Origin of the sequence: Streptomyces sp. DI166 (assembly GCF_900091315.1) — a bacterium.
Classification (GTDB): Bacteria; Actinomycetota; Actinomycetes; order Streptomycetales; family Streptomycetaceae; genus Streptomyces; species Streptomyces fuscus.
Map to the genome: position 1 here is coordinate 1 of NZ_FLSP01000069.1, position 47,420 is coordinate 47,420.

The window sequence follows — 47,420 nt, forward strand, 5'->3', positions numbered from 1 at the left end:
TCCCGCAGCCCAGGCCCCCGGCGCGGCACCGCCCGCACCGGCGGCGCCCGCCGCCCCCGGCGCCAGCGGTTCCTCCGCGTCCAGCAGCCCCACCGCGTGCCGCCCCAGCTGTGCGACCAGTGTGCTCGGCAGCCACGGGTCGCGGGAGCGGCCGTCGGAGACCGTGTCGTCGGCGCCGGTGCGCTCCAGGATGTGGGCCAGCGGCGGGCGGGAGGCCGGGTCCTTGCGCAGGCACTCGCGGACCAGGTCGGCGATGCCCTCCGGGACGCCGTCCAGGTCCGGTTCCTCCTGGGCGATGCGGAACATCTGCGCGTGCACACCGCTGCCGCCCGCGCCGAAGGGAAGGCGGCCGGTGGCGGCGTAGGCCAGGACGGAGCCGAGGCAGAAGACGTCGCAGGCGGGCGTGATGCGGTCGCCGCGCACCTGCTCGGGCGCCATGAAGCCCGGCGAGCCGACGAGCGCGCCGGTTCGGGTCAGACCGGACTCGGCGATCGTCTCCAGCGCCCGCGCTATGCCGAAGTCGATGACGCGCGGCCCGTCGATGGTGACCAGGATGTTGGACGGCTTGAGGTCGCGGTGGACGATCCCGGCGGCGTGGATGTCGGTGAGCGCGTGTGCGAGCCCCGCAGCGAGGATCCGTACCGACCGCTCCGGCAGCGCCCCGTGATCGTGCCCGACGACCTGCTGGAGGCTCGGTCCGGCGACGTACCCGGTGGCCACCCACGGCACCTCGGCCTCGGTGTCCGCGTCGAGCACCGGCGCGGTCCACAGACCGCCCACCCGGCGCGCGGAGTTCACCTCCTGCCGGAACCGCGCCCGGAACTCCTCCTGCGCGGCCAGTTCCGCCCGTACCAGCTTCACCGCGACCGTGCGCCCGCGCTCCGACCGGGCGAGATACACCTGCCCCATCCCGCCGGCCCCGAGCCGGGCCAGCAGCCGATAGGCGCCGATCCGCTGCGGGTCTCCCGGTCCCAGCTGATCCATGACGGGCCCTCCCCCATACCGCGCCGCCCCCTGCGACGGATCCACGATAGTGCGGGCATACGGGGAGGTCAGTGCGGGCGGGTCTACGGTTCCGTAACAGCCCGCGCCGGTACGAGTACGCCCGGCGTTGTCGACAACCTGTCGCGGAAAGTCCCGTCCCGCAGACAGGACGCCGATATCGCTTCCGCATCGCGGACATTTACCCTCGGCCGCATGACCCCTCAGCCCAATCCCGAGGTCGGCGCCGCCGTGAAGGCCGCGGACCGCGCGCATGTCTTCCACTCCTGGTCCGCGCAGGAGCTCATCGACCCGCTCGCCGTCGCCGGCGCCGAGGGGTCGTACTTCTGGGACTACGACGGCAACCGCTACCTGGACTTCACCAGCGGCCTCGTCTACACCAACATCGGCTACCAGCACCCCAAGGTCGTCGCGGCGATCCAGGAGCAGGCGGCGAGGATGACGACGTTCGCGCCCGCGTTCGCCGTGGAGGCGCGCTCGGAGGCGGCCCGGCTGATCGCCGAGCGCACCCCCGGCGACCTGGACAAGATCTTCTTCACCAACGGCGGCGCGGACGCCGTCGAGCACGCGGTGCGCATGGCCCGGCTGCACACGGGCCGCCCCAAGGTGCTCTCCGCGTACCGCTCGTACCACGGCGGCACCCAGCAGGCCGTGAACATCACCGGCGACCCGCGCCGCTGGCCCTCCGACAGCGCGAGCGCCGGAGTGGTGCACTTCTGGGCGCCGTACCTGTACCGCTCCCGCTTCTACGCCGAGACCGAGGAGCAGGAGTGCGCGCGGGCGCTGGAACACCTGGAGACGACGATCGCCTTCGAGGGGCCGTCGACCGTCGCCGCGATCATCCTGGAGACCATCCCCGGCACCGCCGGGATCATGGTGCCGCCGCCGGGCTACCTGGCCGGTGTGCGTGAGATATGCGACAAGTACGGCATCGTCTTCGTCCTGGACGAGGTGATGGCCGGGTTCGGGCGGACCGGTGAGTGGTTCGCCGCCGACCACTTCGACGTCGTCCCGGACCTGATGACCTTCGCCAAGGGCGTGAACTCCGGCTATGTGCCGCTCGGCGGTGTGGCGATCTCCCCGGCGATCGCGGAGACCTTCGGCAAGCGCGCCTACCCCGGCGGTCTGACCTACTCCGGGCACCCGCTGGCCTGCGCCGCCGCCGTCGCGACGATCAACGTCATGGCGGAGGAGGGCGTCGTGGAGAACGCGGCCCGCCTGGGCACCACCGTCGTCGAGCCCGCGCTGCGCGAGCTGGCCGAGCGGCACCCGAGCGTCGGCGAGGTGCGCGGCGTGGGCATGTTCTGGGCGCTGGACCTGGTCAAGGACAGGGAGACCCGCGAGCCGCTGGTGCCGTACAACGCGGCCGGTGAGGCCAACGCCCCGATGGCCGCCTTCGCCGCCGCCGCGAAGAAGCACGGCATCTGGCCGTTCGTGAACATGAACCGCACGCACGTGGTCCCGCCGTGCAACGTCTCCGAGTCCGAACTGAAGGAGGGCCTGGCAGCCCTGGACGCGGCTCTTTCGGTGGCGGACGAGTACACAAAGTAGCCGTCAAGAGCCGTTGTTGTGGCGGCTGATGTGGTCGGTGTCACCCGGGAGCCGGGCCGTGGGGCGAACGCGTAAGGTGGCGTGCTCGTAGAAGTACGTGTACGCCACCCCGCGACGAGGAGACCCTCCGCCCATGCCCGGCTCCACCGGCAACGGTGCAGTGACCCGCAGCACCCTGCGCCAGCAGATCGCGGACGCGCTGCGGGACGAGGTGCTGGCCGGACGGCTCCAGCCGGGGCAGGCGTTCACGGTCAAGGAGATAGCCGAGCAGTACGGCGTCTCCGCCACCCCGGTGCGCGAGGCGCTGGTCGACCTGTCCGCGCAGGGGCTGCTGGAGGCGGACCAGCACCGGGGCTTCAAGGTCCGTACGTACTCCTTCGAGGACTACCGGGGCATCGTCGAGGCCCGCGCCCTGGTGATCGACGGCATGTTCGACGCCCTCGCCGAGGGCCGCCACGCGCACGCCGACCCCGACGACCCCCGTACCGCCGCCGCGCTGGCCGGGGTCCGGCGGCGCGGCGAGGAGGCGCAGCGCGCCGCCAACGCCGGCGACCTGACCGTCCTCATCGGCTACGACCTGCGCTTCTGGCGCGAACTCGGGGCCCTGTTCGGCAACCCCTATCTCGCCGACTTCCTGCACCGGCTGCGCGTGCAGTCCTGGGTGTGCGCGGTGCAGCACCTGCGGCTGCTGACCGAGCTGCGCGGGCAGCTGTGGGCGGGCCACACCGAGCTGGTGGACGCGCTCGCCCGCCGCGATGTGAAGGCGGCCCGGGTGATCGTCGCCGAGTACAACGCGCACTGGTTGTCCCTGATCGGGCGACTCGCGTCCTGAGGGCCGGGGTAAGGGATATGCACCGTCCCGGCCCACGACCGGTACTGGAGGGTTCCCCACCGGGCCGCACCGATTACCCTTCCCTGACCATGGCGCTACGCCCCGCTACGCGAGGAGTCCTCTTTTGGCCTGTGACCTGTGGCTGGTACCGCTCGTCGACGTGTTGTGCCACACGCCCGACAACCCGTTCGCCGAGGAACTCGCGCAATACAACAAGGTGCTCGCCGAGTCCGGGCTGCCGCCGGTGCCGGTGTACCAGTACATGCCGGGCCTGACCGGCGAGGTCGCCCCGGTGGCCGGGTTCGACTACGACGCGCTGCACTTTCTGCGCCGGGCCTACCTGCTCCAGGTGTGCCAGTTGCCGGTGACCCCGGTGGACGAACTGGGCGGGGACTACGAGCAGCTGCTGGAGATGTTCGAGGCCACGGCCCAGCAGTCGCACCTGGTCTGGCACTACGACCACGCGGGCGCCTATGTCCCGGTGGACTTCCCGCACCCGCTCTCCAGCGACGAACTCCTCGCCGGGGGCGGCCCCTTGGGCTCCTCGCAGACCCTGCTGAGGGAGCTGGAGTTCGTGGCCCCGTCGATCGGCATCGACCCGGCGAACCCTCCGGAGGCGCCGCAACCGCCGTCGGCGCCCACGGAGTTGGAGGAGCCCGCCCTGCCCGCTCCGTACGACCCCAGCCCCTTCGCCCGCGAACGCCATGTCTGGCTGGGCCTGCACGCGGCGGCGACCCGGAGTCTGGCGCAGGGGTCGATGATCGTCTTCAGCTGATGAGGCGTCAGGAGCCGCTCAGCTGGGAGAGACCCTTCTGGAGGTCCTCGATGTTCATCACGGGGGTGAGCTCGACCTTCGCGCGCAGCTCCTCGAAGAACGGCTCGGCGGTGGGCGGCAGTTGGGAGCTGTCCTGGAGGTCGAACACCATCCAGCAGGTGCGCTGCCCGCCCTCGGGGCCGAAGTACGCCGCCTCCGGCTTGAGCTTCTCCAGGACCCCCTTCATGATCTCGGGCAGGCGCCCACTGCGGATGGCCTCATTGCCCTTGTCGGTGTCGACGGTCACCTTCATCATCGTGCGCATCCGGCTCACCCTCGCCTTCTCCCCACCCATCACCCTGCTTCAGGATATGCCCCATTTGTACGGTTCCGCAGAACGGAGTTGAGTGGCCGGTCCAGGGTGGCTACGGGGCCGTGACCTGGGTGTACGCCGCGTTGACCATCTTCTGGGCCAGCTCGACGTCGTCCATGTCGACAAGCGCGCGGAACCAGAGTTGGTGCTCGCCGTCGTCGCGGTGGTCGGGGATGAAGAGGATCAGCTCGTACTCGCCCTTCTTGGTGTCGCGCTCCAGGTAGCGGCCGTCGCCGGTGGGGGTGCGCCGCCAGGTCCGGGCGTCGCTGCCCGACCACCGGGTGCGGAATGACTCGGTCACCGAGGGCGGGCAGGATTCCCTCCCGCACGGCAGGTCCGCCATGTCCAACAGCGGCGGATCATTGCCGTTCGCGCTGCACCGCGCGGTCCGATCGCCGTTCTCCGACGGCTTGTCCCCCTCGCTGCAGGTGAAGTCGGGGGCCAGCCTGACCGGCACCTTCAGCCGCTCGAAGGTGTGGATGTCCGAGTGCTCCTCGCCCCTCCAGACGGCGCCGCGCAGCGACTGCTCCGGCACTCTCCGGTACGCGGCGATCGGCAACGGGTCGGGCAGCTTCGCGGGCGGGATGTCGGCGAGGGCGCGGGGGTCGGTGCCGACGTCCGTGCCCGGGGCCGACGCCCGGCGCAGGGCGTCCCGGGCGAGGAGGACGGCCACCTCGTACACGCGCGCGGGTTCGGCGTACTGCTCGCTGTACTCCACCCACAGGACCGCGTTCCCGGTGCGCACGGTGACCAGGGCCTTCGGCTCCTTGTGCCGGCCGTCGGACTTCATCAGCACCCTCGCCTCGTCGCCAAGACCGGAGAGCGGGTTGTCGTCGGCCACCCCGACCTCGTCGAAGTACTGCCGAGCCATATCGGTGCCGCTGCCGTCCTTCCAGTTCGACCACCACAGAGCTTTGGTGATCGTCAAGCGCCGGTCCGGCCGGAACGGCGAGCGCTCGTCCAGGCCGCAGGAGATCCGGTCCTCCTTCTTCACCGGGTCGGCGAAGAGCTGCCGAAGGTGGGCCGGACCGACCAGCGCGCAGGGCTCCGGCAGCTCTTCGCGCGGGTACTTGAAGTCAGGGATCATCAACACCGCCGCCAGGCCGGTGGCGAGGAAGACCAGGAGCGGTCCAAAGCCCACCAGGTCGGCCAGCGGCGGCCGTACGTCCTCCTCGCGTGCCGGGTCGGGGTTGCTGGTGCCGTCCTCGGCCACCCCTTTCCCCTCGGCGAGCCGGTTGCGCAACTCGATGTGGCGGAAGCGGTACAGGCCCCCGGACTGTCTCAGCACTCCCCTGCGGTGGGCGTCGCGCAGGAAGGCCATCACGTGCCACGGCAGGGCACCTGTGCAGACGAGATACAGCCGGGCGACCGCGAGCCGTCCCGCCGCCGACACCGACCAGCGGCACACCGCCCAGGCCAACAGCAGCAGACCCAGGGCAATCACCCAGTCGCCCCAGGTCACCGAGGAACGGTCCGAGATGCGCAGCCAGAAGGCCAGCGCGACGACGACCACGATCAGCGCTGTCTCGGAGAAGAGACGGCGCAGTGGCTGCCGGGCCGGGGTGAAGGGGCCGAGCACGAGCTGGGTACGGCGGTCCGCACGCAGGAGTTCCGCCGGCTCGGGGGCGTCGGCCGGATCGGCGAGACGGTTGAACAGGTCGATGAGCCGGCTGAGCACGACCGACGGGATCACGATGGCGACCACGACAGTGGCTCTGAGCGCCACGTCGTTCTGCTTCAGGAGCACCAGCGCACCGATCACGAGGACCACGAGCGGCGCGATCAGCATCAGCAGGCGCAACTCCGAACGCAGGGCCCGCAGATCGGCCCGCCCCGGCCAGTGCAGCCGCCGCGGCGCGTCCACCGGTGTGTCCAGGCGCCAGTCCAGCAGCGCCGCCGCGCACCCCAGCACCAGCACCACCACCCACGGCGGCACCGGCACCCACTCCCGCCACCACGGATGGTCGTAGTCCGTCACGCCGACCGCGAGCGCGGCGATCACCATGGCCAGCCCCGTGCCCACCCACCGCACCGAGCGCGGTACGACCTCGCCCAGGCGCCACCACGCGATGTCCTGCTCGCCGGTGCGGCGCAGGTGCGCGGCGAGGTAGCCCGTCCAGGCGCGGGCCTGCTCGCCAGTCCAGCCCGCGCGGCCGGTGTCCTCGTAGGCGGCGGAGAGGAAGGCGTCGTACAAGTGGCGTTCGAGGGTGGAGCGATCGCGGAAGCGTTCGTCCTCGATCAGTTCGGTCGGGTCGGCGCGGGTGCCGGTGTAGACGAAGCGGGCGAGGCTGACCATGAGGGGGGTGCTCAGGACCGCGCGCAGGGAGGCGACCTCCGGTGCCCGGTCCTCGGCATCGGCCAGGCGGGCCAGGACCGGGGTCCACTTGGTGGCGGTGTGCTCGGGGCCGGTGGGGCGGGCGGTGCGCGGGAGGTAGGCCTCCAGGTCGGTGACGGTGAGGGGTTCGAGCTGGACGACCGCGGCGGCGGGCAGCACGGTGTCGGTGTCCTCGACAGCCGCCTCGTACTCCTCGACACGGCAGGTCAGGACCAGACGGGCGGGTTCGTTCAGGGTGCGGCGCAGTCGGGTGAGGGCCTTGGGGCGGGCGGGCTCGGGGAGTTCGTCGAGGCCGTCGAGGACGGGCAGGAGGCGGCCCGAGGTGAGCAGGTCGTGGGCGAGCTGGGGGGTGCGCAGGACCGTGGGGTGCAGGGCGGCCAGGCGGCGGGCCGCCCAGTGCCAGGGGTCCTCCTCGGCGGAGTTCCAGGAAGCGATGGGCAGCAGCACCGGGACCGGGGCGGCGGGTTCGCGGGACTTCAGCAGGTCGCGGGCAAGCCGTAGGACCAGTGCCGACTTGCCCGCACCGGGGGCGCCGAGGATCACCAGGCGCCCGCTGGGGACGCGGGCGTAGAAGGCCGCGATGCCGTCGTAGTCGCCTTCCAGGTCGAGCGGTTGGGCCGTTCCGTCGGCCGCCGTGATCGGGGTGCGCAGGATGTTGGCGCGGTGGTCGCTCAGGTGGGGTCCGGCGGCCGACCAGCGGACCGGGATGGGCGCCGGGTCGTTGACGTGGAGCTGTTTCTCGTCGCGGGCGTACTCGTCGGCCAGCACCGTCGCCAAGGAGTCCGCCGCCGCGTCCAGTTGGGCGGGCGCGAGTCTTCGGCGCGGCGCGAACCGTTCCCGCATCCGTGCGGTGAGCCCCGCGAGGGTGGCGACCCACCACAGCGAGCCCACGACCACCAGCCCCGCGCCCGCCAGGGCGAAGACGCGGCGGGAGCCCGGCGACAGCGTCTCCTCGCCCGTCCGCAGCGACGTCATGACGAAGATCAGCAGGCCCAGCAGGACCAGTGACGCGGCCGTGCGCAGTGGTGTCCGACGGCGGCCGGTGGGCTGTTCCTCGGGGCGGGGGCTGTCGAAGTGGACGGGACCGCTGATGTTCTGCGCTATGACGACGGGCGCGTCGTACTTCCCCCCGGAGATCTCGGGCATCGGCGACGGGGTCCTACTGGCCGAAGGTCATCGGGCCGTTGATGTCGCGCGCGATGATGACCGGGCCGTTGAACTCGCCGCCGCTGATCTCGTTGCGGTGCTCACCGGAGTCGGCCGTGGCGCGGTGCCACTGCTCCGCCCGCCCCCGCCACTCCTCCAGGGCCCGCGCGAACGCCGGGTCCTGCTCGGCCCTCAGCACCAGGACGTTGGCCAGTTCACGGGCGCGGGCGGTGTCGTCCGTGTGCTCGCCGAGCGCGGACAGTTCCTCCTCGCCCGTGGGCGCCGCGTCCGGTGGGCGGCGGCGGAGCAGGGCGCCCAGGGATGCCCAGAGCTGCTGCCCCGCCGCTCCGGCGGTGCCCGACGCCAGTGCCGTCAACAGTTCCGGTGCGATGTCCACGCCCCACCCCTCCCCCGAGGTCGTGCGTCGAGAGTAGGGCAACAACGACTGTTCCGGGCAGAGTTCGGAAGGGGGCGCCCCCGGTGCGGGGACGCCCCTTTCGCTGTGTCCGGCTTCTACAGGAACGTGTCCGGCTTCTACAGGAACGTGTCCGGCTCCTACAGGAACGAGTTGATCTCGATCGTCTCGTCCCGGCCCGGGCCCACTCCGATCGCGGAGATCGGGGCGCCGGACATCTCCTCCAGCGCCTTGACGTACGCCTGGGCGTTCTTCGGCAGGTCGGAGAACGACTTGGCCTTCGAGATGTCCTCGGACCAGCCGGGCAGCATCTCGTAGACCGGCTTGGCGTGGTGGAAGTCGGACTGCGAGTAGGGCAGTTCCTCGACCCGCTTGCCGTCGATCTCGTAGGCGACGCAGACCGGGATCTGCTCCCAGCCGGTGAGCACGTCGAGCTTGGTGAGGAAGAAGTCGGTGAGGCCGTTCACGCGGGTGGCGTAGCGGGCGATCACCGCGTCGAACCAGCCGCAGCGGCGGTCACGGCCGGTGGTGACGCCCCGCTCGCCGCCGATGCGGCGCAGCGCCTCGCCGTCCTCGTCGAACAGCTCGGTCGGGAACGGGCCGGCGCCGACGCGGGTCGTGTACGCCTTCAGGATGCCGATGACCCGGCTGATCTTCGTCGGGCCCACGCCCGCGCCCGTGCAGGCGCCGCCCGCGGTCGGGTTGGAGGAGGTGACGAAGGGGTACGTGCCGTGGTCGATGTCAAGCAGGGTGCCCTGGCCGCCCTCGAAGAGCACGACCTTGTCGTCCTCCAGGGCCTGGTTGAGGATCAGCACCGTGTCGGCGACGTACGGCTTGATCTGCTCGGCGTAGTGCAGCAGCTCCTCGACGACCTGGTCGACGGCGATCGCGCGACGGTTGTAGAGCTTGGTGAGCAGCTGGTTCTTGACGTCGAGGGCCGCCTCGACCTTCTGGGTCAGGATCGACTCGTCGTACAGGTCCTGGACACGGATGCCGACGCGGTTGATCTTGTCCGCGTAGGTCGGGCCGATGCCGCGGCCGGTGGTGCCGATCTTCCGCTTACCGAGGAAGCGTTCCGTCACCTTGTCGACGGTGACGTTGTACGGCGTGATGATGTGGGCGTTGCCGCTGATCAGGAGCTTGGACGTGTCGACGCCTCGCTCGTTCAGACCGCTCAGCTCGGAGAGCAGGACCGACGGGTCGACGACGACGCCGTTGCCGATGACCGGGGTGCACCCCGGGGAGAGGATTCCGGAAGGGAGCAGGTGCAGGGCGTACTTCTGATCGCCCACGACCACCGTGTGGCCGGCGTTGTTGCCGCCCTGGTAGCGCACCACATAATCGACCGAGCCACCGAGCAGGTCGGTCGCCTTTCCCTTGCCTTCGTCACCCCACTGAGCACCGAGCAGCACAAGTGCGGGCACGCGCGTACACCCCTTCCGGGCGGGGCATGTCCAAGGTCAGGGGTGTACACCGCACCTGTGCGGGTGGTACACCGGCGACCTTCGTTGGCCGCAAACCGTCGGACCGGATGCCCCGGAATAGACGAAGCCCCTGGCGCAATAGCGCAAGGGGCTCTTGCACAAAGATGCTACCCGAGGAAGCGAGGCATGGCCGAGGTGGCGACTTCCGCGACGTCCGAACAGCTGCTGGTGGTCATCGACCCGGTCGCCCGGCATACGGACGGAGAGTCCGTGCGGATCGCGAAAGACGTGCTCAGCGCGGGTGCCGCGACGAAGGTGTGCCTGCCGGAGGGGCCGGAGGAATTCGCCCGCGCACTCACCCGAAGGGGCTCACGGCGCCCGGTCGTGGTCGGCGACGACCGGGCCCTGGTGCGCGCGGTGTCCCTGCTGCACCGGCGCCGGGAGCTGGCCGGATGCGCGCTGTCGGTGGTCCCGGTGGGCGCCGCGCTGACGCTGGCCGGGGCGCTGGGGCTGCCCACGGGCGCGGTGGCGGCGGCGCGGGCGGTCCTGGACGGCGTGGAGCACCGGGTGGACGTACTCGTCGACGACAGCGACGGAGTGGTGCTGGGCGCGCTGCGCATCCCGGCGCTGCCGTCCACGGTCCGCCCCGAGCCCGCGGAGGCCCGGCCCTGGCTGCGCACGTACCAGTCCCTGTTCCGCACCCTGGCCCCGGCGCGCCCCGCTCCCGCTCCCACGGGCCCGGCCCCGACCCGGCTGCGGGTCGAGGTGGACGGCATGACGCTGATCGACCTGGACCAGCAGGTGGAGAACGTCTCGGTGACCCCGGACGGCTCCGGTACGGCGTCGGTGGAGGTCCGCCCCGCCGCGGACGAGCCGCCCCTGCTGGCCCGGGGCCACCGCATCACGGTCTCCGGCCCGGACTTCCGCTACCGGGCCGACGCCCTGGAGGCGGGCCCGGTGCGCAGACGTACGTGGACGGTGTGGGAGGGGGCGCTGGGGTTGGTGCTGCCGGGCAAGTGAGCCCCGCCCGGGCTCAGACCGACACCCGCAGCCCTTCCATCCCCCGGATCACGAAGTTGGGCTTCCGATTCGGCTCCTCGGCCAGGGACAGGGCCGGGGCCCGGTCCAGCAGGGCCTTCATCGACGCGCCCAGCTCGATGCGGGCCAGCGGGGCGCCGAGGCAGTAGTGGATGCCCGCGCTGAAGGAGATGTGCGGGTTCTCGGGGCGGGAGAGGACCAGCCGCTCCGGGGTGTCGAAGACCTCCGGGTCGTGGTTGGCGGAGCCGAAGAGCATGGCGATCTCCGCGCCCCGGGGGATCGTCGTACCGGCGACCTCGATGTCGTCCAGGACCCAGCGCTCGAAGAGCTGGAGCGGGGTGTCGTAGCGCATCAGCTCCTCCACCGCGGAGGGGACCAGGGAGTGGTCGGCGCGCAGGGCGGCGAGCTGGTCGGGGTTGCGGAAGAGGGCGTACCAGCCGTTGACCGTGGAGTTCACCGTCGCCTCGTGGCCCGCGTTCAGCAGGAGCACGCAGGTGGAGATCATCTCCTGCTCGGTGAGCCGGTCGCCCTCGTCGTGCGCCGCGATCAGGCCGGAGATCAGGTCCTCCCCGGGCGCCTTGCGCCGCTCGGCGATCAGCTCGCGCAGGTACTCGGTGAACTCCACCGACGCCTGTACCGCCCGCCGCGCGGTCTCCTCGGAGGGGTTCAGCTCGTACATCCCGCAGATGTCCGCCGACCAGGGCCGCAGCGGGGCCCGGTCCGCCTCCGGGATACCCAGCATCTCGGCGATCACCGCGACCGGCAGCGGCTCGGCGACGTCGGTGAGCAGGTCGCCGCCGCCCGCCTCGACCAGCCGGTCCGCCAGCTCACCGGCCAGCCGCTCGACGTACGGCCGCAGCTGCTCCACGGTGCGCGGGGTGAACGCCTTCGACACCAGGCGCCGGATCCGGGTGTGGTCCGGGGGCTCCAGGTCGAGCATCCCGTGGTCGTTGAGGGTGTGGAACGGCTCGTGCTCGGGCGGCGGGGCCGTCCGGCCGAACTCCTCGTGGGTGAAGCGGTGCTGGTACGTCCGCCCCAGGCGCCGGTCGCGCAGCAGCGCCGAGACGTCGGCGTGGTGCGGGACCAGCCACTGGTTCGTCGGCTCGAAGTAGTGCACGCGCCCCTGGGCGCGCAGCTCGGCGTAGGCGGGGTAGGGGTCGGCGAGAAACGCCGCGTCCCACGGATCGAAGGCTCCCATGAACGGACGCTAGCCCGCCGCACCCCCTGCTGACCAGAGGAGACGTCCCCCTACTGACCAGCGGAGAAGTCGGGGATCGTGACCGTTCCGTCCGCCGCCAGCGGGAAGGAGGGGTTGTGGGCGACCTCCCAGACGTGCCCGTCGGGGTCGGTGAAGGCGCCCGAGTAGAAGCCGATCTCGTTCGTGACGGCGGGCTTGGTGACCGTTCCCCCGGCCCGCTCCGCCGCCGCCAGCAGCTCGTCCACCTCCGCGTCGGAACGGACGTTGTGCGCGAGGACGATCCCGCCGAAGCCGTCCACCGCCGGACCCGGGTCCACGCCGCTGTCCCGGGCCAGCCTCACCCGGTCCCACAGCACCAGCCCCAGGCCCCCGGCCTGGAAGAACACCGTTTCCTGGACCTCCTGCCCGCGCCAGCCGAGGGCCTCGTAGAAGCTCTTGGCACGGGCCAGGTCGGTGACGCCCAGCGTGATCAGGGTGATGCGCTGCTCCATGCGCCCACGCTACTGAAGCGCCCTCAGCCCGGCGTCACCAGACGCGCCTCGTACGCGAACACCGCCGCCTGCGTGCGGTCCCTGAGCCCCAGCTTCACCAGGATCCGGCTGACGTGGGTCTTGATCGTCGACTCGGCCACCACCAGCCGCTCGGCGATCTCCGCGTTGGACAGGCCCTGCGCGATCAGCACCAGCACCTCCGTCTCCCGCTCGGTGAGGTCGCCGTAGGCCGCGTGGGCGCCGGAGAAGGCGCGCGGCTGCTCGGTGAGCTTGGAGAACTCGGTGATCAGCCGGCGGGTGACCGAGGGCGCCAGCAGCGCCTCGCCGGAGGCCACCACCCGGACCCCGTCCGCCAGTTGACGGGCCGAGGCGTCCTTCAGCAGGAAGCCGGAGGCACCGGCGCGCAGCGCCTGGTAGACGTACTCGTCCAGGTCGAACGTGGTCAGCACCAGCACCCGCGCGGTGCCGTCGGCGGCCACGATCTCGCGGGTCGCCTCGATGCCGTTCAGCTCGGGCATGCGGATGTCCATCAGGACCACGTCGGGGGCCAGTTCGCGGACCTTCGCGACCGCCTCCCGGCCGTTGACCGCCTCACCGACGACCTCGATGTCCGGCATCGCGTTGAGCAGGACCGAGAAACCCTCGCGGACCATCATCTGGTCGTCGGCGATCAGGACGCGGATCGTCATGCCTCGTCCCCCGTGCGCTGCACCGGCAGGAACACCGCCACCTCGTATCCGCCCTCGTCCGTCGGCCCGGCCGTCATCTCGCCGTTCAGCATGGTCACCCGCTCCCGCATGCCCGTGATCCCGTGCCCCGCGCCGGGCGAGGGCTTGATCAGGGACGGGGCCGGGGGCGCAGTGTTGACGACGCGCAGTCCGAGCCCGCCGAGCACGTACCCGACCTCCACGTCCGCCTTGGCGCCGGGCGCGTGCCGCAGGGTGTTGCTCAGGGCCTCCTGGACGATCCGGTACGCCGACAGCTCCACGCCCTGCGGCAGCTCCCGCACCGCGCCGGTCACCGTCTTGGTCACGTCCAGGCCCGCCTCGCGCACATTGGCCAGCAGGGCGTCCAGGTCCGCGAGCGTGGGCTGCGGCGCGTCCGGCGCCTCGTAGTCCTCCGCCCGTACGACGCCCAGGACCCGGCGCAGCTCGGTCAGGGCCGCCACGGCGTTCTCGCGGATGGTGGCGAAGGCCCGCTCCAGTTCCTCCGGCGGGTTCTCCACCCGGTAGGGCGCGGCCTCGGCCTGGATGGCGACGACCGACATGTGGTGGGCGACCACGTCGTGCAGCTCGCGGGCGATGGTGGTGCGCTCCTCCAGCAGGGTGCGCCTGGAGCGCTCCTGCGCGGTCTCGGTGGCCTGCGCGGTCACCTCCTGCTCGGCCTCGCGGCGGATGTGCCACACCGAGACGGCGAGCAGGATCAGCGCGGAGAGCATGAGCATGGCGCCGGTGTTGGTGCCGTAGTAGTAGGTCGGGCCGAATCCGGTGTCCATGACCATCCCGTACGCCGCCGTCAGCGCCCACATCCAGGCCGCCGTCCGCGGCCGGGTGCGCACCGCGACGATCGTGAGGACCGCCAGGTGGGAGACGAAGGCGCCGCTCGCCCACGGCCACTGCACCCAGTCCCCGGCGAGCATCCCGACGACGGGCACGGCGGCCATCGACAGCCAGAACGCGCCGGCCGGCCGTACCGCCGTCATCAGCACCGGGACCGCGCAGACCACGGCGGTCGCCAGGGGCGGGCCGCTGCCGTCCGTGCCCCCGACGAGGGCGGCGAGGAGGGCCGTGGCGACGATCAGGGCGTGCGGGGTGAAGCCCGCGTACTCGCGTATCGGGCGCGGCAGCAGCCGGGCGGGGCCGCCCTCGGTCCGGGTGCGCCGCAGCGGCCGGTAGGCGAAGGCGTCCTGGAACAGGTCCTGCCGCAGCCCGCGCAGGGCGTCCACGGCCAGCCGGTACTCCGGGCTGTGGGATTTCGTGGTCGTCTCGGTCACGTACAGCACGGTAGGCCAGGCCTCCCGCGCCGTCGTCACCTGCGAGAAGGGTCCTTCGGGGTCCGTCTCAAGTACTACGGCGGGCCCCCGCGGGGTCACCAGGCGAGCTGGGCGATCTCCTCCGCGACCACCGCGCAGGCGTCCGCCGCCGGGTCGATCAGCGGGAAGTGGCCGACGTCCTCCAGCAGGGTCAGCCCGACCATCTCGCCCGCCTTGGCCGCCGCGTCCGCGTAGGACTCGGCGACGATCTGCGGCACGTCGATGTCGGTGCGGCCCTGCACGAGGGTGGTGGCGATACCGGTGGGCAGCAGCAGTGCGGGGTCGGCGTACGGGCGGCGCTCGGCGAAGTGCTCGTCGCCGCCTAGGAGTTGGCGGGCGGCGTCGGCGCAGACGTCCAGCTTGTCGGCGACCGCGAAGTCGGCGATGGGGGCGAGCGCGACGACTCCTCTGAGCATCGGCGGGCCGTCGGTGCGCCAGGGCGCGTCGGCGGGCAGGAGGTGGCGGGCGGCGGCCCACAGGGCGAGGTGGCCGCCCGCGGAGTGGCCGGTGACGACGGTCCGGCGGGGGTCGGCCCGCACCAGGTGCTCGCGGACCAGGGCCGGGAGGGCGTCCAGGGCGGCGGCGACGTCGTCGAAGGTCTCCGGCCAGCGGCCGGCGGTGTCGGCCGAGCCCTCCGCGCCCCTGCGGTACTCGACGCTGGCCACGGCGAAGCCCCGGCGGGCCAGGAAGTCGGCGAACGGGCTGATGTGGCGGCGGTCGTAGGGGGCGCGCCAGGCGCCGCCGTGCAGGACGACCACCAGGGGGGCGAGGGGGGTGTCGGTGCGCGGGGCGTAGAAGTCGATCACCTGGTCGGGGTGGTCACCGTACGCGGCGGTGGCGTCCGGATCGACGGGCGGACGAGAGAGGGCCGACTGCTCCTCTGCGGCGGCCCGGGCTGCGGCGGCGTCGTCCGGCATGCTCCAACCTCTCAATGGTGAAACGGGATTGGCGGACCAGGTGTTTGCCGGGACCGTATCAGGCCGGTGACGTGCGTGAACACGGGGATGTGACGCTGGGTGAGGGGTAACGGTTCTGTACGCCCGTCACCCCTCACCGCGTGGCGTCTCCCTAGCTCAGCAGCTCGCCCAGCACCCGTGCCGCCCGCTCCACGTCGGCGAATCCCACGTACAGCGGGGTGAAGCCGAAGCGCAGCACGTCAGGGGCCCGGTAGTCGCCCACCACACCCCGCTCGACCAGCCGTTTCATCACCGCGTCGGCGCCCTGGCAGCGCAGCGCGACCTGGCTGCCGCGCTCCTCGTGGGCGACCGGGGTGAGGGACTCCACGGCGCCCTCGGGGACGTACCGCTCGACGCACTCCAGGAAGAAGTCCGTCAGCGCGAGGGACTTGGCCCGCACCGACTCGACGCTCACGCCGTCCCAGACCTCAAGTGCCGCCTCCAGGGCGAGCATGGAGAGGATGTCCGGCGTGCCCACCCGGCCGCGCGGGGCGCCCGGTGCCGGTTCGTACTCGGGGCGCATGCCGAAGGGCTCCGCGTGGGAGTTCCAGCCCGGCAGCGGGGAGTCGAAGCGGGGTTGCAGATCGGAGCGAACGTACAGGTACGCCGGTGAACCCGGGCCGCCGTTGAGGTACTTGTAGGTGCAGCCGACCGCCAGGTCCACGCCGTGCTCGTCGAGGCCGACCGGCAGCGCGCCCGCGCTGTGGCACAGGTCCCAGACGACGTACGCGCCCGCCGCGTGCACCGCCGCCGTGAGCGCCGGCAGGTCGTGCAGGCGCCCGGTGCGGTAGTCGACGTGGTTGAGCAGCACGGCGGCCGTGCGGTCGCCGAGCACCGACGCCACCTCGGACGGCACCACCGGACGCAGCCGGCAGCCGGTCATCCGGGCGGCCGACTCGGCGATGTAGCCGTCGGTCGGGAAGGTGGTGGCGTCCACGACGATCTCGTCGCGCCCCTCGCCCGCCATCCGCACCGCGGCGACCAGTGCCTTGAAGACGTTCACGCTGGTCGAGTCGCCGACGACGATCTGCCCCGGCGCCGCCCCGACCAGCGGGGCGATGCGGTCGCCGATCCGCTCCGGGGCGGTCCACCAGCCGCTCTCCTCCCAGGACCGGATGCGCAGGGCGCCCCACTGGCGCCCGACCACGTCCGCGACCCGGTCCGGCACGTTCGCCGGGAGCGCGCCGAGGGAGTTGCCGTCGAGGTAGACGACGTCGTCGAGGACGAACTCGGCGCGCTTGGCGGCGAGTTCGTCCGCCGCGTCCAGCTCCTTCGCCCTGCCCGTGAGGTCAGACATGGGACCTCGCCGTCCACAGCTCGGGGAAGACGTTCTTGCGGGCCCGCTTCTCCAGCCAGGCCACTCCGGCCGAGCCGCCGGTGCCGGGCTTGGCGCCCATCGCGCGCCGGGTGGCGACCAGGTGATCGTTGCGCCAGCGCCACACCAGCTCCGCCACATCCGTCAGCGCCTCGCCCAGGCGGGCGAGTTGGTCCCCGGGATCGCCGGAGTAGACGGCGGCCCAGGCGGCCTCGACCGCGTCGGAGGGCTCGTAGCGCTGGGAGACGTCACGCTTCAGCACGGAGGCGGGTATCGCGTGCCCGCGCCGGGCCATGAAGCGCAGCACCTCGTCGTACAGGCTCGGCTCGTGCAGCGCCTTCTCCAGCTCCGCGTGGACGCGGGGCGCGCCGCGGTGCGGGACGAGCATGGACGCGGACTTCTCGCCGAGCAGGAACTCCATCCGCCGGTACATCGCCGACTGGAAGCCGGAGCCCTCGCCGAGGGCGCTGCGGTAGGAGTTGAACTGGGCGGGGGTGAGCTGGCCGAGCGGCTTCCAGGAGGCGTTGAGCGCCTCCAGCTCCCGCACCGAGCGCTTGAGCGCGTCGATCGCGACCGGCACCTTGTCCTCGCGCAGGGCGTGCGCGGCCGTCTCCCACTCGTGGACGACGACGGTGAACCACAGCTCCATGACCTGGGTGGTGACCAGGAAGACCATCTCTCCGGGGTCGTCGGAGAGGGTGTGCTGGAGGTGCGTGAGCACGTCGGCCTTGACGTAGTCCTCGTACGGCGTCGTGCCGGCGAAGTCGAGATGCGGGGTCTCGGGCTCCTGGGTTTCGTGAGCCTCGTGGGACATCGCTGTCTCCTGTTGTGTACTCCGGGTAGCGGTCCGCCCCTGCCGTTACCGACACGGGGGCCCCGGTCCCCACCCGAATCCTCCGGGGTACCACCGGAAAAGTGCAAGGCCCGGCTGGATCACAGCCGGACCCGCACTCAAGGGAAGTCCTAGCCGAGGGTCTGGGCGGCCGTCGGCGAGGAGTCCTTCAGGAACTGGGTGCAGCGCTCGTACTCCTCCTGCTCGCCGATCGCGCCCGCGGCGCGGGCCAGGGCGTGCAGGGCGCGCAGGAAGCCGCGGTTGGGCTCGTGCTCCCAGGGCACCGGGCCGTGGCCCTTCCAGCCGTTGCGGCGCAGGGAGTCCAGGCCGCGGTGGTAGCCGGTACGGGCGTAGGCGTACGACTCCACGACGCTGCCCCGCTCGAACGCCTCGTCGGCCAGCTGGGCCCAGGCCAGCGAGGAGGTCGGGTACTTCGCGGCGACATCGGCGGGCGCCGTACCGGACGCCAGGAGCTCACGCGGCTCCGGGTCGTCGGGGAGGTGGGTCGGGGGCGGTCCCCCGAGGAGGTTCTCGTGAATCGTCATGGGTTCAGTCTGGTCCATCCGCTATTCGATGCGCCGCTTGGCCCGCTCCCCCTCCAGCGGCGGCGCCGTGACGGAGGCGTGGTGCAGGCACTCGGGCCGGCGGCAGTCCGGCGGGGGCTTGCGTACCGTCGCGAAGGCCAGGGCGGCGCCCGCGAGCAGGGCGCCCGCGCACCACAGCATCGCCTGGTCGAAGGCCGCGTCGAAGGCGGCCGGGGAGCGGTAGGCTTCCTCGCCCATCCCCGTCAGCAGGGGGAGCGCGGCCACCGCGATCAGGCCCGCCACCCGGGCCGCCGCGTTGTTGATACCGCTGGCCAGGCCCGCCCGCGCGACACTCACCGAGGCCAGCACGGTGGCGGTGAGCGGGGCCACCAGGGTGACCAGACCGCATCCGAAGACCAGGACGGCGGGCAGGACGTCGGCCGCGTAGGAGGCGTCCGGGCCCACCCGCAGCATCAGCAGCAGGCCCGCCGCGCTCACCAGCGGACCCACCGTGAGCGGGATGCGCGGACCGATCCTGTCGGCCAGGGCCCCGGAGCGGGCCGAGAGCAGGAGCATCAGTACGGTCGCGGGCAGCAGGGCCGTACCGGCGGCGAGCGCCGAGTAGCCGGAGACCACCTGCAGCTGGATCACCGCGAGGAAGAAGAACCCGCCGAGGGCCGCGTACACGCACAGGGTGACCAGGTTGACCGCCGTGAACTGGCGGGAGGCGAAGATGTCCGGCGGCATCATCGGATCGGCCCGCCGCTTCTCGACGTACACGAAGGCCACCCCGAGGACCGCGCCCACGGCGGCGGTGATCCAGTCCGCCTCGATCAGCGCGTACGTCACCAGGGCCAGCGCGAGGGCGCCGAGGGCCGCGCCGAGCACGTCGAAGCGGCCGTGCGCGGTGCTGTCCCGGGACTCGGGCACATGGCGCAGCGCGATGGGCACGCACAGCAGGGCCAGGGGCACGTTCAGCAGGAACACCCACCGCCAGCCCGGCCCGTCCACCAGCCAGCCGCCCAGGAACGGCCCCACCGCCGCCCCGATGCCGCCGAAACCGGACCACAGGCCCACCGCGCGGCTGCGGTCGTCGGGGTGGAAGGACGCCTGGATGAGGGCGAGCGAGCCGGGGGTCAGCAGCGCCCCGCCGACCCCTTGCAGGGCACGCGCGGCGATCAGGATCTGGGCGTTCGGGGCGAGCCCGCACAGCAGCGAGGCGGCGGCGAACCACAGCACGCCGACGACGAAGATCCGGCGGCGGCCGTAGCGGTCGCCGAGGGAGCCGCCGAGCAGGATCAGCCCGGCCAGCGTGAGCATGTACGCGTTGACCGTCCACTGCAGCGCGGACAGGTTCGCGTCGAGGTCGGTGCCGATGCGCGGCAGGGCGACGTTGACGACGGTCGAGTCCAGCAGCGCCATGCTGGAACCGAGGATCGTTGTCAGCAGGATCCAGCGGCCCTGCGGCGCGGCCAGCCGTACGTCGGGCATGCTCCCAGGTATACAGCGAGCCCGGCGCCGAAGCAGGGCGCCGGGCTCACTGGATCGCGCGCGGGAACTACTTGATCTTCGTGCCCGTGGAACGCAGGTTGTTGCAGGCCTCGACGACACGCGCGGCCATGCTCGCCTCGGCCAGCTTGCCCCAGGTGCGCGGGTCGTAGGTCTTCTTGTTGCCGACCTCGCCGTCGACCTTCAGGACGCCGTCGTAGTTCTGGAACATGTGCGCGGCGACCGGACGGGTGAAGGCGTACTGGGTGTCCGTGTCGAGGTTCATCTTCACGACGCCGTTCTCCAGCGCGGTGGCGATCTCCTCCGGGGTGGAGCCGGAGCCGCCGTGGAAGACGAAGTCGAACGGGCTGGGCTTGCCGTACTTCTCGCCCACGCCCTGCTGGAGGTCCTTCAGCAGCTCCGGACGCAGGACGACGTTGCCCGGCTTGTACACGCCGTGCACGTTGCCGAAGGAGGCGGCCAGCAGGTAGCGGCCCTTCTCGCCCAGGCCGAGCGCCTCGGCGGTGCGCAGCGCGTCCTCGACGGTGGTGTACAGCTCGTCGTTGATCTCGTGGCTGACACCGTCCTCCTCGCCGCCGGTGGGGGTGATCTCCACCTCAAGGATGATCTTGGCGGCGGCGGCGCGCGGGAGCAGCTCCTGCGCGATGGCCAGGTTGTCGGCGAGGGTCTCGGCGGAGCCGTCCCACATGTGCGACTGGAACAGCGGGTTGCGGCCGGCCTTCACGCGCTCCTCGGAGACCGCGATCAGCGGGCGTACGTAGCCGTCCAGCTTGTCCTTCGGACAGTGGTCGGTGTGCAGCGCGATGTTGACGTCGTACTTCTCGGCGACGATGTGCGCGAACTCGGCCAGGGCGACGGCGCCGGTGACCATGTCCTTGCTGTACTGGCCGCCGAGGAACTCCGCGCCACCGGTGGAGATCTGGACGATGCCGTCGCTCTCGGCCTCCGCGAAGCCGCGCAGCGCGGCGTGCAGCGTCTGGGAGGAGGTCACGTTGATGGCCGGGTAGGCGAACTTGCCTGCCTTCGCCCGGTCGAGCATCTCGTTGTAGACCTCGGGGGTTGCGATGGGCATCTGTCCGCTCCTTGTGATGTGCGGGTTGCGTTCTGCGTGTAACGGCCCTGACCTAGACCTGGGAGAACGACCTCATCGTCGTCGGGGCCATCTTTCCAGACGAAACGGGATGCTCCGAGAGTCGTCTCAGCCGACGGTCACCGGCCTGTCCCGTCCCGTTCCGGCCGGGCTCAGTCCAGGCCCAGCTCGTCCTTCGAGTACGCGAAGCGGTAGGGCACGCCCGCGCCCGCCTCGATCTTCTCGGCGGCCCCGGTCGCCCGGTCCACGATCGTCGCCACGGCCACGACCTCGGCACCGGCCTCGCGGACGGCCTCGACGGCGGTGAGCGGGGAACCACCCGTGGTGGAGGTGTCCTCGACCACGAGCACCCGGCGGCCGGCGATGTCCGGGCCCTCGACGCGGCGCTGCAGGCCGTGCGCCTTGGCGGCCTTGCGGACCACGAAGGCGTCCACCTTCCGGCCGCGGGCCGCGGCGGCGTGCAGCATGGCCGCGGCGACCGGGTCGGCGCCCATGGTCAGCCCGCCGACCGCGTCGAACTCCAGGTCGGCGGTGAGGTCGAGGAGCACCTGACCGACCAGCGGCGCGGCCTCGCCGTCCAGCGTGATGCGCCGCAGGTCGACGTAGTAGTCGGCCTCAAGACCCGACGACAGGGTCACCTTGCCGTGCACCACGGCCTTGTCCTTGATCTGCTGCAGCAGCGCGCCGCGTACGTCCGTCATGCCGAACAGCTTAGAGGCGGGTCCAGGTCCAGGTGGTCGTGGCCTCCAGCGGCTCCAGCGGGGTGACCAGGCGCGGATGCGTGTTCAGCCCGTTGGGCGGGCCGGTCTGCGGCTCCACGCACACGGCCTCGTCCTGCTCGTCGTAGACGACGACCCACTGCTCGGGGCTGGTGACCTTCAGGGTGAGTTCCCCCGGCCAGGTCAGGGTGACGTCGACGCCGTCCGGCATGCCGAAGCAGTCGTCCCAGGGGCCCGGCTTGGGGTCGACGCGGTTGCCGGTGGGCAGGTGGTCGTCGCCGCGCTCCTCCTGCCAGGCGGGGGTGAAGTCCAGCTCGACGGCCTTGCCGCCGAGGGTGCGGTGGAACCAGGGGTGCCAGCCGATCTGCGCCGGGAAGGAGTCCTCGTACGTCTCCACCGACATCGTCAGCGTCAGCGAGCTGTCGGTCAGGGCGACGATCTGGGTGACCCGCCCGCTGTGCGGCCAGGGGTCCACCAGGTCGTACGTGATCACCGCCTCGTCCGCGCTCGTGCGGGCGGTGCGCCAGGCGCCGTCGCGCGCGGTGCCGTGGATGGCGTGCGGCGGGGAGTTCAGCGGCATCTGGCGGACGGTGGCGCCGTCGCGGAACCGTCCGTCCCGGATCCGTCCGCACCAGGGGACCATCGGGAAGCAGCCGAACCGCTCGCCCTGGCGCAGGAGTTGGGTGCCCGCGACCTTCAGCCCGCCGATCCGGCCGCCGTTGCCCGGCTGTACGGTCACCTCCGCGTCGCCCGCGGTCAGCGTGATGTCTTCGTTACTCACGCCACGACCCTAGCGGGGCCGGCCGGTGCGGTCAGCGGCGCCTGCGCAGGACACGGCCGACGACGATCGCGGAGGCGACGGCGAGGGCGGCGGCGGGGGCGGCCCAGCGCAGGGTGTTCGCCTGGGCGGTGACCGGCGGGGCGGGGACGGGGGCGTAGCGGCCGCGGGGCGGGGCGTGGTCGACCTCTTCGGCGCTGCGGCCGATCATGGTGCGGCGGGCGTGGGCGGCTTCGGGGGCGGGGGATTCCGCGGGGGGCGGCTCTTCGGTGGAGGACTCTTCGTTGGGGGACTCTTCGGTGGAGGACTCTTCGGTGGGGGGTGCCGGTGCTTCCTCTGTGGGCTCCGCCGTCTCCGCCTCGGACGCCTGGGGCTCCGCCTCCTTCTCAGGCTCCTCCCTGGGCTCCTCCGCCCTGGGATCCTCCGCCTTGGGCTCCTCCGCCGCTCCCAGGTTCTCCGCGAAACGGCTCAGCAGTCGCGCAGCCGCGGAGTTCACCTGCTCGGCGGGGAGTTGGGCGATGCGGCCGTCCGCTGTCGCGGTGCCCTCGACGGTGACGCGTGTGCCGTCGGTGTCGGCGTCGGCGTCGTCCGTGTCGGCCAGGGTGAGCGTCAGGGACAGCTTCACCGTGCCGGTGCCGCGGGCCTCCGTGGCCTCGCCCTCCACCGTGTACGCGCCGTCCTCGCGTTCCGCGACGCGCAGGGCGCCCCGGTAGGTGATCGTGTGGCCGCCCACCCGTACCTTCAGGCGGCCGCTCGTGGGGGTCGCGGCGCCCGCGTCCCGTTGGAAGCCGGGGAGCGCGCGGGCCACCCGCTCGGGGTCGGACAACGCCTGCCGCACCCGGGCCGCGGCCGTCGGAACGAACACCTCAAGCTCCATGTCAGCGGAGCCTACCCACGAGGGCCGCCGCCGCACCCCCCGTCGGCGTAATCTCCCGGCACGTCCGGGTCACCGGCTCAGTACCGCGGATGCACGAGAGTCGACGGCGGGAGTCCGGCGAGGCGTACCCGCTCCGCCGCCCGGGCGTCCTCCAGCAGCCGGGCGTCGGTGAGGGTGAGCAGGCGGGGGCCGTGCGGGGGCAGGGCGAGCGGGGGTCCGGGGCCGTCGCCGGTGGCGAGGACGAAGCCCCAGTCGTGCGAGTCGTCGGCGCGGCGGGCGGAGGAGCGGTCGGGGCCCGCCGCGAAGCCGGGGGCGCGGCCCGCCACCCGGTACGGGGCGGTGCGCAGGCCCGCCGAGCGGAGGGTGGCGTCCACGGTCCAGAAGGCGTGGGGGCGGCCGGTCACCGGTCCGGCGTGCACCACCAGGCGGCCGTGGTCGGTCAGCGCCCGGCGGACCAGTCCGTAGAACTCCTGCGAGTAGAGCTTGGTGCTGGCCGTGATGCCGGGGTCGGGGAGGTCGGAGACGACGACGTCGTAGCGGGCCGGGGGTGAGGTGCGCAGGTGACGGAAGGCGTCGGCGATGACGACGTGGACACGCGGGTCGTCGTAGGCGTGGCCGTTGAGGGCGGACAGTGCCGGGTCCTCGCGGGCCAGGCGGACCACCTCGGCGTCGAGTTCGACGATGTCCACGCGCCGCACGCCCGGGTGGCGCAGCACCTCGCGGACGGCGAGGCCGTCGCCGCCGCCGAGGATGAGGACGCGGCCGTGCGGGCCGTTCATCGCGGGGTGGACCAGGGCCTCGTGATAACGGTGCTCGTCGCGCCCGCTGACCCGCAGCCGCCCGTCGAGATACAGCTCTACGGGCCGTCCCCCGGTGCCGCCGGTGAGGACGAGTTCCTGGACGTCGGTCTGGAGCGCGACGCGCACGTCGGCGCCGTACACCGCGCGCCGGGCGGCCCGTTCGAAGTCGTCGACGTGGGCGGCGGCGGTGGCGAGCAGGCCGAGGACGGTGACGTTGGCGGCGATCAGCAGCAGGCGTCCGCGCCGGGTGAGGTCGCGGCCGAAGAGGCCGAGGACCAGGGCGGCGCCGGCGACGGCGTTGACCGCGCCGGTGATCAGCGCGCCGGTCAACTGGCCGAGCAGGGGCAGCAGAAGGAAGGGGAAGGCGAGTCCGCCGACGAGCGCGCCGACGTAGTCCGCGGCGAACAGGTCGGCGACCGCGCCGCCCGCGTCCTGGCGGCGGATGCGCTGGATCAGCTCCATCAGCAGCGGTACTTCGGCGCCGATCAGCAGGCCGATGGCGAGCGAGAAGGCGACCAGCAGGACCCGCGGGCCCTCGCCCCACAGTCCGCCCCAGTCGCCGGTCCAGGCGAACGCGCCGTACAGGGCGAGCGCGCTGTGGCCGCCGATCAGGGCGAGCACCGCCTCGATCGCGCCGAAGCCTGCGGCGGCGTGCCAGCGCAGGCGTTTGGCGACGAGCGAGCCGAGGCCCATCGCGAAGACCATCACGGACAGCACGACGGACGCCTGGGTGACGGAGTCGCCGATCAAGTAGGAGGCGAGGGCGACGAGTTCGAGTTCGTAGACCAGTCCGCAGGCGGCGCAGACGAAGACGCACGCGAGGACCAGGAAGCGTCCCGTCCCGGGCCGGACGGGCAGCCGCGCCGGGCCGCCCCAGGGTGCCGGGGGGCCGGGCGGGGCGGGCGCGTGCGGTTCAATCACCCTGCGACGTTACGTTACGGGACCGACACGCTTCGTCACCCACACGTGTGGACCTACGGTCCTCAAACTCCCGACGGGCTCAGCGCGCCGACCGGCACCCGGACCCCGACGCGGGTGCGGGTGGCCACCAACTGGCCGTCCTGCGGGTAGGCGTGCCAGGTGCGCCAGTGCAACTGGCCCTCGTGGCGGTGCGCGAGCATCGCGGTGAAGGCGTGCGGGCTGCCGGGGAAGACTCCGGCCAGGCCGTGCGGGTGGTCGGCGACCAGGGCGAGCAACTCCTGGGCACGGCCCGCGAACTGGCCCGGCGCCAGTACCTCGACGCGGGCGGCGAACTCGTACTCCCAGTCCCCGACGCGCTTGGCGACGCCCAGCGGGAGGGGGGTGCTGCTGCCGGGGATGCAGGCAACGGTCTCCGAGCAGTCGCCCCGCTCCTCCTCCAGGAGCACCTGGTGGGACGCGCCGAGCAGTCTCAACTGGAGCTTCGCCCCGGACAGTTCGAGGTCGAGCGTGGCCAGTGCGGGGAGCGGTTCACGCCCCAGCGCCCAGGCGAGGTCGGCCGCGCGCGTGTCGGTGTAGGAGGTGTTCAGGGTCGTGAGCATGGATCGGCTCCGCAAGCACGCAAAGAAAGGGAGGTTGGGTCCGGCGCACCGGTCGACACCGGGAGATCGGCCCGTCAGCCCAGTCGGCGAGGTCAGTGGGGATGGCCGCGGGACGTCCGAGGGGCTGCGTTGGTGTTTTAGAGGGAATCATGAACAGTGGCGCCGCCACAGCGTTTTTACCCAACTTCGGAGGGTTTCCATCCCTCGGGGGGCTCCACAGCTCAACTGTTCAACCACGGTGTGCGCCGTGTCGTCCGGGCGCACGCCGGAGCACGCACACACAGCAGCGGGACCCGCCCCCCGTGGGCGGGCCCCGCGCATTCCCCCCTGACATGTGCTCGCTCAGCCCGCGTCAGCTGCTCCCGCCGCCGCATCCTCCGCCACCGCCGCAGGACGAGGAGCTGCCGCACGAGCTGCTGCTACTGCCGCAGGAGGAGGAGCTGCTGCCGCACGAGGAGCTGCTGCCACACGAGGAGCCGCCCCCGCCGCTGTCCCCGCCGCTGTCCCCCGCCCACCAGCTACCGCTGTCACCGCTGCTGTGCCGGGTGTGGTGGCTGCTGCCGCCCCCGCCGCCCCGCCCTCCGCCACGCACGCCGCGCACGCCGCGCAGGGGCGCCACGCGCCGTCGTCCGGCCGCCAGCACGGCGACCGTGATGCCGCCCGCGACCACTACGAAAAAGATGACCAGGATGAAGCCGACAACCATGGCCCACCCCTCCTTCCGTCTTCGCGACTCCCCCGAAAGCGACCCCCCGTGGGCCCTTCGCCGCCGCGTGAACGGGGGATGCCCCCGCCGCTCCCGGCCCAAAGCAGAGTTGAGGAACTTCAGAGGGTTCTCGGACGGCGACGGCCCCTGACCTGCGCATAGGGGCAGACCAGGGGCCGTCAGTGCTTGTCTGGGCCGTCTAGGGGCCGTGATCTCCGTTCGGGCCACGCTGGAACACGGAGTCGATGGCCCGCCGGGCACGCTCGCGGCTGTCGGGCATCAGGTGCGCATACACCCGCAGCGTCATACCCGGGTCGGCGTGCCCCATGTACTCACTGACCGCCTTGATGTTCTCGCCCGCGTCCAGCAGCGCGGAGGCGTAGAAGTGCCGGAGGGCATGCATGCCGTGTGCACGGGCCGACTGGTACTTGCCGCGTTCGTCGGCTTCCGGGATGAGCCCGGCCGTCGCAAGAGCGGGCTTCCACTCCTTGCCGTTGAAGTTGCTCCGCCACACCATGCCGCCCTGCTCGGCCGTAAAGACCAACCGGGCGGTCACCTTGGGCCCTTCCGGCACACGCCACGGCAACGTGATCTCTACGGGCTTCCAGGCGTCCATGTGGGCTCGGAGGGCTTCCGCCACGGAGTCGGGAAGCGGGACGTCCCGCTTCTTGCCACCCTTGGGGAGATCGAACACGGGGTGGCCTTCCACATGTTTGATCTGTCGGACCACGTGGAGCGTGTGCCCGTCGACGTCGATCGCGTCCTCAGCAAGTCCGAACACCTCACCCTGCCGAAGTCCGCATCCGGCGCCGACATCAACCATGGCCCGGTAGCGCTCCAGCAACGCAGCCCGAACAGCGAACACCTGGTCGGGCTTCCAGGGGACTACTGCATGCGCGTCAGGCTTGGGCCGCCGCACGGTGCGCGCGCTGCACGGGTTACGGGACAGCAGCGTGTCATCGACGGCAGCCGCCAGGACCGACTGAACGTCCGCGAAGATGTTCCGGGCGTAGGAAGCACTGACGCCGGGCTTTGCTTCCAACACGGCGAGCAGCTCCCTGATGTGCTCGGGCCGGAAGCTCCCCATCGGCCGCGAGCCGAGCACGGGGTAGACGTGCAGCCGTAGGCGTCGACCAAGTTCCTTGCGGGTCATCGGGCTGGAAGTCTTGTTGTCCAGCCACTTCTCGGCGTACTGCCGAAACGTGATCCGTACGGACTGAGGATCGGTGTACTGACCGCGCGTCATGTCCGTTTCGATGGCACTGAGCCACTTCTCAGCAAGTCGCTTCTTGCCGTCGGGAAAGCTCTTGGACTTCTCGGAGCCGTCGGGGCCGACATAGCGGGCGCGGTAGCGCATGCCCGTCCCGTGGCGCCCGGTCTTGACCTTGACCGGCTTGCCATCCGACCCCGGCTCGGTCCTGAACCAGCGGTCTTGGACGTGCCCGGCCATCAGGCGGCCCCTTTCCTCTGGGACTCGACCCAGGCCCGTACGTCATCGGGGTCGAAGCGGAGGTAGCGGCCGACACGAAAGCCTCGCGGTCCGATGCCCTTGCGGCGCCACTGGTAGACGGTCTCGACACTGGGCAGGCGGAACAGAATCACGAGGTCTTCCGGCGCCAGGTACTGATCAGGAAGCGATGCCCTCATACGGCTTCCTCCCAGTCGTCGAGTTCGGCAAGGGCTTCGCGGGCGGTTTCGCGGCTTTGTTGGATGTCGCGGCGGATGGTGGCGGCGAGCCAGGATTCGCCGGGGGTGTGGCCGTGTCCGGCGTAGGTCCAGTGGGCGAGGGTGAGCGTGGTTGCCTCCGGGGTGTCGTCGGGGTCGGGCAGGCCGAGGGCGGCGCGTTGCTGGGCGGCGCGGTAGTCGGCTCGGGCCTGGCGGAGTTCGCCGAGGGTGGTGGAGTAGCGGCGGGACTTGGTGGAGAAGTGGCCGCGGAAGCCGAGCATGTGGGCCCAGTCGCGGAGCTTGCGGTCGGGGTAGAGCGGGTGGAGGTCGAGGCAGGCGGCGATGAGCCGGGCCGGGTGGTCGGCGACGCCGAGCAGGGCAAGGGCTTCTTTGTTGCCGATGCGGCGGTCCACGGTGCCGGTGGTCTCGGCGGCCTTGGTCGCGTACTTGGCGACGTAGGAGGCAACCGCCTGCTCGGTGATCTCTTCGCCGTTGCCGAAGGCGCGGATAGGGCGGATGTCCAGCTGGGTGCCCCACCGCAGCGTGCGTGCGGGCTGATCCCCGGACGGGGGCACGTCGACCTGGACGCGGGCCGCGGCGGCGTGGATGGCGTCGGTGAGCAGGTCGAGGGTGGCCCAGGCCGGGGGCGGATCGTCGGGACCGTTGGGGCCGTCGAAGCGGATCACGGCGTGGAAGTGCACGGCCCCGCGCTTCTGGTACTCAGCGACCTTGCCGAACGACACACGGGATTCCTCGCGTGCGGCCTGCTGGGTGAGTCCGGCCCGCTTGGCGATCTCCCGGCGCAGGTAGATCGTGAAGTAGCGCCACAGCTCCGAGGCGTGGTTGTTCCACAGCACCGCACCCGCGTAGTCGTACGACTCGGGTTCGAGCGCGGTACCCAGCTCGGGGGCGTCCTCGGCGTGGCGCACGCCGCAGCGGCAGGGCCGGTTGCCGGGTCGGTTGTGGACCGGGCCGAACGAGGGCGCGGTGAGGGTGGCGAAGACGCGCGGGTGGTTGCGGATGGTGTGCGGGGTGCCTTTGTCGGGGTCGCCGACCAGCCCGGCGCGGATGAGGTGGTAGGTGTCTCCGGCGTAGGTCCAGGCGCAGGCCGGGCAGCGCGAGGCACGGCGGTTGCCGCAGGCCACCCGGAGCATGCCGCCCGGCTCACTGTCAGTTGAGTAGGCGTGTAAGACCTTGCCGGTTGTGCGGTCGATCAGCTTGGTTGCGCCCATGAGGCGGATCGGGTCGGAGCAGCCGCCCGTGCGCTTGATCTGCTCTTGCCAGCGGTCGAAGCCCGGTGACCCGGTCACCCTCAGCATGTCGGCGAGGGTGGCCGGGTCCAGGCCCGCCAGGGTGGCGGCATCTGTCATCGCGCGCCGTCCTTGCGGGTCTTGCGCGGGGGGTCGGAGTGGAAGCGGGAGGCGCCGGGGTGGGCGTCGTTCCATTCCTCCGCGCACACCTTGTGGACGGGCTCGCCGTCGTGGGAGCGCAGCGGGGTGGGCTTGCCGCACAGGGTGCAGGGGCAGTCGCCGCTGTGGTCGTAGTGCTGGCTGGAGGTCCAGTTCAAAAGGCCCACCGCGGTCACCTCCCGGCCCGCAGCAGCGAGGCGGGGAGGGTGTGGCCGGTGCCGTGGCAGGCGCGGCAGGCGACGCGGAGGAGGACGCGGGAGCCGTCGTTGTGGCGCTCGCCGGTCGTGATGGCGACGACCGGGAAGCCGTCGCAGTCGCGGCACACCGGACGGTTCGGGGCGTGAACGGGCATGATGGGGTTTCCCTTTCGGGTCCGTTGGATCTGGAAGTGGTGGAGCCGTCCGGGGCGGCGGTCTTTGGCGAGAGAGCCGCCCCGGAGGGCGTTACTTGCGCAGCGCGGGCGGAGCCTTCCTGCGCTTGGACGTGCGGCTGAGCGTGTAGCTGACGCCGCAGGTCGCCGACAGCACGGAGACGACCGACGCGGCCACGGCCTGGACAACCAGCGCGATGACCAGCAGCACCACGACCGAGCCAGTGACCACGACGAGGGTCAGGACGATCGGGCCGGTGTAGGAGCGCGGGGCTTCCTGCACGATCACGATCTGCCGCACGTCGGTGCCGGGCGGGAGTTGCCGGTAGAGGTCGGCGGGGATGTGCCCGGCGCGGAGCTGGTCCTCGGGGAGCTGCATGGCCGGTCCTCCTTTCAGGCGGTGCAGCGGTGGGTGCGGGCCGCGAGTTCAGCGGCCGAGCGGTCGCCGTGCTCGGTGGAGAACCCGCACTTCGGGGCCGTGCAGGCGGCGGTGTGCCGGGTCTGGCCGCGGCCGTTGTGGTAGGTGCCGACCTGGACGGGGCCGATACGGATCACGTCGTAGAAGCGGTTCGGGCGCACGTGAAGTCACCTCCCTTCAGGCGAGTTGGGCGGCGATCGCGCCCGCGAGGTCTGCGGGAACGCCGAGACGCGCGCGGAGGGTGTCTGTGTCGATCGGGGCGCCGGTACGAGCGCGGTGGTCGGCGGCGACCTTTCGGGCGTGGTCGACCAGCGCCGGAGGCACCGCCACAGCCGGGGCGGGGGGCGGGGCTTCAGGCAGAGCCGCTACCGGCTCAGCCGGAGCGACCGGCTCAGGCTCGGGTTGGAGGGCCGGGGCCGCGGGCGCCGGCGGAACCGGCACCCGGTCCCCGGCCGGAGTCGGCGCGTGCACCAGCAGCGTGCCGCCGAGGAAGGCCAGCGCAGGCCAGGCGGCCACGATGATCCGCAGCCAGGCCGGAACGCGGTCCAGGTTGAGGAGTCCGGCAGTGGCGACGTTGGCGCCGAGCGAGGCCACCAGGGCGACCAGGAACCAGCACCAGGCCAGCCACGACGGACCGTCAGCACGCAGCCGACGCCACGCCGCCACGAGGAGCAGGTCAACACTGACCGGGTAGGCCCATGCCTTCCATCCGTCCTGTCCGGCCGCGGCGGCAAGGTCGTGCAGGTGGGCGAAGGACAGCGCCCCGGCGATCACGGCCTGAACAAGTACGGCATCCGGGCGCAACGAGCGGGTCACGAGTCTTCACCTCCTTCGCGGGAATCGAGCCCGGACCAGGACAGCCGCATGCTGGGTCCGGCCGTCCTGCTCGGGGCGGGGGGTGTCAGTCGGTGGCCTGGCCGGAGCCGAGGCAGGTCAGGCAGATGCCGGACTGCTCGCCCACGGCACGGCGTTTGCGGCCGACGCGGACAGTGCGGGAGACCTCACCGGTTCCCTGGCAGGTCGGGCACGGGTTGGGCCGGGGCTTGCTGGGCTTGCGCGGCATGAGCGCTCTCCCATCCGGATTGCGGCATGGCTCGGGTAGGGACCTGGCGCGAGGCGGTCGCGTCGACCGTGGAGCAGGGGGGTGCTGGCCGCCGAGGGCTACGGCGACGCCACCAGGGGCGGCGTGGTGGGCATCGGCGGGATGATCTGCCCGACCGGCCGGAAGGGAGCCAGGAACGGCAACGGCGGTGTCAGGTAAGCGAATTCGCGGCAGACGGCAGCCACCTGATCCGGGGTCATCTCGGGCGTGCGGATGCGGGACCAGTAGCCGGAGGCGTCACCGGCCACCGCAACACCGGGGCGGTCTGCGCGGATTCCCAGCACGGACACCACGGCATCCGGGGCGATGTCACCCAGGCCCATCTCCGCCGTCTGCTTGTCGTTGACGCGGTGCACGACACGGCCGGTGAGCTGAGCCCGCAGGGCGGTTGCGCCCTTGCCCAGATCAGAGCCGAAGCGCTGGCCGCACACCTCCAGGTAGATGCCGACCGCGCGGGCCATCTGGCCGAGCCGGACCAGTTGCATGACCATGTGGTCGCGGTCCGGTTCTTCCTTCTTGGAGGTGACCAGGAACAGCTCAGCCACCTCGTCGATCAGCACGATCAGCGGGACCGGCCGCACGCTGGCAGGCAGCTCCCACACGTCCGAGACGCCGTGCAGGGCGAGCAGGTCGAAGCGGTCTTCCATCTCGGTGACGAGCGCATCCGCCAGGTCTTTCGCACTAGACCGGTCGGTGGCCAGCGCCGACAGCCGCGGGGCGTAGCGGGACTGCTCAACCCCGCGCTTGCAGTCGATCCCGACCAGCGCGACCGGGAGCTGTGCAAGCCCGCTGATCAGGTTGCGCTGATACATCGACTTGCCCGACTGGTTCGCGCCCAGGGTCAGGGCGTGCGGGATCTTGCGGTAGTCCCGCTCGAAAACCGTCCCGTCCTCCCGCAGCGCGACCGGCACGATCAGATCGCGGGGCATCGCCTTACGCGGCATCCGCACCCGGCGCAGCACGTCATAGCCGGTCATGCGCAGCTCGACATAGCCCGGCTTGGTCTCCGCCACGGTCACCGAGTACACCCCGAACGCGTGCCGCAGCCGCACCGCGGAGGCAGCCACGTCCGCGGGCTCCAGACCGGCCGGGAGCCGCAGCGTCACCCGCAGCCCCGTCGAGGTCGGACGCACACGGCGCACCTTCGGCGCCACCGGCCGTACCTCACGGTGGGCCAGGTTCCGGGTCATGAACGCGCGGAACCCGGACGGCCGCACCGTCAGCCCGCACACATCCATGGTGGAGCGGTAGTTCCACGTGAACCGGCCCCAGGTGACCGGTAGGCCCACCGCCGACCAGTACACGCGCGGCGCACGGTACTTGGCGATGTGGAGACCACCGGCACCAGTAGCGACACCGCCCAGCTCTAACCAGGTCGCCAGGTCCGACATAGTCAGGCCCCCAGCGGCGTGACCGCGACCGCCCGGAACGAGATCCCGTGCCGCTTCTGGCCGTTGAACTCGTTCTCCCAGTCCCGCGCCCGCAGCCCCGTCACCGCCACCGGGGTACCCGGCACGAGATCCGCGGGGATACCGGTCTCCGGCACGGTCACCTGGTAGAGGTTGCCCTCCCCCTCGTCCGAAACCAGCAGGCCCACCGTCGACAGAGCCGCACCGGTCTCCCGGTCCATGGCCCGCTCACCGGTCTTCTTGTTCGCCATCTTCGGCTCGGGCGCGGTCGCCACGAACACCACAGCGGTCGAAACATCGATCTTGAACGACGGCATGCGTACATCTCCCAGCTCGTGAAGCCATCCCGGATGGATGCCCTCTCTAGAGATGTCTCCATGGAACATCTCTAGAGAGGCACTGTCAATACATCTCTAGAGACGTTTCAGGTTGGTCACCGGGGCCAGCCGAATGTGGGGTTGCGTCAACAACCCCCTAAGCTGTCTAGAGAAGAGAGAGGAGGGATCACATGGCGAGCCGGAGCGGAGAGCGCCAGCCACCGAAGTACCAGCGGATTGCCGATGCGCTCAGGGAGGCGATCCAGGCAGGCGAGTACGGCTCGGGTGATCGACTCCCCGGAGAAAACGACCTCATGGCCACGTACGACGTGGCCCGCATGACCGCCCGCCAGGCACTCGGCGTCTTGCAGAACGAAGGTCTGGTCGAGTCCCGCAAGGGCGCTGGCGTCTTCGTACGAGACTTCAAGCCGCTCAGGCGGCGAGGCATCCAGCGACTCTCCCGCGATCAGTGGGGGTCGGGCCGGTCCATCTGGTCGGCGGACATAGGCGAACGCACCTTGGTCGTAGACCAGGTGGAAGTCTTCGAGACGGAAGCGCCCGAGCGCATCGCGCAGGTTCTCGACATCGAGCCCGGCGCGCCGACCTGCGTCCGAAGCCGCCGTTTCGTCCTCGACGAGAAGCCGGTACTGGTCTCCACGTCGTACCTTCCTGCCGAACTAGTCGCAGGCACGGCGATCACCCAAGAGGACACAGGACCAGGCGGGACGTACGCACGTCTAGCCGAACTCGGTTACAAGCCCGTCCACTTCCGCGAAGAGATCCGTTGCCGCATGCCATCACAGGCCGAGGCCAGTCGCCTCAACCTGTCCATGGGCACACCAGTGATCATGATCTGCCGCACGGCGTTCGCCGACGAGGGACGGCCGGTCGAGGTCAACGAAATGATCCTTGACTCGGCGTCATACATCCTGGAGTACGACTTCGACGCCTGACCGAGCCAGCCGTTGTTACAGATTTCTCTACCTCATCAAGTGCCCGCGCAAGGCGCGGGCTGGCCCCTGGGGCCCGGCCCCCACGCGCCTTCGGCGCAGGGGCCGACCCCTGGGGCCGCAGCGAGCTACGGCCCATGAGTCGAGACCTGCTCAGAAAGCCCAGCCGGGGCCGGTCGGCTCCGAGACTTTAGGCAGCCACCATGGGGCGAGCCTCGAAGATCATGGCCCCAACGTCGTGCTTTACCGGGCAGGTCCACAGACTGCCCGACGCGCCACCAGCTTACGGGGCCATGATCACTCGCCCCATGGCAGCTCCCGCCCAAAGTCTCGGAGCCGACCTCTCGCCGTTGTCAGGGCTGGGCCGTCCGTGGGCCGTCCGAGGGTGGCCGACGATGACAGATACCGACAGCCGACGAAGGCTCCACGCCTGGTCAGAGGTGGCGCTTTGAGCACTCTCCCAGGTGCGAAACCGCGAAGGCCAGTTGAGGAACTCCAGAGCTTCGGCGCAGGATGCCGCCATGACCTCTAGCGTGCGTCCTCTTCTCAACCGCCGCCTCGCCGAGTTCGGTACGACGATCTTCGCGGAGATGTCGGCACTGGCCCTGCGGACCGGGTCGATCAATCTGGGGCAGGGTTTCCCGGACACCGACGGGCCCGAGGAGGTCCGGGAGGCGGCGGTGCGGGCGCTGCGGGACGGGCGCGGGAACCAGTACCCGCCGGGGCCCGGCGTGCCGGAGCTGCGGCTGGCGGTGGCGGCGCACCAGGAGCGGCGGTACGGGCTGACGTACGACCCGGACACCGAGGTGCTGGTGACCGCGGGCGCCACGGAGGCCATCGCGGCGGCGCTGCTGGCGCTGCTGGAGCCCGGCGACGAGGTGGTGGCGCTGGAGCCGTACTACGACTCCTACGCGGCCTGCATCGCCATGGCGGGGGCACGCAGGGTGCCGGTCACCCTGCGTCCGGACGGGGGGCGTTTCCGGCTCGACCTCGACGAGTTGCGCGCGGCGGTCACCGACCGCACCCGGCTGCTGCTGATCAACACCCCGCACAACCCGACCGGCACGGTCCTCACCCGCGAGGAGCTGGCGGCGGTGGCAGAGCTGGCGGTGGAAAGGGATCTGCTGGTCGTCACGGACGAGGTGTACGAGCATCTCGTCTTCGACGGGGCCGAGCATGTGCCGCTGGCGACGTTTCCGGGGATGCGGGAGCGGACCGTCACTATTTCCTCCGCCGGCAAGACGTACTCCTTCACCGGCTGGAAGGTCGGCTGGGTGACCGCCCCGCCCGCGCTGGTGACCGCGGTGCGCTCGGCGAAGCAGTTCCTGACGTACGTGGCGTCCGGGCCGTTCCAGTACGCCGTCGCCGAGGCGCTCGCGCTGCCCGACAGCTACTACGCCGACTTCCGCGCGGACATGCAGGCCAAGCGGGACCTGCTGGCGTCGGGGCTGAAGGAGGCGGGGTTCGAGGTGTTCACCTCGGCGGGGACCTACTTCATCACCACCGACATCCGGCCCCTCGGCGAGAGCGACGGGTTCGCCTTCTGCCGGGCGCTGCCCGAGCGGGCCGGGGTGGTGGCCATCCCGAACGCCGTGTTCTACGACCACAAGGACGCGGGCGCGCCGTATGTGCGGTTCGCGTTCTGCAAGCGGGCGGAGGTGCTTCAGGAGGCCGCCGACCGGCTGCGGCGGCTGGCCCCCTGAAACGGCGTCAGCGGCGCAGGCCGAGGCGGTTGCCGAAGCCGTAGTACAGGCCGAGCAGGACGCCGCCGACCGCCGCGGTGACACCCGCGGCCGCACCGGAGAACACCGCCCCGGCGACCACGATGGCCAGCGCGTACACGGCGGGCAGCAGCCAGTTGATCCGGCCGCGGGTCGTCGGGTTGGTCTCCATGGTTCCCCCTGGGGTCGAGGTCGTGGTCGTGCGGGAGCGGGCCGCGGACCGGCGCGGGGTCGCGCCGGTCCGATCATGTCACTCGGCTCCCGCCCGCGAAAACCGGGCGGATGTGGAGAGTTGAGGTCCGGCCAGCCGGGCGAAGAGCCCGTCGGTGTCCGCCATCAGCTCGTCGTAGGTGCCCTGCTGGACGATCCGGCCGCGTTCCATGACGACGATCCGGTCGGCGTCGACCACCGTGGACAGGCGGTGCGCGATGACCAGCCGGGTGGCGTTCAGGCGCCGGGTGCTCTCGGCCACCAGGCTCTGCGTCGGGTTGTCCAGGGCGCTGGTCGCCTCGTCGAAAAAGACCAGGCGCGGGCGGGCCACCAGGGCGCGGGCGATCATCAGGCGCTGGCGCTGGCCGCCGGAGAGCGTGTTGGTGCCCTCCGACAGCATGGTGTGCATGCCCATCGGCATGGCCCTGATGTCGTCGGCCAGCCCCGCCATCTCCGCCGCCGCCCATGCCTCGTCGAGGGTGAAGCCGGTGGTGCCGACGATGTTGGCCAGGATGTCGCCGGCCTGGAGCGCGCCGTTCTGGAGTACGACGCCGCACTGCCGGCGCACCGCCGAGATATCGAGTTCGGCGAGGTCCTGGCCGTCGTAGAGGACGCTGCCGGACAGTGGCGTTTCGAAGCCCAGCAGCAGGCGCAGCAGGGTGGACTTGCCGCTGCCCGAGGCGCCGACGACGGCGACGAACTCCCCGGGCTGCACGGTCAGGCTGAGGTCGTCCAGGACCAGCGGCCCGTCCTGGCCGTAGCGGAAGGACAGGTGGGAGACGGCGATCCGGCCCGAGAGGTCGCCCGGGTCGGCCTTGGTGCCGTCGTTCTCCGGTTCGGCCTCCAGGATGGGCTGCAGGCGCTCCAGCATCGGCACGGTGCCCACGGCGGTGACCGCCGCGGCGGTGAACTGGAGTCCGGCGGCGAGCAGCAGGTTGAAGGCGGTGTAGAACGGCAGGAAGACCGAGAGCGGGATCTCGCCGTGCAGCGGGCCCGCCGTCAGGGCGAAGACCACCGCCGAACACACCAGCGGGAAACCCGCGTTGAAGGTGGTGACGGCGTTCTGCACGCGCCGCACGCGGGCGGACAGGGCGTGGCCCTCCGCCGCGAGGCGGGTCCACTCGGCGAACGCCCGTTCCTCGGCAGCGGCCACCCGCAGCTTGGGCATCGCGGTGAGCATCTGGAAGACCATCGAGGACACGGCCTGGTCATGCACGTACTCCCTTCGCGCCCAGCGCAGTTGGATACGTCCGGCGACCGCCGCGAAGCCCACGCCCACCGCGGTCAGACCGGCGGCGGCGAGCGCGAGGGTGACGTCGTACCAGAAGACCAGGCCCAGATTGGCGAGTCCGGTGAGCAGGGCCAGGGTGGCGGTGGTGAGCATGCCGGAGAGCAGTTCCTGGGCGGCGGTGACGCCGAGGACGGTGGTGCCCAGCTCGCCGGTGGAGTAGCGGGTGAAGAAGGCGGCGGGCAGCGACAGTAGGCGGTTCCACAGGCCCGCCTGCATGGCCGCGCCGGAGCGGCTCTCCATGCGCAGGACGGCGATGTTCTGCACGACGGACAGCGCCGCCGTCACCAGTCCGGAGGCGATCACCGCCAGGGCGCCCTGCACGATCAGGTCCCGGTCGGCGGCCTCCACGTAGCTGCCCAGCACCTCGCCGGTCATGACCGGGATGATCAGGCCGAGCAGCGCCACCAGACCGCCCGCGACGACGAACCGGACCAGGTCCCGGCCGTGCCCGTGCGAGGGTGAGAAGCCGAACCGCAGCAGCCCGCGCACGTCCCGTACGCGTTCGGGCAGCGGCCGGTACAGCACCACGCCCTCGTTGCGCAGCCGGGCGGCCCCGTCGGCGGTGAGCGGGGTGACCCGGCCGTCGTCGACCACGACATAGCCCCGTCCGAGCGGCAGCAGCGCGACCGGGCGGCCGGTGACGTGGTAGGCGACCATCGGGCCGAGGTCCTTGGTCCACCAGGGCCCTTCGAGCCGTACGGTGCGGGTGCGCACCCCGGAGGCCAGGGCGATGGCCCGCAGGTCGTCCCGGGCCCGGCCGCCGCCGCTGCCGCGCACCGGCGGCCGTACCGTGAAGCCCTGCCGGGAGGCGACCAGGCGGGCGGCGGCGAGCAGCGGCGGGTCGGCGGCGACGTCGGCGAGTTTGACCCGGGTGTCGGTGTCGTGCAGGACCGCGTCGAAGCGGCGCACCGCGGCGGCCGGCACGGTGGCGTCCTGGGCGCGGCGGGCGGCGAGTTCGGCCCGCTCCTCGGCGCGTACGACCGCGACCCGGTGGTCGACGGCGGCGCGCAGGCGTACGGCGTAGCGGGCGAGCGCGGCGGTGAGGCGGCCCTGGCGGTAGACGTCCAGGAGCGAGGCGGAGGTCAGCCGGGCCGGTTCGCGGGCCCGCAGCCAGTCCCGTTCGGTCAGCACCACTTCGTCGCCCGGTCCGACCGGCTCGGGCGGCTCGGGCAGGTCCGGGGCCCGTTGCTCCGCGCCCGCGCGGTCGCCCTGGTCGAGGAGCCCGGACTCCACGCGGACGAAGCGGACGCCGTCGACAGAGCGGGTGACGTCCCGTGCTTCGAGTTCCGTGCTGCCGCGGGTGCTCAGGGAGGTGAACTTGCGCGGCGGCAGAGTTCCGGCGAGGGCCTCGGCGAGCGCGGTGAGGCCGGCGGTGAGACCGTCCAGGACGCGGGCGTGGTCGAGTTCGGCCGGGCGCTCCCCGTCCGCCCGGGGCAGCGCGGTGCGCCCGGCGCGTACGTCGTCCAGGACCTCCAGCGGCAGCCGGTGCAGTTGGGCGTCGAGTACGGGGCGGGCGACGACGGTGTGCCGGGTGTCGCGGTCGGTGCCGCACACCAGGAGCATCCCGGCATCGGCCCGGCACAGGAAGTGCCGCCGCCCGGCCGCCCCGTCGCCGTCGTCGGGGCCCGCTGCCCCGGCCCGCCCGTCGGTGACCGCGCGTTCCACCGCGAACAGGTCGGCAGCACCCTCCGCCACGTAGAGCAGAGTGCCGGGGTCGTCCAGGCAGACGGTACGGGTGGGGGTGCCCGGGGGTTCGGGAGCGGGGTCGGTCGGGTGGTCCGGGGAAGTCTGCACGCTCACGTCGGCAGCCGCGCCCGCGCTCGGGGTATCCGGGCCCGCCCCGCCCTCGCCACCCCCGGCGATCCCGCCCGGCACGCCTGAAGCGGGCGTGGTCGGTGTGTCGGCGGCGCCCGTGCCCGCGGTGGCGGCGGGCGCGTTGTCCGGGTTCGTCACAGCGTGTCACTCTCCTCGGCCCTGCTGGACTCGAACAGGGCCGCGTACAGGCCACGCGCGGCGAGCAGTTCGTCGTGCGTGCCGCGTTCGGCGACGGTGCCCTTGTCCAGGACGATGATCTCGTCGGCGTCGCGCACGGTGGACAGCCGGTGGGCGATGATCAGACAGGCGCAGCCGCGCCGCCGCAGGTTGTCCATGACAGTGCGCTCGGTCGCGGGGTCCAGGGCGCTGGTGGCCTCGTCGAGGACCAGCAGCGTGGGCCGGGCGGCCAGGGCGCGAGCCAGTTCCAGGCGCTGGCGCTGGCCGCCGCTGAAGTTGGCGCCGTGCTCCCAGACCTGGGCGTTGAGGCCGCCGGGGCGGGAGAGCACCTCGTCGAAGACGGCCGCGTCCTGGAGCGCGGCAAGTACCACCTCGTCGGGCACGGTGTCGTCCCAGAGGGTGAGGTTCTCGCGGACGGTCCCGGAGAACAGGGCCACGTCCTGGTCGACGTAGGCCATCGAGGCGGCGAGCACCGTGCGCGGGATCTCCTCGCGGGGGCGTCCGCCGAGCAGCACCTGGCCGGAGCGCGGTTCGTACAGGCCGGTGACGAGGCGGCCGACGGTGGACTTGCCGCTGCCGGAGCCGCCGACGACCGCGGTGCGCGAACCGGGGGTGATGGTGAGGCAGAGTCCGGAGATGACGGGAGCGGCGAGCGGTCCGTAGCCGAAGGTGATGTCGCGCAGCACGAGTTCGCCGTTGAGGCGGCCCTCGGGGGCCTCGGGGTCGAGTTCGTCGCGGCCCGGCTCGAAGCAGCCCGCCTGGGGGTACTTCTCCACGTCGTGGATGCGCTTGAGGTCCGCGTTCATGTCCTGGAGCCGGCTGCCCAGGTTGGTCAGCTGGGTGACCGGGCGGCTGAGCGCGGCGAGCAGTGTCTGGAAGGTGACGAGGATGCCGACGCTGAGCGTGCCGTCCGCCACCCGCAGGCCGCCGACGAGCAGCAGCACCCCGATGTTGACGACGGCGAGCAGCGGCGGCAGCACGGTCAGCACCGCGGTGGTCTGCCCGAGCCGCTGCTGGGCGCTGGTGACCTTGGCGAGGAAGCCGGCCCAGCGGGTGAACGCCTCGGGCTCGGACCCGGACGCCTTGACGGACTCGATGGTGGACAGGGTCGCGAAGGTGGTGCCGATCAGGTTGCCGCGGTCGGCGCGGAGGGCGGCCACGGCGTCCTTGCGGGAGCGCGCGACGAGCTGGAGCATCAGGACGTTCAGGCCGGCGGTGGCCAGGCCGATGGCGCCGAGCAGCACGTCGTAACGGATCATCAGGGCGCCGTAGAAGACGACCAGGGTCAGGTTGATGGTGGTCGCGGCGACGTCGCGGGAGAGGATCATCGCGACGGTGTCGTTGCTGGCGACCCGTTTGGCGACCTCGGCGGGGCGGCGCTGGAGGAAGAACTCGATGGGCAGCCGCAGCAGATGCCGGAAGAAGCGCGCCGAGCTGACCAGGCCGGTACGGATCTCCATGCGCAGCAGGTAGTGCTGCTGGACGGAGGTCAGCACGAAGACCATCAGCGCGGTCACCGCCATCGCCAGGGCCAGCGGGAGCACGGCGGTGGGCGAGTCGGCGCCGATCACCTGGTCGACGAAGACCCGGGAGTAGGCGGCGCCGACGATGCCGGGCACCACCAGCAGCAGGCTGGCCAGCAGCACCAGCGGCAGCGCCCGCCCCGACGGCAGCCGCCGGTCGAGCAGGGCGGCGGCGGTGCTGGTGCGGCGTCCGCCGGGCCGGAAGTCGGGGCCGGGTTCGAAGGTGAGCACGATCCCGGTGAAGCCCGAGTCGAACTCCGACCACTCCATCAGCCTCGGGCCGGTGCTCGGGTCGTTGACGGCGACGAGGGTGCGGCCGAACCGGGTGCTGATCCCCTCGACCACCATGAAGTGCTGGAACGCCCAGAAGATGATCACCGGTCCGGTGCGCAGCTTCTCGCGCAGCAGATCGGGTTCGGCCTGGAAGCCGCGGGCGACCATGCCGAAGGAGCGGGCGGCGGCCAGGACGGAGCTGGCCTTGGCGCCGTCCCGGGAGACCCCGCACAGGGAGCGCAGTTCCTCCAGCGGGACGTGCCGTCCGTGGTGGGCGAGGATCATCGCCAGGCTGGCGGCGCCGCACTCCACCGACTCCATCTGCAGGACGGTGGGCACCCGGTGGGCGCGGCGGCGGGCCCACCGGCGTTCGCGGGCGGCGCCGCGTCTGCCGCGGCGTTCGGCCCGGCGGGTGCGGCGGCGCGAGACGGGCGCGTCCCGGCCGGGGCCGCCCGGCGGGCCGCCCGGTCCGGTCGTTCGGGTGGCGGTGGTCGACTTGGTGTCGCTCATCGGTCCGGCCTCCTCAGCGTCCCAGCAGCAGGGCGAACGGCGACTGGCTGCGCAGCCCGATCGACGCGCTCACCGAGGTCTGCGAGCCGAGCCGGACGGGCGGGGCCTGGGCGGTGCTCCACGCGTAGCCGGACGGGGAGCCCGGCTCGGGGATCAGGTCCACCGTGACCAGGCGCGGCGCCTGGTCCTGGTGGAATGCCTCGGCCGCCAGGTCGCCGCCCGCGACGGCGGCCAGCCCTTCGCGGGTGAGCGGGTAGGGGGAGACCGAGGTGACCTCGCCGCGCAGCAGCCCGTAGACCGACGGCGGCGCGGTCGACACCGACAGGTCGACGGGGCGGCCGGGGCGCAGCCCGGCGGCCTGGTCGGCGGGGACGAAGACGAGGGCGACGAGCCGGTCGTCGGGCAGGTCGGTGCGTTCGACGGTGGCGACGGTGCTGCCCGCCCGGACGAACTGGCCCGACGTCAGCGCCGCGCTGATCACCTTGCCCGCGAACGGGCTGGTGACGGTACGGACGCGGCCCGCGTCGTCGGTGAGCCGGGCGAGCGGGTCCCCCGCCTTCACCTCGTCGTCGGGGTGCACCAGCAGCTCGCGGGCCAGCCCGGTGTACGGGCTCTGGACCTGGCTGGTGCCGCCGGGGTGGGTGAGGATGCCGGGGGCGTCGACGGTCACTTCGAGCCGGGCGAACACCGCCCAGACACAGGCGCCGGCCATGGTGATCAGGACGACGAAGACGGCGATCCAGCCGCGGGGCGCCGCCAGCAGCACGGGCGCGTCCAGCTCGTCCGGCTCCCGCTTGCGCTGCAGGGCCTGGTAGCGGAACTGCACGGGGTCACTCCTCCCGGTCGGCCGGGCCGCCGGGTGCCGTCAGCCTGGGTGTGCCGAGGACGAGTTCGCCGACGGTGCCCTCCAGCAGCGGATCGCGGCCGGTCGCCGCGGCGAACGCCGAGGTGTCGCCGCCGCCGAGCCCGCACACGCCGAGCCCCATGGCCGTGGCCACCAGATAGACGGTCTGGTAGAGGACGCCGACGTGCTTGAGGATCAGCGGGTAGGCGACCGTCTCGTACTTCCACATCACCCGTCCGAAGCGGGCCGCGACGAGGAGGACGACCTGCGGGTCGTCGTCCGCCATCGTGGCCGCGCGGGCCTCCCTGACCAGGGGTTCGGTGGCCGGGCCCGGCTCGCGGACCAGCTCCAGCTCGTGCCGGTCGGGGGCGTAGCGGTACAGCCCGGGCGCCAGTCCCGCGCAGTTCGTGACCAGCGGGTAGACCTCCAGCTCGTGCACGCTGCCGCCGCTGGGCAGCGGACGGTCGGCGAGCTCCTGGCCGTCGCCGCCGGTGAACGTGGCGCGGATACGCACGGTCCGGTAGAGCAGCTCGGCGAGCTGATCGACCGTCACGGGCGATCCGGGGTCGTGGGCGCGGGTGGAGGTGCGGCGCTCGATGACCTCGGTGAGCGAGGGGTCCCGGGCGGCGATCTCGTCCAGGTCGGGCACGGGCAGCGGCACGCGCGGCCCGTCGCCCGCGGGGGCGGCGACCGGTTCGGGCGGGAACCGGTCGGCGAACGGGTACGTGCCGCCGTAGCCGGCGACCGACGCGGGGACCCGGGTGCGGGTGTGGAAAGCCAGGTCCAGCGGGTGCCACTGGACCCCGCCGCGCTGCTCGCGCTCCGGGTCGTCCTCGGGGGTGCCCGGGTTGAGGGCTCCGGCCGTGGCGATCAGCCGCAGCAGGGGCGCCGGTATCCGCGCGGCGTCGGTCCAGTCGGTCAGCCGCGCCAGGAACGGGGCCGCGGCGGGCCCGAGTTCGACGGCCAGCGGGCTGCCGGGGGCGCGCAGGGACAGGGTGCCGTCGGCGGGCAGCAGCAGGGCGTGCCGGGACAGGCGTACGGCGTCGCGGGGTACCGGGCGCAGGGTGGTGCGGCCCCGCCCGACGGTGACCAGCCGGGCCAAGGTCGTGCCGTCCGCTCCGGTCACGGAGTGTTCGAGCAGGCCCGTGTTGTCCAGCCGGGTGCGCAGCATGTGCCAGCGCAGCAGCCCCGCCTCGCCGTCCCCGGCGACGACGAGCGCGGTGATCCGCCCCTCGTCCAGGTCCTCCCCGGCGAGCGCGGTGAGCGCGGCCCGTGCTCCGGGGGGCAGTTCCTTGAGCCGCAGGGTCCCGAAGGGGGCGGTGATCCGCTCCCCGTCGAAGGTGGCGCCGCGGGTCAGGCGGATCGCCTCGGTGCAGGGCGCGGGCGTGCTGTCGGCGCCGTCCCGCGCCGTCGTCAGTGGGCTGGTCGTGATCGTCATGGCTTCCTCCCTGGTGGAAGCGCGGGCCGCAACGGTGCGGCGGCATGCCGCGTACACGGCACCGCGGGTGCGGGGCCGTGTACGCCGGTCCGGTCAGAAGAAGACGTTCCAGTGGTTGAGGTCCGCCTCCGCCGTGGGCCGCTCCAGCAGCCCCAGACGGACGGGTACGTCGTACAGGCGGCCGGGGCCGAGCCGGCGCCAGAAGTGGCGCAGCCCCGGGGCGATCACCTTGACCACGTGGAGTTCCAGGTCGGGGCGGGTCTGGTCGAGGACGATGACCTCGGAGCCGGCCTCACGGATCCGCTCGACCTGCTCGCGGATGCGCTCGGAGAGGTCGAACCCGGCCCGCGGGCCGACCCGGACGGCGGGCAGCTCGGGGTCGGGCAGCAGCCAGGGCTCCCGCTCGACGGTGGCCTCCTTCAGCCACGTCAGCGTCTCCAGGTCGTCGACCAGGTAGGACGTGTTGCCCTGCGCGTCGCGCTGCTCGATCATCGGCAGGAACTGGTTCAGCTCGGTCAGCGCCCGGAACGCGGCGACCCGCGGGTCGGGGTGGGCGCCGAAGCCGACCATGATGTCCTCGACGCTGTGCCGCCGCCGGGAGGCCGCCACGTACACCGGCATCCCCAGGTCGAAGGAGATGTCGAGCATCCACAGGTCGCGGTCCATCGCCTCGTAGTGGGCGCGCAGTTGCGTCACGTACGGGTCGTCCAGCGAGTCCATGTCGAAGGCGGGGCGGCGCAGCCGGTTGTACCACCACAGGGCGACGGCGTCGCGCTCGGTCAGCTCGCACAGCCCCTGGAGCACCGCCTCCTCCAGGGTGTTGCCGGCCGCGCTGCCGTTGGAGTCGGCGATGCAGAAGAAGTTGTCGTCCAGGTCGGGGTGGCCGTACCAGGAGTAGGCCGCCGGGACCAGGCGCTCGGCGTCATGGGTGAGGGACCAGCCGCGCGCCCAGTCGACCGGGGTGTCCTCGGGGAACGGGTCGGGGACCTTGTGCAGCCGGTTGGCCGGGTCCTTGTTCCACTCCGCGCGCCCGGCGAACTGCCCCTCGGAGAAGTGCAGCAGGCTGCTGGGGTGCACGGCGGTGCCCGCGTCGAGGTCGCGGTAGGCGGCCCGCACCACGGGTTCGTCACCGCGCCACACCCCGACGTACCGTTCGATCGCCTCGCACACGGCGCTGACCTTGGCCTGGATCTCGGAGCGGCCCTTGCCGCCGCTCTGGCCGCGCAGATTGCGGCGCAGCAGGTCCAGGCTGTCGTTGACCATCGCGAAGTTGTGGCCCGCCGAGTAGCTGTAGGTCAGCGTGTTGGACTCGGGGGTGTGCGAGACCAGCTTGGTGATGGCGCCGAAGTAGGGGCTGATGTGCCGTTCGAGCCGGGCGAGGGTGTCCTCGGGCCGGTTCACGCGGTAGCCGCCGTCGCTGGTGTGCCGGGCCTCCTGGGAGCTGAGCACGACCTTGGGGCTGCGGCCGGTGACCAGGGCCGGGTCGCCGCAGGAGGGGCACTGGGGCTGGCGCACCAGGGGGTGGGTCTCGGTGCGCAGGGTGGCCAGGTCGAGGGTGATCATCTGCCCGCACAGTGCCCCCGGTTCGCCGGTGGCGGCGATCCGCGCGGCCTCGGCGGCCAGCAGCCCGGCCGCGGCCAGCGGTCCGGCGGCGATGCCCGCGCGCGCCGGGTGGCGGGGCACCGACTCGCCGCGCCGGCCGGCCAGGTAGCGCTCCAACTGGCGGTTCCCGGTGAGCCGTTGGGACAGGCAGCGCCAGCAGGCGGTGTGCTCGGGCTTGAGGAAGGGGCCGATCCAGGGCGCGACGCCCGCGGGGCGGGCCAGCAACCAGGGCAGCCCGGCGGCCAGTTGGCGGTCGTTGCGGGCGGCGAGCGCCGGGTCGAGGTAGTCGTCGACGAGGACGACGGACAGCCCGGCCTCGGGCACCGAGTCCAGCGGCGCGGTGGCCACGGTCAGGCCGAGGCCGCGCAGGGCGGTGACCACCGGCTCGGGGTCGACGCCGGGCGCGGCGGAGACGGTGACGGGGGCCGTGCCGAGGGTGGTGGCGGGGTCGATGCCGAGGGCGTCCCAGTAGGCGAGGACGGACTCGTCCAACACCGGGCGCCCCTCGGCGAGATGACCGGCCGCCTCGAAGCGGGTGAGGGCGCCGAGCACGGCCGGGATGGCCACGGTGCCGGACAGCGCCTGCACGATCTCCATCACGGTCCTGCGGCCGTCGAGGTACGGCACGACGGCCGCCGCCGCCTTGCCCGGCACCAGGTAGTCCTGGCCCTCGGCATAGAGGAAGACGCGCTCGCCCTCCACCACCTCGACGTGGAAATGCGCTTTCAGGCGCGGCTTTTCCATCGGTCCCCCTGGTTCTTCCGATGCATGTGCGGCGAGTTGGCGCGGCGCGCCTCGACCCGTCCGTCGTGCGACGTCCGGCGCTTTCCGGCACGGTTCACCCAAACACGGCGTGCACGGCGGGTAAATGCTTCATTCACTACGCAACCGGACGGCCCATACGTACTTCTCGCGGGGCGTCGCGTACGTATCGCCGGGCCAAGTCCGTTGCCGCGCAAGGGCGCTTGCTCCTGGCCGAATGGAATGCAAGATTGGCGCAATGCATGCAGTCAACGGGGATCTGTATCACCGAGAGCGCGAGATATCCCTCCTTCAGGAGGTCATCGCCGGGCTCGCTCTGGGCCGGCCTGCCGTGGTCACCGTGCACGGACCGCGCGGGATGGGGAAGTCGGCCCTGCTGAACGTGGTTCCACGGCTCCTCCCGGAGGGCGCCCTGGTGCTGCGGGCCCGCTGCCATCCCAGCGAGAGCGGGTTTCCGTACAGCATGGTGCGCCAGCTCTTCGACCCGGTGCTCGGGGCCGCCGGACGGGGGGAAACGTTCATCCCCGCCGAGGCCCACGGCTCCTCCGGCGAGGCCGCGGGACCCACCCACGAGGCCCTGCTGCACCTGCTGAGCACGACCCGCTCGCTCGCCGCCGACCGGCCCGTCGCCGTCCTCGTGGACGATCTGCAGTACGCCGACGAACCCTCGCTGCGCTGGTTCTCCTACATCGCCCGGCGGCTGGACGACCTGCCGGTCCTGCTGGCGGCGACACTGCCCGACTCCGCCGCCGCGCGGGTGACCGAGGAACTGGGCCCGCTGCCGTACCTGAACCGGCTGTGGCCGGAACCGCTCTGCTCGACCTGTACGACGGAACTCGTCGACCGCGCCTTCGACAGCCCCGTCGACCAGGGGCTGGCCGCCCTGTGCGACGCCCTCGCGCACGGCAACCCGATGGTGCTGCACGACCTGGTGAACCGGCTGCGCCGCGAGCACGTCCCGCCCGGCGCACCCGACCCCCAGCAGGTGCTGCCGATCGGCGCCCAGGCGCTCTCCGAGACCGTGCTGGCCTGGCTCGACGAGGACGACCCGGCCGCCGGTGAACTGCTCACCCAGCTCGCCGTACTCGGCCCGGACACCGACCCCGCCATGTGCGGGGCGCTCTCCCAGCACGGCGAGGTGCAGGTGCTCCAGGCCAGGGACGCGCTGGTACGGGCCGGGCTGCTGGAGGCCGGGCCGCCCGCCCGCTTCCCGCACGCCGCGGTGCGGCCCGCGGTCCTGGCCCGGGTACCGGCCGAGGACCGGCTGCATCTGCACGGGCGCGCCGCCACGGTGCTGGCCCGGCTCGGCGCCCCGGCCCGGCAGACCGCCGAGCACCTGGTCAAGGCCGGCTGCGAGTGGGGCCTGGACGTCCTGCGCGACGCGGGGCGCGCAGGCC

The 47,420-nt window shown here is 72.1% G+C and carries 45 protein-coding genes; 8 read left to right on the forward strand and 37 right to left on the reverse strand.

Annotated features, from left to right (window positions below):
• Nucleotides 1-984 (reverse strand): serine/threonine-protein kinase (locus GA0115233_RS28095; RefSeq protein WP_255310378.1); only part of this gene is annotated, 984 nt, incomplete at its 3' end.
• A 213-nt stretch (nucleotides 985-1,197) separates the two neighbouring features.
• Between GA0115233_RS28095 and GA0115233_RS28100 the strand changes: the two genes are divergently transcribed.
• The 3 genes from GA0115233_RS28100 to GA0115233_RS28110 all read left to right on the forward strand — a co-directional run bounded on the left by GA0115233_RS28100 (nucleotide 1,198) and on the right by GA0115233_RS28110 (nucleotide 4,160).
• Nucleotides 1,198-2,553 carry an aspartate aminotransferase family protein gene (locus GA0115233_RS28100; protein ID WP_093723112.1) on the forward strand — a complete coding sequence of 452 codons (1,356 nt, stop codon included), beginning with the start codon at nucleotides 1,198-1,200 and terminating at the stop codon, nucleotides 2,551-2,553.
• 133 nt (nucleotides 2,554-2,686) lie between these two features.
• Nucleotides 2,687-3,385: a GntR family transcriptional regulator gene (locus GA0115233_RS28105; RefSeq protein ID WP_093723113.1), complete on the forward strand. Its 699-nt coding sequence runs from the start codon at nucleotides 2,687-2,689 to the stop codon at nucleotides 3,383-3,385.
• A 124-nt stretch (nucleotides 3,386-3,509) separates the two neighbouring features.
• Nucleotides 3,510-4,160, forward strand: a complete 651-nt coding sequence (locus tag GA0115233_RS28110; protein WP_093723114.1) for a hypothetical protein — start codon at nucleotides 3,510-3,512, stop codon at nucleotides 4,158-4,160.
• A gap of 7 nt (nucleotides 4,161-4,167) precedes the next feature.
• Here GA0115233_RS28110 and GA0115233_RS28115 read toward each other — a convergent pair whose 3' ends face one another.
• The 4 genes from GA0115233_RS28115 to GA0115233_RS28130 all read right to left on the reverse strand — a co-directional run bounded on the left by GA0115233_RS28115 (nucleotide 4,168) and on the right by GA0115233_RS28130 (nucleotide 9,832).
• Entirely contained in the window at nucleotides 4,168-4,464 is a 297-nt protein-coding gene (locus GA0115233_RS28115) for a DUF3303 family protein (protein WP_093723115.1), read from the reverse strand.
• A 100-nt stretch (nucleotides 4,465-4,564) separates the two neighbouring features.
• A complete protein-coding gene (locus GA0115233_RS28120) occupies nucleotides 4,565-7,993 on the reverse strand; it encodes an NACHT domain-containing protein (RefSeq protein WP_093723116.1) in 3,429 nt (1,142 codons plus the stop codon).
• Between the two features lie 13 nt (nucleotides 7,994-8,006).
• Nucleotides 8,007-8,390, reverse strand: coding sequence for a hypothetical protein (locus tag GA0115233_RS28125; protein ID WP_093723117.1), 384 nt, complete (start codon nucleotides 8,388-8,390; stop codon nucleotides 8,007-8,009).
• 158 nt (nucleotides 8,391-8,548) lie between these two features.
• Nucleotides 8,549-9,832, reverse strand: coding sequence for an adenylosuccinate synthase (locus GA0115233_RS28130; RefSeq protein WP_093723118.1), 1,284 nt, complete (start codon nucleotides 9,830-9,832; stop codon nucleotides 8,549-8,551).
• 186 nt (nucleotides 9,833-10,018) lie between these two features.
• On the opposite strand from GA0115233_RS28130, the gene GA0115233_RS28135 reads away from it, so the two are divergent.
• Nucleotides 10,019-10,852 carry a diacylglycerol kinase family protein gene (locus tag GA0115233_RS28135; protein ID WP_093723119.1) on the forward strand — a complete coding sequence of 278 codons (834 nt, stop codon included), beginning with the start codon at nucleotides 10,019-10,021 and terminating at the stop codon, nucleotides 10,850-10,852.
• A gap of 13 nt (nucleotides 10,853-10,865) precedes the next feature.
• Here the strand turns inward: GA0115233_RS28135 and GA0115233_RS28140 are convergent, their stop codons facing one another.
• The 15 genes from GA0115233_RS28140 to GA0115233_RS28210 form a co-directional block, all read right to left on the reverse strand.
• Nucleotides 10,866-12,068 (reverse strand): cytochrome P450, encoded by a 1,203-nt coding sequence (locus GA0115233_RS28140; RefSeq protein WP_093723120.1) that lies wholly within the window; start codon nucleotides 12,066-12,068, stop codon nucleotides 10,866-10,868.
• Between the two features lie 50 nt (nucleotides 12,069-12,118).
• Nucleotides 12,119-12,559, reverse strand: coding sequence for a VOC family protein (locus GA0115233_RS28145; RefSeq protein WP_093723121.1), 441 nt, complete (start codon nucleotides 12,557-12,559; stop codon nucleotides 12,119-12,121).
• A gap of 23 nt (nucleotides 12,560-12,582) precedes the next feature.
• Nucleotides 12,583-13,248, reverse strand: coding sequence for a response regulator (locus GA0115233_RS28150; protein ID WP_093723122.1), 666 nt, complete (start codon nucleotides 13,246-13,248; stop codon nucleotides 12,583-12,585).
• Nucleotides 13,245-14,561: a sensor histidine kinase gene (locus GA0115233_RS28155; RefSeq protein WP_093723123.1), complete on the reverse strand. Its 1,317-nt coding sequence runs from the start codon at nucleotides 14,559-14,561 to the stop codon at nucleotides 13,245-13,247. The genes GA0115233_RS28150 and GA0115233_RS28155 overlap by 4 nt, the downstream gene beginning before the upstream one ends.
• Nucleotides 14,562-14,647: 86 nt before the next feature.
• Entirely contained in the window at nucleotides 14,648-15,508 is an 861-nt protein-coding gene (locus tag GA0115233_RS28160) for an alpha/beta hydrolase (RefSeq protein ID WP_093723124.1), read from the reverse strand.
• Nucleotides 15,509-15,659: 151 nt separating this feature from the next.
• Complete coding sequence (gene kynU / locus GA0115233_RS28165) at nucleotides 15,660-16,844, reverse strand: kynureninase (RefSeq protein ID WP_093723125.1); 1,185 nt, start codon at nucleotides 16,842-16,844, stop codon at nucleotides 15,660-15,662.
• On the reverse strand, nucleotides 16,837-17,676 hold the full coding sequence (locus GA0115233_RS28170) for a tryptophan 2,3-dioxygenase family protein (RefSeq protein WP_093723126.1): 840 nt from the start codon (nucleotides 17,674-17,676) through the stop codon (nucleotides 16,837-16,839). The genes kynU and GA0115233_RS28170 overlap by 8 nt, the downstream gene beginning before the upstream one ends.
• A gap of 149 nt (nucleotides 17,677-17,825) precedes the next feature.
• Nucleotides 17,826-18,239 carry a DUF3151 domain-containing protein gene (locus GA0115233_RS28175; RefSeq protein ID WP_093723153.1) on the reverse strand — a complete coding sequence of 138 codons (414 nt, stop codon included), beginning with the start codon at nucleotides 18,237-18,239 and terminating at the stop codon, nucleotides 17,826-17,828.
• Nucleotides 18,240-18,260: 21 nt separating this feature from the next.
• Nucleotides 18,261-19,709, reverse strand: a complete 1,449-nt coding sequence (locus GA0115233_RS28180; RefSeq protein WP_093723127.1) for an MFS transporter — start codon at nucleotides 19,707-19,709, stop codon at nucleotides 18,261-18,263.
• A gap of 67 nt (nucleotides 19,710-19,776) precedes the next feature.
• Nucleotides 19,777-20,799, reverse strand: a complete 1,023-nt coding sequence (fbaA, locus tag GA0115233_RS28185) for a class II fructose-bisphosphate aldolase (protein WP_093723128.1) — start codon at nucleotides 20,797-20,799, stop codon at nucleotides 19,777-19,779.
• Nucleotides 20,800-20,969: 170 nt separating this feature from the next.
• A complete protein-coding gene (gene pyrE, locus GA0115233_RS28190) occupies nucleotides 20,970-21,518 on the reverse strand; it encodes an orotate phosphoribosyltransferase (protein ID WP_093723129.1) in 549 nt (182 codons plus the stop codon).
• Nucleotides 21,519-21,528: 10 nt separating this feature from the next.
• Entirely contained in the window at nucleotides 21,529-22,317 is a 789-nt protein-coding gene (locus GA0115233_RS28195) for an aldose epimerase family protein (RefSeq protein WP_093723130.1), read from the reverse strand.
• Nucleotides 22,318-22,348: 31 nt separating this feature from the next.
• The gene (locus GA0115233_RS28200) at nucleotides 22,349-23,191 is read right to left on the reverse strand and encodes an SRPBCC domain-containing protein (RefSeq protein ID WP_093723131.1); all 843 of its coding nucleotides are present in this window, start codon (nucleotides 23,189-23,191) and stop codon (nucleotides 22,349-22,351) included.
• Between the two features lie 77 nt (nucleotides 23,192-23,268).
• Nucleotides 23,269-24,912 carry a polyamine aminopropyltransferase gene (locus tag GA0115233_RS28205; protein ID WP_093723132.1) on the reverse strand — a complete coding sequence of 548 codons (1,644 nt, stop codon included), beginning with the start codon at nucleotides 24,910-24,912 and terminating at the stop codon, nucleotides 23,269-23,271.
• Between the two features lie 62 nt (nucleotides 24,913-24,974).
• Complete coding sequence (locus GA0115233_RS28210) at nucleotides 24,975-25,511, reverse strand: DUF2617 family protein (RefSeq protein ID WP_093723133.1); 537 nt, start codon at nucleotides 25,509-25,511, stop codon at nucleotides 24,975-24,977.
• A gap of 332 nt (nucleotides 25,512-25,843) precedes the next feature.
• On the opposite strand from GA0115233_RS28210, the gene GA0115233_RS42255 reads away from it, so the two are divergent.
• Complete coding sequence (locus tag GA0115233_RS42255) at nucleotides 25,844-26,368, forward strand: hypothetical protein (RefSeq protein WP_176711962.1); 525 nt, start codon at nucleotides 25,844-25,846, stop codon at nucleotides 26,366-26,368.
• 48 nt (nucleotides 26,369-26,416) lie between these two features.
• Here GA0115233_RS42255 and GA0115233_RS28220 read toward each other — a convergent pair whose 3' ends face one another.
• From GA0115233_RS28220 to GA0115233_RS28265, 11 genes are all read right to left on the reverse strand, one after another.
• The gene (locus GA0115233_RS28220; protein WP_093723135.1) at nucleotides 26,417-27,667 is read right to left on the reverse strand and encodes a tyrosine-type recombinase/integrase; all 1,251 of its coding nucleotides are present in this window, start codon (nucleotides 27,665-27,667) and stop codon (nucleotides 26,417-26,419) included.
• Nucleotides 27,667-27,864 (reverse strand): helix-turn-helix transcriptional regulator, encoded by a 198-nt coding sequence (locus tag GA0115233_RS28225; protein WP_093723136.1) that lies wholly within the window; start codon nucleotides 27,862-27,864, stop codon nucleotides 27,667-27,669. Before GA0115233_RS28225 ends, GA0115233_RS28220 begins: the two co-directional genes overlap by 1 nt.
• Nucleotides 27,861-29,252 (reverse strand): replication initiator protein RepSA, encoded by a 1,392-nt coding sequence (gene repSA, locus GA0115233_RS28230; RefSeq protein ID WP_093723137.1) that lies wholly within the window; start codon nucleotides 29,250-29,252, stop codon nucleotides 27,861-27,863. Before repSA ends, GA0115233_RS28225 begins: the two co-directional genes overlap by 4 nt.
• Entirely contained in the window at nucleotides 29,249-29,458 is a 210-nt protein-coding gene (locus GA0115233_RS28235) for a hypothetical protein (protein WP_093723138.1), read from the reverse strand. The genes repSA and GA0115233_RS28235 overlap by 4 nt, the downstream gene beginning before the upstream one ends.
• A 5-nt stretch (nucleotides 29,459-29,463) precedes the next feature.
• Nucleotides 29,464-29,643 (reverse strand): hypothetical protein, encoded by a 180-nt coding sequence (locus GA0115233_RS28240; protein ID WP_093723139.1) that lies wholly within the window; start codon nucleotides 29,641-29,643, stop codon nucleotides 29,464-29,466.
• Nucleotides 29,644-29,734: 91 nt separating this feature from the next.
• Entirely contained in the window at nucleotides 29,735-30,040 is a 306-nt protein-coding gene (locus tag GA0115233_RS28245; protein ID WP_093723140.1) for a hypothetical protein, read from the reverse strand.
• A 14-nt stretch (nucleotides 30,041-30,054) separates the two neighbouring features.
• Nucleotides 30,055-30,240: a mobile element transfer protein gene (locus tag GA0115233_RS28250; protein ID WP_093723141.1), complete on the reverse strand. Its 186-nt coding sequence runs from the start codon at nucleotides 30,238-30,240 to the stop codon at nucleotides 30,055-30,057.
• 16 nt (nucleotides 30,241-30,256) lie between these two features.
• A complete protein-coding gene (locus tag GA0115233_RS28255; protein WP_093723142.1) occupies nucleotides 30,257-30,895 on the reverse strand; it encodes a DUF2637 domain-containing protein in 639 nt (212 codons plus the stop codon).
• 85 nt (nucleotides 30,896-30,980) lie between these two features.
• Nucleotides 30,981-31,142, reverse strand: a complete 162-nt coding sequence (locus GA0115233_RS41210) for a hypothetical protein (protein WP_176711963.1) — start codon at nucleotides 31,140-31,142, stop codon at nucleotides 30,981-30,983.
• Nucleotides 31,143-31,240: 98 nt separating this feature from the next.
• Nucleotides 31,241-32,572, reverse strand: coding sequence for an FtsK/SpoIIIE domain-containing protein (locus tag GA0115233_RS28260; RefSeq protein ID WP_093723143.1), 1,332 nt, complete (start codon nucleotides 32,570-32,572; stop codon nucleotides 31,241-31,243).
• Nucleotides 32,573-32,574: 2 nt separating this feature from the next.
• Complete coding sequence (locus GA0115233_RS28265; RefSeq protein ID WP_093723144.1) at nucleotides 32,575-32,907, reverse strand: SCO3933 family regulatory protein; 333 nt, start codon at nucleotides 32,905-32,907, stop codon at nucleotides 32,575-32,577.
• Between the two features lie 191 nt (nucleotides 32,908-33,098).
• Between GA0115233_RS28265 and GA0115233_RS28270 the strand changes: the two genes are divergently transcribed.
• Both GA0115233_RS28270 and GA0115233_RS28275 read left to right on the forward strand, forming a co-directional pair.
• Complete coding sequence (locus tag GA0115233_RS28270) at nucleotides 33,099-33,860, forward strand: GntR family transcriptional regulator (RefSeq protein ID WP_093723145.1); 762 nt, start codon at nucleotides 33,099-33,101, stop codon at nucleotides 33,858-33,860.
• Between the two features lie 518 nt (nucleotides 33,861-34,378).
• On the forward strand, nucleotides 34,379-35,560 hold the full coding sequence (locus tag GA0115233_RS28275) for a pyridoxal phosphate-dependent aminotransferase (protein WP_093723146.1): 1,182 nt from the start codon (nucleotides 34,379-34,381) through the stop codon (nucleotides 35,558-35,560).
• A 7-nt stretch (nucleotides 35,561-35,567) separates the two neighbouring features.
• On the opposite strand, the gene GA0115233_RS28280 is transcribed toward GA0115233_RS28275, so the two are convergent.
• From GA0115233_RS28280 to GA0115233_RS28305, 6 genes are all read right to left on the reverse strand, one after another.
• Nucleotides 35,568-35,750, reverse strand: a complete 183-nt coding sequence (locus GA0115233_RS28280) for a hypothetical protein (protein WP_093723147.1) — start codon at nucleotides 35,748-35,750, stop codon at nucleotides 35,568-35,570.
• A 78-nt stretch (nucleotides 35,751-35,828) separates the two neighbouring features.
• Nucleotides 35,829-39,032: an NHLP bacteriocin export ABC transporter permease/ATPase subunit gene (locus GA0115233_RS28285; RefSeq protein WP_093723148.1), complete on the reverse strand. Its 3,204-nt coding sequence runs from the start codon at nucleotides 39,030-39,032 to the stop codon at nucleotides 35,829-35,831.
• Nucleotides 39,029-41,377 carry an NHLP family bacteriocin export ABC transporter peptidase/permease/ATPase subunit gene (locus GA0115233_RS28290; protein WP_093723149.1) on the reverse strand — a complete coding sequence of 783 codons (2,349 nt, stop codon included), beginning with the start codon at nucleotides 41,375-41,377 and terminating at the stop codon, nucleotides 39,029-39,031. The genes GA0115233_RS28285 and GA0115233_RS28290 overlap by 4 nt, the downstream gene beginning before the upstream one ends.
• Nucleotides 41,378-41,390: 13 nt before the next feature.
• Nucleotides 41,391-42,203 carry an HlyD family efflux transporter periplasmic adaptor subunit gene (locus tag GA0115233_RS28295; protein WP_093723150.1) on the reverse strand — a complete coding sequence of 271 codons (813 nt, stop codon included), beginning with the start codon at nucleotides 42,201-42,203 and terminating at the stop codon, nucleotides 41,391-41,393.
• A gap of 4 nt (nucleotides 42,204-42,207) precedes the next feature.
• Nucleotides 42,208-43,659: a SagB family peptide dehydrogenase gene (locus GA0115233_RS28300; protein ID WP_093723151.1), complete on the reverse strand. Its 1,452-nt coding sequence runs from the start codon at nucleotides 43,657-43,659 to the stop codon at nucleotides 42,208-42,210.
• Between the two features lie 93 nt (nucleotides 43,660-43,752).
• On the reverse strand, nucleotides 43,753-46,005 hold the full coding sequence (locus GA0115233_RS28305) for a TOMM precursor leader peptide-binding protein (protein WP_093723152.1): 2,253 nt from the start codon (nucleotides 46,003-46,005) through the stop codon (nucleotides 43,753-43,755).
• 256 nt (nucleotides 46,006-46,261) lie between these two features.
• Between GA0115233_RS28305 and GA0115233_RS28310 the strand changes: the two genes are divergently transcribed.
• On the forward strand, nucleotides 46,262-47,420 hold a 1,159-nt coding region (locus GA0115233_RS28310; protein WP_176711964.1), incomplete at its 3' end, for an AAA family ATPase.

Coding starts and splice junctions, on each gene's coding strand:
- GA0115233_RS28100 (WP_093723112.1), top strand. CDS start 1,198: ATGACCCCTCAGCCCAATCCCGAGGTCGGCGCCGCCGTGAAGGCCGCG.
- GA0115233_RS28105 (WP_093723113.1), top strand. CDS start 2,687: ATGCCCGGCTCCACCGGCAACGGTGCAGTGACCCGCAGCACCCTGCGC.
- GA0115233_RS28115 (WP_093723115.1), bottom strand. CDS start 4,464: ATGCGCACGATGATGAAGGTGACCGTCGACACCGACAAGGGCAATGAG.
- GA0115233_RS28120 (WP_093723116.1), bottom strand. CDS start 7,993: ATGCCCGAGATCTCCGGGGGGAAGTACGACGCGCCCGTCGTCATAGCG.
- GA0115233_RS28135 (WP_093723119.1), top strand. CDS start 10,019: ATGGCCGAGGTGGCGACTTCCGCGACGTCCGAACAGCTGCTGGTGGTC.
- GA0115233_RS28140 (WP_093723120.1), bottom strand. CDS start 12,068: ATGGGAGCCTTCGATCCGTGGGACGCGGCGTTTCTCGCCGACCCCTAC.
- GA0115233_RS28145 (WP_093723121.1), bottom strand. CDS start 12,559: ATGGAGCAGCGCATCACCCTGATCACGCTGGGCGTCACCGACCTGGCC.
- GA0115233_RS28150 (WP_093723122.1), bottom strand. CDS start 13,248: ATGACGATCCGCGTCCTGATCGCCGACGACCAGATGATGGTCCGCGAG.
- GA0115233_RS28160 (WP_093723124.1), bottom strand. CDS start 15,508: ATGCCGGACGACGCCGCCGCAGCCCGGGCCGCCGCAGAGGAGCAGTCG.
- kynU (WP_093723125.1), bottom strand. CDS start 16,844: ATGTCTGACCTCACGGGCAGGGCGAAGGAGCTGGACGCGGCGGACGAA.
- GA0115233_RS28170 (WP_093723126.1), bottom strand. CDS start 17,676: ATGTCCCACGAGGCTCACGAAACCCAGGAGCCCGAGACCCCGCATCTC.
- GA0115233_RS28175 (WP_093723153.1), bottom strand. CDS start 18,239: ATGACGATTCACGAGAACCTCCTCGGGGGACCGCCCCCGACCCACCTC.
- GA0115233_RS28180 (WP_093723127.1), bottom strand. CDS start 19,709: ATGCCCGACGTACGGCTGGCCGCGCCGCAGGGCCGCTGGATCCTGCTG.
- fbaA (WP_093723128.1), bottom strand. CDS start 20,799: ATGCCCATCGCAACCCCCGAGGTCTACAACGAGATGCTCGACCGGGCG.
- pyrE (WP_093723129.1), bottom strand. CDS start 21,518: ATGACGGACGTACGCGGCGCGCTGCTGCAGCAGATCAAGGACAAGGCC.
- GA0115233_RS28200 (WP_093723131.1), bottom strand. CDS start 23,191: ATGGAGCTTGAGGTGTTCGTTCCGACGGCCGCGGCCCGGGTGCGGCAG.
- GA0115233_RS28210 (WP_093723133.1), bottom strand. CDS start 25,511: ATGCTCACGACCCTGAACACCTCCTACACCGACACGCGCGCGGCCGAC.
- GA0115233_RS42255 (WP_176711962.1), top strand. CDS start 25,844: ATGTGCTCGCTCAGCCCGCGTCAGCTGCTCCCGCCGCCGCATCCTCCG.
- GA0115233_RS28220 (WP_093723135.1), bottom strand. CDS start 27,667: ATGGCCGGGCACGTCCAAGACCGCTGGTTCAGGACCGAGCCGGGGTCG.
- GA0115233_RS28225 (WP_093723136.1), bottom strand. CDS start 27,864: ATGAGGGCATCGCTTCCTGATCAGTACCTGGCGCCGGAAGACCTCGTG.
- repSA (WP_093723137.1), bottom strand. CDS start 29,252: ATGACAGATGCCGCCACCCTGGCGGGCCTGGACCCGGCCACCCTCGCC.
- GA0115233_RS28240 (WP_093723139.1), bottom strand. CDS start 29,643: ATGCCCGTTCACGCCCCGAACCGTCCGGTGTGCCGCGACTGCGACGGC.
- GA0115233_RS28245 (WP_093723140.1), bottom strand. CDS start 30,040: ATGCAGCTCCCCGAGGACCAGCTCCGCGCCGGGCACATCCCCGCCGAC.
- GA0115233_RS41210 (WP_176711963.1), bottom strand. CDS start 31,142: ATGCCGCGCAAGCCCAGCAAGCCCCGGCCCAACCCGTGCCCGACCTGC.
- GA0115233_RS28260 (WP_093723143.1), bottom strand. CDS start 32,572: ATGTCGGACCTGGCGACCTGGTTAGAGCTGGGCGGTGTCGCTACTGGT.
- GA0115233_RS28265 (WP_093723144.1), bottom strand. CDS start 32,907: ATGCCGTCGTTCAAGATCGATGTTTCGACCGCTGTGGTGTTCGTGGCG.
- GA0115233_RS28270 (WP_093723145.1), top strand. CDS start 33,099: ATGGCGAGCCGGAGCGGAGAGCGCCAGCCACCGAAGTACCAGCGGATT.
- GA0115233_RS28275 (WP_093723146.1), top strand. CDS start 34,379: ATGACCTCTAGCGTGCGTCCTCTTCTCAACCGCCGCCTCGCCGAGTTC.
- GA0115233_RS28280 (WP_093723147.1), bottom strand. CDS start 35,750: ATGGAGACCAACCCGACGACCCGCGGCCGGATCAACTGGCTGCTGCCC.
- GA0115233_RS28290 (WP_093723149.1), bottom strand. CDS start 41,377: ATGAGCGACACCAAGTCGACCACCGCCACCCGAACGACCGGACCGGGC.
- GA0115233_RS28300 (WP_093723151.1), bottom strand. CDS start 43,659: ATGACGATCACGACCAGCCCACTGACGACGGCGCGGGACGGCGCCGAC.
- GA0115233_RS28305 (WP_093723152.1), bottom strand. CDS start 46,005: ATGGAAAAGCCGCGCCTGAAAGCGCATTTCCACGTCGAGGTGGTGGAG.